The sequence below is a fragment of the Helicobacter sp. genome (genome assembly GCF_014799995.1).
Lineage (GTDB): Bacteria > Campylobacterota > Campylobacteria > Campylobacterales > Helicobacteraceae > Helicobacter_D.
This window is the reverse complement of sequence record NZ_JAAVGY010000062.1, coordinates 1-57671: the sequence shown is the minus strand read 5'-3', so window position 1 is coordinate 57671 and position 57671 is coordinate 1. Positions and strand designations below refer to the sequence as shown.

59 protein-coding genes and 1 pseudogene (1 of these 60 running past the window's edge) are annotated in these 57671 nt (G+C 38.8%); 22 read left to right on the top strand and 38 right to left on the bottom strand.

Features of this window, described 5'->3' with window-relative positions:
- The 11 genes in view from folK to HDT10_RS09845 are tightly spaced (at most 19 nt apart) and all read left to right on the top strand, a layout consistent with a single transcriptional unit that may run on beyond the window.
- Nucleotides 1-419, top strand: partial view of a 2-amino-4-hydroxy-6-hydroxymethyldihydropteridine diphosphokinase gene (gene folK / locus HDT10_RS09895; RefSeq protein WP_290882959.1) — the 3' portion only. The gene continues 247 nt to the left of window position 1, outside the view; only the last 419 of its 666 coding nucleotides appear in the window; the start codon falls outside the window, past its left edge; it ends in the stop codon at nt 417-419.
- Nucleotides 416-1855 carry a flagellar biosynthesis protein FlhF gene (flhF, locus tag HDT10_RS09890; protein WP_290882956.1) on the top strand — a complete coding sequence of 480 codons (1440 nt, stop codon included), beginning with the start codon at nt 416-418 and terminating at the stop codon, nt 1853-1855. The genes folK and flhF overlap by 4 nt, the downstream gene beginning before the upstream one ends.
- Nucleotide 1856: 1 nt before the next feature.
- Nucleotides 1857-2714 carry a P-loop NTPase gene (locus HDT10_RS09885; RefSeq protein WP_290882954.1) on the top strand — a complete coding sequence of 286 codons (858 nt, stop codon included), beginning with the start codon at nt 1857-1859 and terminating at the stop codon, nt 2712-2714.
- 18 nt (nt 2715-2732) lie between these two features.
- Nucleotides 2733-3128 carry a hypothetical protein gene (locus HDT10_RS09880; RefSeq protein ID WP_290882951.1) on the top strand — a complete coding sequence of 132 codons (396 nt, stop codon included), beginning with the start codon at nt 2733-2735 and terminating at the stop codon, nt 3126-3128.
- Nucleotides 3112-3816 (top strand): RNA polymerase sigma factor FliA, encoded by a 705-nt coding sequence (locus HDT10_RS09875; protein WP_290882949.1) that lies wholly within the window; start codon nt 3112-3114, stop codon nt 3814-3816. Before HDT10_RS09880 ends, HDT10_RS09875 begins: the two co-directional genes overlap by 17 nt.
- Complete coding sequence (fliM, locus tag HDT10_RS09870; RefSeq protein WP_290882946.1) at nt 3809-4870, top strand: flagellar motor switch protein FliM; 1062 nt, start codon at nt 3809-3811, stop codon at nt 4868-4870. The genes HDT10_RS09875 and fliM overlap by 8 nt, the downstream gene beginning before the upstream one ends.
- A gap of 8 nt (nt 4871-4878) precedes the next feature.
- Nucleotides 4879-5724 carry a flagellar motor switch protein FliY gene (fliY, locus tag HDT10_RS09865; RefSeq protein ID WP_290882944.1) on the top strand — a complete coding sequence of 282 codons (846 nt, stop codon included), beginning with the start codon at nt 4879-4881 and terminating at the stop codon, nt 5722-5724.
- A 19-nt stretch (nt 5725-5743) separates the two neighbouring features.
- Complete coding sequence (hemW, locus tag HDT10_RS09860; protein ID WP_290882943.1) at nt 5744-6862, top strand: radical SAM family heme chaperone HemW; 1119 nt, start codon at nt 5744-5746, stop codon at nt 6860-6862.
- Between the two features lie 12 nt (nt 6863-6874).
- Complete coding sequence (gene ruvX / locus HDT10_RS09855) at nt 6875-7336, top strand: Holliday junction resolvase RuvX (RefSeq protein WP_290882940.1); 462 nt, start codon at nt 6875-6877, stop codon at nt 7334-7336.
- Nucleotides 7337-7352: 16 nt separating this feature from the next.
- On the top strand, nt 7353-7655 hold the full coding sequence (locus tag HDT10_RS09850) for a hypothetical protein (RefSeq protein WP_290882938.1): 303 nt from the start codon (nt 7353-7355) through the stop codon (nt 7653-7655).
- Nucleotides 7588-8409, top strand: a complete 822-nt coding sequence (locus tag HDT10_RS09845; protein WP_290882935.1) for a hypothetical protein — start codon at nt 7588-7590, stop codon at nt 8407-8409. Before HDT10_RS09850 ends, HDT10_RS09845 begins: the two co-directional genes overlap by 68 nt.
- 97 nt (nt 8410-8506) lie before the next feature.
- Here HDT10_RS09845 and HDT10_RS09840 read toward each other — a convergent pair whose 3' ends face one another.
- Both HDT10_RS09840 and HDT10_RS09835 read right to left on the bottom strand, forming a co-directional pair.
- On the bottom strand, nt 8507-9901 hold the full coding sequence (locus HDT10_RS09840; RefSeq protein WP_290882933.1) for a chemotaxis protein CheX: 1395 nt from the start codon (nt 9899-9901) through the stop codon (nt 8507-8509).
- Between the two features lie 19 nt (nt 9902-9920).
- Complete coding sequence (locus HDT10_RS09835) at nt 9921-10814, bottom strand: OmpA family protein (protein ID WP_290882930.1); 894 nt, start codon at nt 10812-10814, stop codon at nt 9921-9923.
- A gap of 127 nt (nt 10815-10941) precedes the next feature.
- Between HDT10_RS09835 and HDT10_RS09830 the strand changes: the two genes are divergently transcribed.
- From HDT10_RS09830 to HDT10_RS09820, 3 genes are read left to right on the top strand one after another with little or no spacing between them, the layout of a single operon-like run.
- A complete protein-coding gene (locus tag HDT10_RS09830) occupies nt 10942-11694 on the top strand; it encodes an NAD+ synthase (RefSeq protein WP_290882928.1) in 753 nt (250 codons plus the stop codon).
- Nucleotides 11695-11703: 9 nt separating this feature from the next.
- Nucleotides 11704-12834, top strand: coding sequence for an aminotransferase class I/II-fold pyridoxal phosphate-dependent enzyme (locus HDT10_RS09825; protein WP_290882927.1), 1131 nt, complete (start codon nt 11704-11706; stop codon nt 12832-12834).
- Nucleotides 12834-13742, top strand: a complete 909-nt coding sequence (locus tag HDT10_RS09820; RefSeq protein WP_290882924.1) for a tetraacyldisaccharide 4'-kinase — start codon at nt 12834-12836, stop codon at nt 13740-13742. The genes HDT10_RS09825 and HDT10_RS09820 overlap by 1 nt, the downstream gene beginning before the upstream one ends.
- A gap of 10 nt (nt 13743-13752) precedes the next feature.
- Here the strand turns inward: HDT10_RS09820 and HDT10_RS09815 are convergent, their stop codons facing one another.
- The 19 genes and pseudogenes from HDT10_RS09815 to HDT10_RS09725 form a co-directional block, all read right to left on the bottom strand.
- Entirely contained in the window at nt 13753-14982 is a 1230-nt protein-coding gene (locus HDT10_RS09815; RefSeq protein ID WP_290882921.1) for a multidrug effflux MFS transporter, read from the bottom strand.
- Nucleotides 14983-15077: 95 nt separating this feature from the next.
- A complete protein-coding gene (gene fliR, locus HDT10_RS09810) occupies nt 15078-15860 on the bottom strand; it encodes a flagellar biosynthetic protein FliR (RefSeq protein ID WP_290883080.1) in 783 nt (260 codons plus the stop codon).
- The gene (locus HDT10_RS09805; RefSeq protein ID WP_290882918.1) at nt 15861-17171 is read right to left on the bottom strand and encodes an MFS transporter; all 1311 of its coding nucleotides are present in this window, start codon (nt 17169-17171) and stop codon (nt 15861-15863) included.
- A gap of 14 nt (nt 17172-17185) precedes the next feature.
- Nucleotides 17186-17830 (bottom strand): ABC transporter ATP-binding protein, encoded by a 645-nt coding sequence (locus tag HDT10_RS09800; protein WP_290882917.1) that lies wholly within the window; start codon nt 17828-17830, stop codon nt 17186-17188.
- Between the two features lie 15 nt (nt 17831-17845).
- Nucleotides 17846-18913: a translation elongation factor Ts gene (gene tsf / locus HDT10_RS09795; RefSeq protein WP_290882915.1), complete on the bottom strand. Its 1068-nt coding sequence runs from the start codon at nt 18911-18913 to the stop codon at nt 17846-17848.
- Between the two features lie 9 nt (nt 18914-18922).
- Nucleotides 18923-19714 (bottom strand): 30S ribosomal protein S2, encoded by a 792-nt coding sequence (gene rpsB / locus HDT10_RS09790; protein ID WP_290882912.1) that lies wholly within the window; start codon nt 19712-19714, stop codon nt 18923-18925.
- A 513-nt stretch (nt 19715-20227) separates the two neighbouring features.
- The gene (gene ribD / locus HDT10_RS09785; protein ID WP_290882910.1) at nt 20228-21289 is read right to left on the bottom strand and encodes a bifunctional diaminohydroxyphosphoribosylaminopyrimidine deaminase/5-amino-6-(5-phosphoribosylamino)uracil reductase RibD; all 1062 of its coding nucleotides are present in this window, start codon (nt 21287-21289) and stop codon (nt 20228-20230) included.
- 3 nt (nt 21290-21292) lie between these two features.
- Nucleotides 21293-21739: a ribosome maturation factor RimP gene (rimP, locus tag HDT10_RS09780; protein WP_290882908.1), complete on the bottom strand. Its 447-nt coding sequence runs from the start codon at nt 21737-21739 to the stop codon at nt 21293-21295.
- Nucleotides 21736-22107: a 30S ribosome-binding factor RbfA gene (rbfA, locus tag HDT10_RS09775; protein ID WP_290882907.1), complete on the bottom strand. Its 372-nt coding sequence runs from the start codon at nt 22105-22107 to the stop codon at nt 21736-21738. The genes rimP and rbfA overlap by 4 nt, the downstream gene beginning before the upstream one ends.
- A complete protein-coding gene (gene infB, locus HDT10_RS09770; RefSeq protein ID WP_290882904.1) occupies nt 22107-24875 on the bottom strand; it encodes a translation initiation factor IF-2 in 2769 nt (922 codons plus the stop codon). The genes rbfA and infB overlap by 1 nt, the downstream gene beginning before the upstream one ends.
- Complete coding sequence (locus HDT10_RS09765; protein WP_290883078.1) at nt 24868-25095, bottom strand: DUF448 domain-containing protein; 228 nt, start codon at nt 25093-25095, stop codon at nt 24868-24870. Before HDT10_RS09765 ends, infB begins: the two co-directional genes overlap by 8 nt.
- Before the next feature lie 37 nt (nt 25096-25132).
- Nucleotides 25133-26032, bottom strand: a complete 900-nt coding sequence (gene thrB, locus HDT10_RS09760) for a homoserine kinase (protein ID WP_290882902.1) — start codon at nt 26030-26032, stop codon at nt 25133-25135.
- A gap of 9 nt (nt 26033-26041) precedes the next feature.
- Complete coding sequence (locus tag HDT10_RS09755) at nt 26042-26602, bottom strand: hypothetical protein (protein ID WP_290882899.1); 561 nt, start codon at nt 26600-26602, stop codon at nt 26042-26044.
- The gene (locus tag HDT10_RS09750; RefSeq protein ID WP_290882897.1) at nt 26592-27140 is read right to left on the bottom strand and encodes a hypothetical protein; all 549 of its coding nucleotides are present in this window, start codon (nt 27138-27140) and stop codon (nt 26592-26594) included. The genes HDT10_RS09755 and HDT10_RS09750 overlap by 11 nt, the downstream gene beginning before the upstream one ends.
- 3 nt (nt 27141-27143) lie before the next feature.
- On the bottom strand, nt 27144-28001 hold the full coding sequence (gene mqnP, locus HDT10_RS09745) for a menaquinone biosynthesis prenyltransferase MqnP (protein ID WP_290882894.1): 858 nt from the start codon (nt 27999-28001) through the stop codon (nt 27144-27146).
- 3 nt (nt 28002-28004) lie between these two features.
- Nucleotides 28005-28547, bottom strand: coding sequence for a DUF502 domain-containing protein (locus HDT10_RS09740; RefSeq protein WP_290882891.1), 543 nt, complete (start codon nt 28545-28547; stop codon nt 28005-28007).
- 39 nt (nt 28548-28586) lie between these two features.
- Nucleotides 28587-29870: a ComEC/Rec2 family competence protein gene (locus HDT10_RS09735; protein ID WP_290882889.1), complete on the bottom strand. Its 1284-nt coding sequence runs from the start codon at nt 29868-29870 to the stop codon at nt 28587-28589.
- A gap of 137 nt (nt 29871-30007) precedes the next feature.
- Entirely contained in the window at nt 30008-30829 is an 822-nt protein-coding gene (locus HDT10_RS09730; protein WP_290882886.1) for a universal stress protein, read from the bottom strand.
- A gap of 173 nt (nt 30830-31002) precedes the next feature.
- Nucleotides 31003-31859: pseudogene (locus HDT10_RS09725) on the bottom strand (hypothetical protein).
- A gap of 141 nt (nt 31860-32000) precedes the next feature.
- Between HDT10_RS09725 and HDT10_RS09720 the strand changes: the two are divergent.
- The 3 genes from HDT10_RS09720 to msrA all read left to right on the top strand — a co-directional run bounded on the left by HDT10_RS09720 (nt 32001) and on the right by msrA (nt 34341).
- On the top strand, nt 32001-33041 hold the full coding sequence (locus HDT10_RS09720) for a Cj0814 family flagellar-dependent secreted protein (protein ID WP_290882883.1): 1041 nt from the start codon (nt 32001-32003) through the stop codon (nt 33039-33041).
- Between the two features lie 163 nt (nt 33042-33204).
- Nucleotides 33205-33804 carry a cysteine peptidase family C39 domain-containing protein gene (locus HDT10_RS09715; protein ID WP_290882881.1) on the top strand — a complete coding sequence of 200 codons (600 nt, stop codon included), beginning with the start codon at nt 33205-33207 and terminating at the stop codon, nt 33802-33804.
- Between the two features lie 42 nt (nt 33805-33846).
- Complete coding sequence (msrA, locus tag HDT10_RS09710) at nt 33847-34341, top strand: peptide-methionine (S)-S-oxide reductase MsrA (RefSeq protein WP_290882879.1); 495 nt, start codon at nt 33847-33849, stop codon at nt 34339-34341.
- Nucleotides 34342-34440: 99 nt separating this feature from the next.
- Here msrA and HDT10_RS09705 read toward each other — a convergent pair whose 3' ends face one another.
- From HDT10_RS09705 to HDT10_RS09680, 6 genes are all read right to left on the bottom strand, one after another.
- Nucleotides 34441-34689, bottom strand: a complete 249-nt coding sequence (locus HDT10_RS09705) for a hypothetical protein (RefSeq protein ID WP_290882877.1) — start codon at nt 34687-34689, stop codon at nt 34441-34443.
- Complete coding sequence (locus HDT10_RS09700) at nt 34686-35018, bottom strand: hypothetical protein (RefSeq protein WP_290882874.1); 333 nt, start codon at nt 35016-35018, stop codon at nt 34686-34688. Before HDT10_RS09700 ends, HDT10_RS09705 begins: the two co-directional genes overlap by 4 nt.
- A gap of 88 nt (nt 35019-35106) precedes the next feature.
- On the bottom strand, nt 35107-36108 hold the full coding sequence (gene lpxD / locus HDT10_RS09695; RefSeq protein ID WP_290882872.1) for a UDP-3-O-(3-hydroxymyristoyl)glucosamine N-acyltransferase: 1002 nt from the start codon (nt 36106-36108) through the stop codon (nt 35107-35109).
- Nucleotides 36109-36116: 8 nt separating this feature from the next.
- Nucleotides 36117-36590 carry an acetolactate synthase small subunit gene (gene ilvN, locus HDT10_RS09690; protein WP_290882870.1) on the bottom strand — a complete coding sequence of 158 codons (474 nt, stop codon included), beginning with the start codon at nt 36588-36590 and terminating at the stop codon, nt 36117-36119.
- A 3-nt stretch (nt 36591-36593) separates the two neighbouring features.
- Nucleotides 36594-38285 (bottom strand): acetolactate synthase large subunit, encoded by a 1692-nt coding sequence (locus HDT10_RS09685; protein ID WP_290882867.1) that lies wholly within the window; start codon nt 38283-38285, stop codon nt 36594-36596.
- A 130-nt stretch (nt 38286-38415) separates the two neighbouring features.
- Nucleotides 38416-39243: a prephenate dehydrogenase gene (locus HDT10_RS09680; RefSeq protein ID WP_290882865.1), complete on the bottom strand. Its 828-nt coding sequence runs from the start codon at nt 39241-39243 to the stop codon at nt 38416-38418.
- A 124-nt stretch (nt 39244-39367) separates the two neighbouring features.
- Here HDT10_RS09680 and bamA point away from each other — a divergent pair, with 124 nt between their 5' ends.
- Genes bamA through recG form a run of 4 tightly spaced genes read left to right on the top strand, consistent with a single transcriptional unit; the run spans nt 39368 to nt 45874 of the window.
- On the top strand, nt 39368-41623 hold the full coding sequence (gene bamA / locus HDT10_RS09675) for an outer membrane protein assembly factor BamA (protein WP_290882864.1): 2256 nt from the start codon (nt 39368-39370) through the stop codon (nt 41621-41623).
- A gap of 41 nt (nt 41624-41664) precedes the next feature.
- Nucleotides 41665-42768: a dehypoxanthine futalosine cyclase gene (locus HDT10_RS09670; protein ID WP_290883075.1), complete on the top strand. Its 1104-nt coding sequence runs from the start codon at nt 41665-41667 to the stop codon at nt 42766-42768.
- Nucleotides 42769-42823: 55 nt separating this feature from the next.
- The gene (locus HDT10_RS09665) at nt 42824-44068 is read left to right on the top strand and encodes a pitrilysin family protein (RefSeq protein WP_290882861.1); all 1245 of its coding nucleotides are present in this window, start codon (nt 42824-42826) and stop codon (nt 44066-44068) included.
- A gap of 12 nt (nt 44069-44080) precedes the next feature.
- On the top strand, nt 44081-45874 hold the full coding sequence (gene recG, locus HDT10_RS09660; RefSeq protein ID WP_290882858.1) for an ATP-dependent DNA helicase RecG: 1794 nt from the start codon (nt 44081-44083) through the stop codon (nt 45872-45874).
- 305 nt (nt 45875-46179) lie between these two features.
- On the opposite strand, the gene HDT10_RS09655 is transcribed toward recG, so the two are convergent.
- The 5 genes from HDT10_RS09655 to HDT10_RS09635 are packed head-to-tail and all read right to left on the bottom strand — an operon-like array spanning nt 46180 to nt 50803.
- The gene (locus tag HDT10_RS09655) at nt 46180-46566 is read right to left on the bottom strand and encodes a hypothetical protein (protein WP_290882856.1); all 387 of its coding nucleotides are present in this window, start codon (nt 46564-46566) and stop codon (nt 46180-46182) included.
- A gap of 21 nt (nt 46567-46587) precedes the next feature.
- Nucleotides 46588-47682 (bottom strand): hypothetical protein, encoded by a 1095-nt coding sequence (locus HDT10_RS09650; RefSeq protein ID WP_290882854.1) that lies wholly within the window; start codon nt 47680-47682, stop codon nt 46588-46590.
- Nucleotides 47683-47693: 11 nt separating this feature from the next.
- Nucleotides 47694-49649 (bottom strand): methionine--tRNA ligase, encoded by a 1956-nt coding sequence (gene metG / locus HDT10_RS09645; RefSeq protein ID WP_290882851.1) that lies wholly within the window; start codon nt 49647-49649, stop codon nt 47694-47696.
- Nucleotides 49627-49929 carry a hypothetical protein gene (locus tag HDT10_RS09640; protein WP_290883086.1) on the bottom strand — a complete coding sequence of 101 codons (303 nt, stop codon included), beginning with the start codon at nt 49927-49929 and terminating at the stop codon, nt 49627-49629. The genes metG and HDT10_RS09640 overlap by 23 nt, the downstream gene beginning before the upstream one ends.
- Nucleotides 49916-50803 (bottom strand): class 1 fructose-bisphosphatase, encoded by an 888-nt coding sequence (locus HDT10_RS09635; RefSeq protein WP_290882848.1) that lies wholly within the window; start codon nt 50801-50803, stop codon nt 49916-49918. The genes HDT10_RS09640 and HDT10_RS09635 overlap by 14 nt, the downstream gene beginning before the upstream one ends.
- A 139-nt stretch (nt 50804-50942) precedes the next feature.
- Here HDT10_RS09635 and rpe point away from each other — a divergent pair, with 139 nt between their 5' ends.
- Entirely contained in the window at nt 50943-51578 is a 636-nt protein-coding gene (gene rpe, locus HDT10_RS09630) for a ribulose-phosphate 3-epimerase (RefSeq protein WP_290882845.1), read from the top strand.
- A gap of 222 nt (nt 51579-51800) precedes the next feature.
- On the opposite strand, the gene HDT10_RS09625 is transcribed toward rpe, so the two are convergent.
- From HDT10_RS09625 to HDT10_RS09600, 6 genes are all read right to left on the bottom strand, one after another.
- Nucleotides 51801-52496, bottom strand: coding sequence for an ABC transporter ATP-binding protein (locus tag HDT10_RS09625; protein WP_290882844.1), 696 nt, complete (start codon nt 52494-52496; stop codon nt 51801-51803).
- A complete protein-coding gene (locus HDT10_RS09620; protein ID WP_290882841.1) occupies nt 52483-53256 on the bottom strand; it encodes an ABC transporter ATP-binding protein in 774 nt (257 codons plus the stop codon). The genes HDT10_RS09625 and HDT10_RS09620 overlap by 14 nt, the downstream gene beginning before the upstream one ends.
- On the bottom strand, nt 53256-54440 hold the full coding sequence (locus tag HDT10_RS09615) for a branched-chain amino acid ABC transporter permease (protein ID WP_290882840.1): 1185 nt from the start codon (nt 54438-54440) through the stop codon (nt 53256-53258). The genes HDT10_RS09620 and HDT10_RS09615 overlap by 1 nt, the downstream gene beginning before the upstream one ends.
- Before the next feature lie 9 nt (nt 54441-54449).
- Complete coding sequence (locus tag HDT10_RS09610) at nt 54450-55349, bottom strand: branched-chain amino acid ABC transporter permease (protein ID WP_290882837.1); 900 nt, start codon at nt 55347-55349, stop codon at nt 54450-54452.
- 40 nt (nt 55350-55389) lie between these two features.
- Nucleotides 55390-56505 carry an ABC transporter substrate-binding protein gene (locus HDT10_RS09605; RefSeq protein WP_290882836.1) on the bottom strand — a complete coding sequence of 372 codons (1116 nt, stop codon included), beginning with the start codon at nt 56503-56505 and terminating at the stop codon, nt 55390-55392.
- A gap of 226 nt (nt 56506-56731) precedes the next feature.
- A complete protein-coding gene (locus HDT10_RS09600; RefSeq protein WP_290882834.1) occupies nt 56732-57274 on the bottom strand; it encodes a YceI family protein in 543 nt (180 codons plus the stop codon).
- Nucleotides 57275-57671: the final 397 nt, after the last annotated feature.

Genomic DNA, 57671 nt, shown 5'->3' with positions numbered 1-57671 from the left:
AAGCCTATCACAAACTTAAGCATTATACGATTCTAGGCATTGGGGCAAATTGTGGCGAATGTTTGGTAACATTTTGGAAGCTTTTTAAAAGGTTAAAAAATAAAAATGCTATAATTGCTATTTCATCTATTTTGAAAAATCCAGCTTTTGGCTTTAGGGCACAAGCGGATTTTTACAATGCGATTGTATGGATTAAAACCAAGCTTGGTTATGTGGAGTTTTGGAGTTTCTGTGCGTATTTGGAACGCGTTTTTGGGAGGCAGCGCAAACGTCCTTTCAAAAACGCTCCGCGCACTTTGGATATTGATATTATCGGGTTTAAAAACCAATGCTTACGTCTCAAGCACTTACAGATTCCACACATTGCTTGGTCTTTACGCGCAAGCGTTAGGATTCCATTATTGGAGAGGAGAGTATGAAACTATTTACTTACACGGGAGAAAGTTCAACCCTAGCATTAGCACAAGCCAAGCAAGAGCTTGGCGATGAATTTTCAATCATCTCGCAAAAAAAGCTAAGTGATGGGAGTTATGAAATCTCTGTCGCCATTAGCGAGGAGGATTTAAAAGATGCCCAAGCCAAAGCCGAGCAAGAAAAACAAAAAAACGATGCGCTTGCCACAAAAAGCAATAACATTGCTGACCGCTTGGAACGCATTGCACAAAAAGAATTAGAAAAAAAACGTATGGCGCAAAACTTGCAAAATACGCTTCCTGATGATGTTTCTTTGCAATTATCTGATGCAGTACGCCAAATCTCACAACTTGCAGGCGTTGCGACTAAAATCCCTCCCAAATCTCCCTATCCAACGCCACTGATTCCAAAGGAATTCGACTCTAACCAAAATCCAAACAAAGAAGAGGAAAAACCAAAAAAACCGCCAAAGGATAAAGAATCTCAAGCTGAAGCTAAAAAGAAAGAATCTCCCGCTTCAGAAAGCAACGATTTGCGCCTGATTCGCAGTGAGATTGACAGACTAAACGACAAGCTCAAACTTATTCAAAATATGTTTTGGGAAGAGCGCGGACCAAAACGTGATGGATTGATTATCCCGCACGAATTTGCAGAAATTTACAGAATCACCAAAGCAAGCGGAATGTCCAAAGAGCATTTAGAAAAAATTATGCAATTAACCCTAGAATTAATGCCAATTAAAATGCGCGAAAATTCTGTGCTTATCAAACGATACTTTAGGGAAGTTTTGCGCAAAATGGTTTATGCAAGAGCAGAAAATCTAAGCAGTAATGCTAAAAACATTATGATGCTCGTTGGACCAACAGGCGTGGGCAAAACAACGACACTAGCCAAACTTGCTGCGCGTTATTCAAGGCTTCTGAATAAAAATTACAAAGTAGGAATCATCACCTTAGACACTTATAGAATCGGCGCGGTAGATCAATTAATGTTTTATGCCAAGAAAATGAAACTAAGCATTGATACAGTGGTAGATACGGAAGAATTTGTCAATGCCTTGGATTCTTTAAAATATTGCGATTATATCCTTATTGACACGGTGGGCAGCTCACAACACGATAGAGCCAAACTAGAATCCCTCAAAAGCTTCGTCAATGCAGACCCAAATAGCAAAATTGATGTCAGCTTGGTAATGAGTGCAACCACCAAATACGAAGACTTAAAAGATATTTATCATACTTTCTCTACATTAGGAATTGATACTTTGCTTTTTACTAAACTAGACGAAACCCACAGCTATGGGAATATTTTTTCTTTGATTTATGATACCAAAAAGCCCGTGAGCTACTTTTCTGTGGGGCAAGAAGTGCCTAATGACTTGAATGTCGCAACAAGTGATTTTCTGATTGATTGCTTGCTTGATGGACTCATTAAGGGCTAAAATGAAAAATCAAGCAGCAAATTTAGAATTGCTTCTCAATGCGCCTAAAACCTCTAACACAAAATTCATTACAATTACAAGTGGAAAAGGCGGCGTGGGCAAATCTACCTTTAGTGCGAATCTCGCTTATAAACTCTGGCAATTAGGCTTCAAAGTCGGAATCTTTGATGCCGACATTGGGCTTGCGAATTTGGATATTATGTTTGGCGTGCGTTGTGAAAAGAATCTCTTGCACGTCTTAAAAAACCAAGCCAAGCTTAAAGACATTATCGTGCCCATAGAGAGAAATTTATACCTCATACCCGGAGATTCTGGCACGGATATTTTCAGATACAAAAGCGAATTTATGTTTGAAACCTTGATAGAGGATTCTGCATTTTTGGACAATTTAGATTTCGTCATCATTGATACAGGTGCGGGCATTGGCGAATACACGCAGACTTTTTTAAAAAATAGTGATGAAGTCATTGTGATTACGATTCCAGACCCTGCCGCCATTACAGATGCTTATGCGACAATCAAGCTTGCGGCAAGCTTCAAAGAACGCACCTTTATGCTCATTAATATGACCAAAAACCACGCAGAAGCGCAGATGATTTTTCAAAAAGTGCAAAAAATCGCACAGGCAAACATCAACAATATCCGACTTGAATTAATCGGGGAGCTAACCAAAACAACCCTCATTAATCATTATAGCAAGAATCGCGGAATCTTTGTGAAAGAAGAGCCCAACTCTACCTCTTCTTTGGAAATTGAAGAGATTGCACGCACACTAGCCAAAAAAATGGAACGAAATGTGCTAGTGCAAGAAGATAAAAGATTTGGTAGATTCTTAAAAAAGATTTTAGGTCATTTTTAGGAAATATAAGGAAACAAAATGTCTTTAAAAATGGATAATTTTCTAAGTTTTGCGATTGTAAATGGATTTTTTATCGGACTCTTATTATCCTTTTTGAAATTTGATGAACCCGAAATGATTGTAGCAGGGACACTCATCTCCACGGTTGGATTCTATCTGATTACTTTGGTGAGTGTTTCATTGTTTGTGCGATTCTTAAGTAATCAAGAGCACACAATTAAAAGACCTGCTTATAATGATTTGCTAGAGGAATACATTGAGGAGTTTGATAAGCGCGAGAAAATCACGAATAAAATTCGTGGATTCTTACGCACAATGGAAAAAACAATGCGCGAAGATGAGGAGGAGGAAGCACGCGTAAGCAAAACTAAAAAACAAGAGGTAGAGAAAAATAATTATGCTGACGACTTCTAATGGCTACCAAACCGCACTAAAACAATCGCAAGATTCTCTTGCGCTTGATTATCTTCCAGCACTTAAAGCAATGGCATTTCGCCTCAAAGAACGTTTGCCTGCTAGTGTGGATTTTTCTGATTTGGTATCTATTGGCACAGAAGAGCTTATCAAAATCGCACGCAGATATGATAGCACGATTAGTGATTCGTTTTGGGGTTATGCAAAACCTCGTGTGCAAGGAGCAATGCTAGATTATTTACGAAGCCTAGATAATATTTCGCGCCAAACGCGCACTCTAATCAAGCGCATTGATAAAGCCATTGCGGCTTATTATAACGAACATCAAGAAGAGCCAGACAATGCTTATCTAAGCGAATTGTTAGGTGAGGAAGAAGAGAAAATCAAAGAAGCAAGAATCGCAAGCGAAATCTATGGCGTAATGCCTTTAGAAGACCAATTAGGCACAGAGAGTGAAACGACATTAGAGCATATAGAAAAGGAAGAGTTGGTTGAAATCATAGAACAGATTTTAGAGCAAGCAACACAAAACGAACAGCTTGTGATTCAACTTTATTATTTTGAGGAATTGAGCTTTAAAGAAATTAGCGAGGTAATGGAGATTACAGAATCAAGGGTTTCCCAACTGCATAAAGCCGTGATTCGTAAAATCCGACAATACCTCGGGGAAAGGGGATTAAATGGCTGATATATTAAGTCAAGAAGAAATTGATGCGTTGTTAGAAGTTGTAGATGATGATAGTAGTGCAGAGCCCGAAATCGCGGAAAAGCCCTCTGTCGTCCATCAGCACCAAATTACACTTTATGACTTCAAGCGTCCAAACCGCGTTAGTAAAGAGCAATTACGTGCATTTCGTGGAATCCACGACAAAATGGCGCGGGCTTTATCCTCTCAAATCTCGGCGATTATGCGTTCTATTGTAGAGATTCAACTCCATAGTGTAGACCAAATGACTTATGGGGAATTTTTGATGAGTTTGCCAAGCCCTACAAGCTTCAATGTTTTCTCTATGAAGCCACTTGATGGTACGGGGGTTTTAGAAATCAACCCAAGCATTGCATTCCCAATGATTGACAGGCTGCTTGGAGGCAAAGGAGACCCTTACGAATCCACGCGTGAATTTAGCGATATTGAGCTTAATTTGCTAGACACAATCTTGCGTCAAATGATGCAGAATCTCAAAGACGCTTGGGCACCTGTTACAGAAATTTTTCCCACAGTAGATGTCAAGGAATCTAGCCCCAATGTCGTGCAAATCGTTGCACAAAATGAAATCGTTATTATGGTGGTAATGGAAATCATCATTGGGCATAGTAGTGGAATGATGAACCTTTGCTATCCGGTTATTTCGCTAGAATCCGTGCTCTCACGTTTGGCTAGTCGGGATATTATGTTGAGTGAAACAAGCTCCAAAAAATCACGTAACAAAGAATTGCAAGCTCTTTTGGGTGGGGCAAAAGTCAATGTCGCAGCAATGCTTGGGGAGACTAAACTCAATATACACGAGATATTAGATTTAGAAATCGGGGACATTGTGCGGCTTGACCGCCCAGCAGATGACACCGTCATCATCAATGTAGATGGACGTGAGAAATTCCTTGCGGGCATTGGTTTGCACCGCTACCGCAAGACGATTGAAGTCAAAGAGATGATAAAAACAGAAAAAGACCAAGTCAAAGAAATCATTGAAATGCTTGAAGCGCAACGCAAGTCCAGAGCAAACGAAATTGAAGAAGACTAGGAGGGAATATGCTAAAGGATTTTTTAAAACTCATTATCCAAGAAACAACCGCGACCATTGAAGGTTTGCTTGGGAGTGCGCCAGAAGTGAGCCACATTGAAGCACAAGATGGCAAAAGCGATTCTATCAAACCTCCTATGGCAAAAATTGATATTAAGACAGAAGATGGCGCAACCCTTGCCCTTTTTATCTCTCCTAAAGTCGCAACTGCTCTTGCGGATATGATGTTAGGAGGAGAAGGAGAGAGCAGAGATTCTATGGAAGCGGACGATTTGGACGCTACAAAAGAAATTGCTTCTAATATTTTTGGGGCTATCTCTACTTCGCTTGGAGGACAAAAGGAATTACCCAAACTTAGCTTTACCCTTGAAAATATCAACTTCTTAGCCGATGGAGATTTGGGGCTTTCGCAATTTAGCGGATTCTATACTTTTGCGTTTCATATTGGCTCAATCCAAGATTCCCTATACTTTGCCTTTTCTAGCGCATTTGAAAATCATTTCAATCCAAGCACACAAGAAGCTGCTCCAAGTGTAGAATCCGCAGGGGGAAATAGTGAGGCACAAGCCAAAGTAGATTTGAGTAACTCTGAAATGAAAAATATGGCGATGCTTTTAGATGTGCGCTTACAAGTAAAGGTGCGAATCGGACAGAAAAAAATGCTCCTTAAAGATGTGATTGCAATGGATATTGGAAGCGTTGTAGAGCTCAACCAACTCGCAAATGACCCCTTAGAAGTGCTTGTAGATGACAAAGTCATCGCCAAAGGCGAAGTTGTCATTGTAGATGGAAACTTCGGTATCCAAATCACTGAAATTGCGCCGAAAAAAGATAGAATAGAGCAGTTGTTGTAATGCGAGTTTAGATTAAATTGTGGAATCGCAAAGCAAACCTCTGGAAATCTCTCTTTATCTGCATATTCCTTTTTGCAATAGCAAATGCGGATATTGTGCCTTTAACTCTCAAACCGACAAAAATCATCTCAAAACGTCCTATATGGAAGCTTTAGCCAAATATGTTTCCTATAAACTCAAAAATCTTGTAGATAAATATAAATGTCTTGAAATCACCTCTGTCTATATTGGCGGCGGAACTCCGAATCTCATAGATTTTAGCGCATACGCACTGGTGTTTGCGGAATTTTCCTCTTTCTTGCAACCACAAGCGGAAATCAGCATTGAAGCCAATCCCAATTCGTTAAGCCTAGAATGGCTCAATACCCTTAAAAGCTTGGGCGTGAATCGTTTAAGCTTGGGCGTGCAAAGCTTTGATGACACTAAGCTTGCCTTTTTGGAACGCGACCATAAAAAAGATTCCGTCTATCGTGCGGTAGAAATGGCATTCCGAGTCGGACTAGAGAATCTCAATATAGATTTCATCTATGGCACGCCTTTATGCAGTGCAAACCTCTTAGAGAGCGAATTAAAGCTTGCTTGCGCTTTGCCTCTTAGTCATATTTCGGCTTATCATTTAAGCCTAGATGAGGGAAGCCGATTCTATCAGAAACAGCAAAAGAAATTTGGAAATTCCCTTATCAAAGATTCTGACAAAGAATTTGAGGGATTTTTGAGCATTGGGCATTTTGTCAGCTCCTATTTGCAAGAGGCGGGATTTGCGCAATACGAAGTCAGCAATTACACAAAACACAAGCCCTCATTACACAATCTTGGATATTGGAGTGGCAAGGGTTATTTGGGCATTGGGGCGGGGGCAGTTGGCACTCTTGCGGGAGTGCGCACAACAATGCCAAAAAGCATTGAAAAATTCTTGCTAGGCTTTAGCGAGGAGGAGGAAATCTTGAGCCCACAAGACCAGCTTTTAGAGCATTTGTTTCTAGGATTCCGCTCCTGTGTGGGTGTAGCAATAGAAAGAATCCCTAACGCACAAAATCTAGCGATTCTATTAGAAGCAGGAAAAGTAAGGAAATGCGATAAGAGGGTTTATGCGCAGGATTATTTTTTGGGCGATGCAATTGCCCTCTTTGTCGGCTAATCAAGGAAAAATATGGAAAACTCCACACAACGTATCATACTCGCACTAGATATAGGGCTAAAGCGAATCGGAGTCGCAAAAGCAATCCAAAACATCGCTCTACCCCTCCCGCCAATTTTACGCAAAAATCGCAATCAAGCTGCCAAAGAAGTGAGCCAACTTCTCTTAGAATCCAAAGCTAACCTGCTCATTGTTGGAATCCCTATGAATCTCAAATCCGATTCCCTAGAGGATTCTAATCCTATCTTGGAAATGCAACGGAGGATTCGGCATTTTGTCAGCCTACTTGCGATTCCACCTCATCTTGAAGTCATTTTCTTTGATGAAAGCTTTAGCTCCCTTGAGGCACTACAAAAGCTAGAGGATAAGAAATCTCGCAAAAAGGCAAACAGCAGAGATGGGAGTTTAGACTCTCTCGCAGCCCTCGTGATTTTAGAAAGATATTTGGAAAATTCAGGTAATATTCCACGATAAAATCTTAAAGGAAAAAATGATGATAAAAAGCAATGAAAACGCAATACAAGAATATCGCCAAAAACAAATCCACTCACTTTTGCAAGAAATAGAGCAATTTGGAGATTTTAAGAGTCAATTTAAAAACCTCAAAGCTTTTAGGGAGGCTTTGCGCCCTTTTTATCGTTGGAGATTTTTAGATAAATTTGTCAGCCATAAGGTTACAAAAATCCAATCCCAAGATAAACTAGACCACCATATCGCGGCTTACTTTGCTCCTTTTACCTTTAAGCGAAAAAGTTGGGGGGGGGGCGAAAAGCCCTGTAAATCATATTGTTGAACTAAGCCAAGCCCTCAAAAGATTCCAAACACGTTTGATTTATGTCTCTCTCCCTCTCAAACTTAGCGTTTATCCCGAATTAGTTGCTCAAGATTCCACTTTCCTAAAAGGTGCTTCCACCCTGCCACAATTTAGACAAATGACTTTGGAACTCCTAAAAAATGATGTGGAAGTCGTGGATATTTTTCCTGTTTTTATGCGACATAAAAAGGATTCCGCAACGCATTTATTTGCTAAAGGACACTATATTTCCTCTGAAGGTGCAAGATTAACCGCACAAACCCTTGCAGAATATCTCCAAGCTACCACAGAATTTAGCCCAGACAATGCGCATTTTAAGGCTTTAGGAACTACCATTTATAAGAATGAAAAAATCTATATCCCTAGCCAACAGGATTCTCCTTTCTGTATCTTTGGGAATTGTAATCTGCAAGCATTTCACAGCAAAGGGGCTGGAATCGCTTCCAATCTAGCATTTTTCTTAGATAAAGAAGTGGATTATCTTGGGAGAAAATTAATCTTTTTTGCAAAAGAGTTTAAAAATGAAACCTTTGATGAGCGAACTTTCAAAGAATGTTGCAAAAGAGACATTGCAATTTGCATTAGTTTCCTTAGCGGGAGTTTCGTGCGTACCTCTGTTTTCTCAATGACTAAAAAACAAGCATTATTAAAGTTTTTACGAGGTAAACCCTTAGTAAATAGGAGTTGGAGCACTCTTGATTTAGAATCCATCTGCTATAATAAAAAACCTTAAAATTTATAAATACAAATAGCGAGATTTTTCACCATTGCAAGAGTAATTTATGACAATCCATAATACATTAAGGATTTGCTTAATTTTGTAAGATTGGCTAATGTGCCAAGAATAAAATCAGAGACTTATTATTGAGAAGTAGGTTAATTTGCACACCTTGCTTGCCTGTAAGCACCCGATAGATTTCGTCTTCGTTTTTAAAGGCTTTCGGTAACGAAATCCCGATAGAAACGCTATTTTCCGCGAGCACAGCTTTAGAGCGACCCGCGATAATGTTAGTAAATTCCGAAATCACGTCTAGCAACTCTTCATCACTTTGGGATTCTTCCCCCAAAAGCATCATAGAAGCCTCTTTTACAAGTGTTTTAGTAAATAAAAGTGCCACGATTCCATTAACATCTCCCTCAAAGGTAATCGTTGCCCCCATAATATCCGCTTCATTGCTTTTATTATATTTGGTTACCTTATAATCCGTGCGTTTCGCCTCTCCTCCCGTCAAAGAAGAAAGAGTTTCAATTGCAGCATTAACAAACACAGGTAATTGTGCAACCAAATGTTTGGTTAATCCTTTGCTTTTTTGCTGTGAGGCTTGATGCGCTTTAGCAAGCTCTTTGATTTTTGGGTCATTTCTACACTTCTCTATATTATCAAAAAACAAAATATTGCTACGCGCACAAAGTTCTTGTTTGCTATGGTCTAAAGGGGTTTTGAGCCCACAAATCGCGATACAAGCCCCAAACTTCGTATTATTAAGAGCTAAAGACATAATAAAATCAAGCACTGCAAGATTAAAGTCTTTTGTATCGCTTGCATCAAAAATAAAAACTTTGTAACCCTCTCTTAAACGCGAATTATGTGCTTGAATATTGAAAAAAAGCGAAATATTTTTATCTACTTTTTTATAAAGTGTATAAATGACGATTCCGCTATTAATTGTAACGGGAATGAAGTTATTGGTTACATCAAAATATATATCATAAAGATAAATTGCCTTGTCAAGATATTGGCGACGTTTATCCATAAACTCTTCACCACTATTGACACATATTACTTCATATCCTTTTGCGGTTAATTCTTGGGAAATGAGTGTTTGCATCATTCCATCACTATCGTGATAAATAATGCTTTGATGCAATGGAGGGGTTTTAAGCCCGAGCAAAAGACTTGCCATATATTCTGTGCGAAAGAGCGGCAAGCTTTTGTTAGGAAAGAGGGATTTTAATTTGGGAAATTGGCTATCATTATAACCGACAAAGGCTACGGCAATGCTTACTTTATTTTGCATTGCAAGCAGAGCCTTTGCGATAAGAATCGCAGCCCCCTCATCAAATCGCGCAATGTGCTCAAATGAAAAATAAACTGCTTTCAATGCAAGCGAACGAATTGTCGCGCTATTAGAAACGAGCACACCGCAGATTTCTTTGGCTTCTTTCATTTCCAAACATACATTTGGCGCGTAAATAGCTACATCTTGTTTGATGACTGGTCTCAATTCCTCAAACCTCTAAAATTTATTTAGTATAAACTTCTGCCTCAACTCTTCGGTTTTTCTGTCTGCCTTCTTTTGTCGCATTATCCGCAATTGGTCTTGTTTCACCATAACCTTTTGCTTCTAATCTTTCCGCAGAGATTCCTTCTTCTATAATTTTATTTTTAACTGCTGTTGCACGACGTTCAGACAATTGTTGATTGTAGGCTGGATTTCCTGTGGAATCTGTATGCCCATTGATGATTGCTGTTTGGTTTGGATTTTGTTTCATATACTCTGCAAAATCTACAATTTCTGCATTGTATTCTGGTGCAACATTTGAAGAATCAAATGGGAACTGCACAGAGAAAGTATGGATATGAGACAATGCTGGAGCTGGTGTAGGTTCTGGAGCTTCTGCTTGTGCATAAGTTCCAAACGGAATGCTAAAGCCAACCATTGCAATCACATCACTGCGTCCATCAAAGCTAGCCAAATGACGAACTTCAGTTTTTAAGTGAAGATACTCTGCAATCTCGTGGCGCAATCCTATACCATATTGCACAAAGAAATCACTATCCATATTTTGGAAATTACGAGTCAAGTCCTCATAACCAACACCCCCTAAAATATAAGGAGAGGTTTTTTCCCATACTTCAAATTCTTTGACAAGATTCACATAGTAACGATTAATATCCGTAGATTGTCTTGGTTGGCTACCTTTTGCACTATCTGCACGTTCGTAACCAATTTCTGTAAGCACGGTTGGTGCGACACGACTCGCAAATTTCAAACCATAGCTTAACTCCGCAGTATTTTTATAGCGATCATTTTTAATATGAAAAGTGCCCCCCACTTGCGGAGTAATTTCAAATAAATTATTCGCCGCAAAAAGTGAGCCACTTAATACCAATGAAAGCGCAAGAACTTTTTTCATGTTTTCTCCTTAAGCAATATAAAGTTTATATTATATCTAAAAATTTGGCTATAATATAAATTTTATTGAAATTTTGTATTTAATTTTTAATTTCAATGTAAAATTTATCCATATAAAGGCAATTAAAATGAGAGATTTTGAAATCATTAAACAAAATCTTGTCCAATTTATTGCAACCAAAGTGCAGGCAAGGGGTTTCCAATCTGTCGTATTTGGGCTTAGTGGCGGTATTGATTCTGCAGTCGTTGCACGCCTTTGTCAGCTTGCTTTCCCCCAAAGCCACCAAGCACTTTTAATGCCCTCCAAACAATCTTCTAAAGCAAGTTTAGATGACGCATTAGAATTGTGTCAGCAATTTGGAATCTTTTATCAAATTCTCCGCCTAAATCAGCCCCAAAGTGCATTGGAAGAGACTTTACAAGGCTTGGATTCTGCACGCATAGGAAATCTTTGTGCAAGATTGCGAATGATTTGTTTATATGATTATGCCTTTGCACACCGCGCCCTAGTTGTTGGCACAAGCAATAAAAGCGAGCTTTTGCTCGGTTATGGAACAATCTTTGGTGATTTAGCTTGCGCCATTAACCCCATTGGCAACCTTTACAAGACAGAAATTTACACACTAGCACATCTCCTAGAGATTCCAAAAAATATCATAGAAAAAGCACCAAGCGCAGATTTATATGAGGGGCAAAGCGATGAAAAAGAGCTAGGATTCTCTTATGCAATCTTGGATAGAATTATGTTACTATTAGAAAAAGGCGCAGACGAAAGCGAGATTCTAAAGCAAAATTTACCTAAAGCGGCATTGGAATTAGTCCAAGAGAGAATCGCACGCTTTGACTTCAAACGTAAAATGCCAGAAATTGCGCAAATTTAAAGGAAACCTATGCGAAACATTCCCTACTTTATCCCCGATATTACCGAAGCAGAAAGAGATGCGATTCTTAGTGTATTAGAAAATCCAAGTCATAATATCGTATTAGAACTTGAAGAAGAATTTAAAAAATACATTGGCATCAAACACGCAATTTCGGCAGTTAGCGGGACAGCCGCTTTTCATTTATGCCTTTTTGCTATGGACTTGAAGCGCGGAGATAAGATTCTATGCCCTGTGAATTGCCACCCAATGTTTCCAGAAATGATTCGGCATTTTGACGCCGAACCCATCTTTGTAGATATTGAAGAAGATACCTTTTTGATTTCATTACAAAAATGCAAAGAAACCCTAGAAAGAATCGGCAGCAAGAAACTGCGTGCAATTATTATTAGTCATATTGCAGGGCAAAACTGCGATATAGAGCCTTTTTACCATTTAGCCGAAGAGCATAATATCAAAATCATTGAAGATGCCACGATGGCATTAGGATTAACACACAATGGTTTGAAAATCGGCTCTCATCGTAGCTTTGCAAGCATTTTTAGTATCGTGTTAGATTCCTCAAATCCTGTTGCACAAGCAGGAATGCTCACAACACAAGACGATGAGCTTGCTTCACAAGCAATGCTGCTCCGCTATCACGGAATCGTAAGCGAACGCATAACAAGCACGCGCCCGCAATATCTCTATGATGTCGTAGGAATTGGCAATAAATACAATATCAGCCTCCTTGATACCGCACTTTGTCTAAGCCAACTCAAACGCATTGATTACATCATCAAAAAGCGTCAAGAGATTGCTAAGCACTATATTCAAACCCTGCAAGACGCTCCCCACCTCTTTATGCCAAGCGTCAAGCGCGAACACATTTTTTTTCACTTTATTATTAAAGTAGATAAGAATCGCGACCATTTCGCGCGTGAATTAAAAGATTGTGGCATAGAAACTGCGCTTCACTTCGTGCCATTGCATTTGCTAAGCTATTATAAAAACAAATATAAATATAAGATTAGCGATTTCCCAATCTCACTTAAAAACTACCAGCAGATTCTAAGTTTGCCTATTTATAGTGCAATGCAAAAAGACGACATAGACTATGTTTGCAAACAAGTTTTGCGCCTTGCAAGCGAGCGCGTCTAATGCGTAAGATTGAACGATATTTCTTTGCCCCTAGCACATTACAAAAACTTCTTGCCTTTTGCCTTTTGCCTTTTAGCTTGATTTATTGCCTCATCGCAACCCTCAAGCGAAAATTCGCGCCTTTTTATGATTTTGGGATTCCCATTATCAGTGTGGGGAATCTTGTTTTAGGCGGGAGTGGCAAGTCTCCCTTTATCCTAGAAATTGCCAAAGACTATCAAGACTCTTGCGTGATTTTGCGCGGATTTGGGAGAAAAAGCAAAGGGTTAAAAATCGTCAGCATTCAAGGAAACCTCCAAACCGATGTGCAAACCGCTGGCGATGAAGCCATAATGCTAGCAAAAACCCTAAAAACCTCTAGCGTCATTGTCAGCGAAAATCGTAAAAATGCTATTTTAAAAGCCAAAGAACTAGGGGCTAAAGTCATCTTTTTAGACGATGGATTCCGCTTCAATTTCAAGAAACTAAATATCTTACTCAAACCAAAGCTTGAACCCTACTTTGACTTTTGTATCCCTAGTGGCGCATATCGCGAGCATAAAAGTGCTTACAAAGTCGCGGATATTTTGGCTCAAGAGGGCATAGACTATGCGCGCGAAGTGCAATTACTCTATCCTACGGAGAGAATGCTGCTTCTTACCGCTATTGCGAATCCCTCGCGCTTGGATAAATATCTGCCAAATGTCGTGGGCAAGATTCTTTTAAAAGATCATTCTTTTTTTGACAAAACAAAAATATTAGAACAATATGCACAATTCAATGCCACTTCTCTTTTAGTTACACCAAAAGACGCAACAAAACTTGAGGAATTTGGCTTGCCACTCTCTATTTTGCATTTGGAAATCAAGATTAATCCTGCAATCAAACAAGCAATTCAAGATTATATTGCCAAAGAATCGCAAAACTAAACTACCGAAATTACATAAATTTCAAAAACTTGCGTTTATAATTTCTCACTTCTCTTGCATTGAGTGAGAAATAGATTCCACACGCCAAAAGCAAGCAACACGCGATGACTAAGGCTAAGGGAAAAGGAGTATTTGCCCCCACTGCACCTACGATAAAGGAAATCGCACCAGCAAAGGCAAATTGTGCTGTGCCTAAAATCGCCGAAGCACTCCCGGAGATTTGTTTAAACCGCGCCATCGCAAGTGTGGTAGTATTAGGCACGATAAAGCCATTCATTCCAAGCATTAAAAACAAAAGAATCTCAAAAGGCAAAAATCCCAAGTCCAACCACCCCACGACAATCAACACCAATGCGATTCCAAACATCACAACAAACGCATAGGGCAACACCGCATAGGGTGAATATTTGCGCACGATTCTTGCATTAATGTTTGCAAAAATCATAAAACTAATGGCATTCACACCAAACAAGATTCCATAAGCCTTTTCACTCAAGCCAAAATATTCACGAAAAATAAACGATGAGCCTGTAATATAAGCAAAAATTGTCGCCATAACAAAGCTTGCAGACAAAACATAAATGCGGAATCTCCTATCTTTCAAGATACATTTGTAGTTAGATAAAATATTCTTTAAATCCAACTTCTCCCCTCTGCTTGGGTTTTTTTCTTGGATTCCAAACACAATCAGCACAAAAAGTAGAATCCCAAGCGCAAAGAGTGTGGCAAAAATGCTTTTCCACGAGAAATAATCCAACAAAAAACTTCCAAACACGGGAGCAAGCATCGGTGCTAGGCTAGAGACAACCATCATCAAAGCAAACGCACTTGCGGCTTCTTTGAGTTCAAAATTATCATTAATGATTGCGCGCGCAATCACGACACCAGCGCAGCCCCCGAGTGCCTGCAAAAAACGAAAAGTAATGAAGCTATCCACAGAATCAAAGCTAATGCACGCAAGGCTTGCGACAATAAAAAGTGTGATTCCAACATAAAGAGGCTTTTTTCTGCCATAAATATCACTCAAAGGTCCATAGAGTAACTGCCCAAGCGCGAAAGCGACAAAAAAGACAGCAAGAGAGAGTTGCACATAAAAGGGTGTGGTAGCAAAAGTCGCCTGCACCTCCCCAAGTGCAGGCAAATACATATCTGTCGTTAAGGGTGCTAAACTTGACATAAAAGCCAAAATAAAAATGAGTTTAGCCTTTGCAAAGCCTTGATAAGAAGAAACTTGTCGCATAAAAAATCCCGAGTAATTTTAAAAATGATTATAGGGCTTAAAAAATTAAAATTTATTAAAACACTTATTAACTTTTGCTACTTTAGAAAGTTGTGCTAGAAACTTGTTTGAAACAGAATCGTGAGCGCATCAAAGGCACTCAAAAATTCTCGTTTGAAATGCAGTATAATCGCAGGAACAATCACGACTAGCACCGCAAACGCGACTGCAATCTTCACAGGAAAACCAATCGCTAGCAAGTTAAATTGTGGGTGCGCTTTCATAATCATACCAAAGATAATATCCGATAAGAGAATCAGAGCAATGATAGGAAAAGACATTGTAAGCCCGATGACAAAAAGATTCGCAAAGGATTTGACAATGTATTCAATATAGTTTGGAGCAAACATAAAGCCGCCTAATGGAATCTCTTGAATGCTCTCTGCTACAAAATAAAAAAAGAGGTGATGATAATCAAGCCCTAAAGCAATCAACAGGGCAAGGAGTGTCAGTAATTGCCCAACGATTGGCTTTTGTGCTCCTGTGATTGGGTCATAGGCATTCGCAATGGTTAATCCCATTGCAAAAGACATTAATTCTCCTCCAAACGAAACCATACCCAATACGATTTGAAGTGCCACAGAAGCAAGGAATCCAAGCATAACTTCAGAAAGTCCTGCGACAATAAAGCGCAAAATTGTCCAATTCGCCGGAGGTACAACATCTAAAAGAGGAATAAATACAATCGTGAGCCAAAAAATCAATGCGCCTTTAATGGAATTATTAATCATTTGGTTTTCAAAAAAAGGAAAAAAGGCGATAATCCCGGCAAATCGCAGTAGCAAGAGTAGAAAGTTTGCGACATTACCCTCTGTCAAATAAGCTAGGAGTTCCATTATTTACCTTTTGCGTCCATTGCGTGTATTGTGCCATTTTGTCCATTTAAAAATGTTTAAGGGGTTGAGATAAGATTGCATAATGCTTCTTTGTAGATAAATAAAAATAACAACAAAACAAGCAAGGGCTGCTGCGCCAATCAGATTTAATATGACCCAGCCTTCGGAAGAATGTAACACAAAACCCACAGACATAGAAGCAATAAAATTACAGAGGTAGGTTAAGAATGAATTTAACCCTTGTGCCTTAAGTTTGTAGGCAGATGTTGGCATGGCATTGAGTAAAAATGTTCCACCATTAAATACAAAAGCCCAGCCAATTCCTAGAAACAAAAGCGCAAAGAAAAAAGAATAGAATCCAACTCCTGTGATAGCAATAACAATACTAAGAATATAGGCAAGGATTCCATAGAAAATGATACATTGTGGTGTGCTTTTGTTGAGCCAAAATCCTAAAAAAATAGATGGTAAATACATTGCAATAAAATGCCATTGAAGCACTGTTTGATTTTCATTTAAATCAAAATGTGTATGGTGCATGGCAAGTGGTGCAGCGTTCATCAAAAGTGTCATGAAGCTAAAGCCAAAGGCACAAGCTAGAGTGCCCAGCACAAAGCTTTTATCCTTTAAAAGAATCCATAATATGTTTTGGGTATCTTTTTTTGTTTCTCGTTTTGTTGTTTGTATTGAAGCAAGTTCAAGAAAAATGGAACTAATAAGGGCACAAAAACAGAGTAGAAATGCAAAGAAAAATGAGCCAAAAAATGCAACATCAAAAGGTGGCGTTATAAAGAAATTTGCTCCAAAACTTGCCAGAAATGGACCCAAGATTGCACCTAAAATTCCACCACCAACAACTAACGCCGTTGCTTTATTTTTGGCATGAATATCATTAATACGAGAATCCAAAAAAGCTTCCGAAGCAGCGAAGCGGTAATACTGATTGAAAGCACTAAAGCCACCGAGTAAGAGCGTTGCTATGCAAAAAAGCCAAAAAGAATGTAAGATAATGGCTATCATTGCAAGAATTGAGGCAAACATTCCTAAGGTAGAAGCAAATATGAATGCTTTTTTTCTACCCCATTTTGCCATAAAAATTGAGGCATTATATATCATCAAAAATGCTCCCAACACTGTTGCAGAAACAGGCAGGGTTACAAGGTTTTGGGATAAGGCTTGCGATGAGGCAATGAGGTTTTGTGCACAAAGTGGTGTAGCAAGCGTCAATAACGAAACAAGAGAGCCACTTAAGCCTTGTCCAAGCATAAGCAAAAGGATATTGCGGTATATCGTGCTCGTTTTAAGCTGTTCCAATGCACTATCTCAAGTTATCTTAAAGGTATTAGTTGTGTTTTCTCCAAGCGATAAGCGTGCAGAGCCTTATGAGCTAAAATAGGGTCGTGCGTAACAAAAACAAGAGAAGATTGCGTAAATTTCACATAATCAAACAAAAGTTCCATTACATTAAAAGCAGTTTCTCTGTCCAAATTTCCTGTGGGTTCGTCTGCAAAAATAATTTTGGGCTTTTTAGTTAGAATCCTAGCAATGGAGAGACGTTGCTGCTGCCCGCCGCTTAAAGAGCCGATATTTAAAGGCAAAACCTCCAAGATTCCAAACAAACTCAAGAGTTCCTCGTCAATCTTTTGACCGCTCAACAAGGAGGCAACCTCTAAATTTTCTTCTGCATTAAACCCTAAAAATAAATAATGAGACTGAAAGATGATTCCGATTTCATCACGTCTTAAAGCAAGCAATTCGTCTTGTGGGAGCTGATAAATATCTTTGTCTAAAAGTTTCACTCTGCCACTTTGTGGTTTTAGAAAACTAGATAAGATATGCAAAAGCGTGCTTTTACCGCTTCCACTAACTCCCATAATAGAAAGTGTCTCGCCCGCATTGAGGCTAAAAGTTACATTTTCTAAAATAGGAGAATCATAGCCAAAAGAAAGATTTTCAGCTACCAAAGAAGCCAAGTAAAGCCCCTAAAATTAGCCTAATTGCGCCGCTACTTCATCAGCAAAGCTAGCGACTTGTTTTGTGATTCCCTCTCCAAGCTCAAAACGCACATAATCCACTACTTCAATGCTATCGTCAAGCTCTTTGGATTTATCTGCTAAGATTTGTGCAATCGTTTTTTTGTCGTCCATTACAAAAAATTGTCCAAGCAATGTCAATCTTTGGTCTAAAATTGTAGAATCCGCCTTGAAACGTTCTAATTGTCCCGGCAGAATCTTATCCCAAATTTGTTCTGGCTTGCCTTGTGCCTTTAATTCTGCTTTTAGCTTCTCCTCTTGTTGTTTCAAGATTTCATCGGTAAGTTCTAATTGGCTAATGTATTGCGGAATCTTATGCAAAGGCTTCCCAAGTCGTTTTAACTCTTCATTTTCCTTTTCAAGTTCGGCAATAATGGCTGTTTTTTCGCTTTTGATGAAGTCCAAATCAAAGGAATGGTAGCTAATCACTTGTGGCTTCATTGCCGCAGCGTGCATACATAAATTTTTGGTAAAATCCGCTAACTTGCTTGCATTGGATTCCTTTTGGCATTTCAATGCGATAATCACGCCTACGCGCCCATTAGAATGCACATAGGCATTCACGATTCCGCTTCCTTTGGCTTCAACCTTTGCGATTCTTCTGACGACAATGTTTTCACCAATTTTTGCAATTTGAGATTTAAGGTATTCCTCAAATTTCACGCCTTCAAAATCCAAAGTATTCAATTCTTCTACACTTGAAACATTAGAATCTTGCACCATTGCGATAGTTTTCGCACTTAATTCTTTAAAACCATCATTTTTGGCTACGAAGTCTGTTTCGGAGTTGATTTCTGCCATACTTACCTTTTTGAAGTCATTGGAAACTTTTATCGCAATGCTTCCTTCTGCCGCAACCCTATCGGCTTTTTTAGCAGCCTTGCTCAATCCTTTTTCTCTTAAGTATTCTACGGCTTTTTCTAAATCACCACCCACTTCTACCAAAGCCTTTTTGCAATCCATCATTCCTGCATCTGTCATATCGCGGAGTTGTTTTACAAGTTGCGCACTAATTTCTGCCATTATCTCTCCTTACTCTACACTTTTTGCGAAATCTTCTTCGCTCATAATTTCTTCCATCACTTCTTGTTTTTCCTCTTCACTCGCAGGAGTAGGCTCTACTTGTTGTGTTGGTGCTTCACCGCCTGCAATGGCGCGTCCCTCTGTAATTGCTTCCGCCATTTCCTTGCAAAATAGCTGAATAGAACGAATCGCATCGTCATTGCCCGGAATCGGATAATCCACCATATCTGGGTCGCAGTTTGTATCTAATGGTGCAACCACAGGGATTCCAAGTCTTCTTGCTTCTGCTACGGCGATTTTTTCTTTTGCCGCGTCAATGACAAAAATCATATCTGGAGCTTTTTTAAGATGACGCACGCCACCTAAATAACGCGTTAATTTCTCTTTTTTGCGTTGAATCATCAATTTTTCTTTTTTGGTTAGCAAGTCAATTTGCCCGCTAGATTCCATTTCTTCAATGATTTCAAGTTTGCGGATAGACTTTTTAATCGTTGCGAAGTTTGTCAGCATTCCGCCCAACCAACGATAATTTACATAAGGAGCATTAATGCTTTCTGCGTATTGTTTGAGAGTTTCGCTTGCTTGTTTTTTCGTGCCAACAAACATTATTACCTTGCCCTCTGCTGCTGCATCACGCACGATATTATAAGTATAACGAAAATAACGCAAAGTCTTTTGTAAATCAATAATATGTATATTTTTGCGCACGCCAAAAATATACTTTTTCATTTTTGGATTCCAACGTCTTGTTTGGTGTCCAAAATGCACCCCACATTCTAAAAGGTCTTTCATTGTTACCATAGTGTTCTCCTATTTGTTGTTTTGGTTTTCCCTCCACGCTCCTTAACGCAAATTGCGCAACCTAACTAGGATTAGCGTGTGCGAGTTTTGATAAAATCAAAAGGCAGATATAATACTGAAAAATTATTTAAATTTAGCTAAATAAAAGCTCTTAAATGGGATTCTAAAAAGTGGAATCCTGATGTTTTTGTATTTATTACGAGGCTTGGTTATCTGTTTGTGATTCTGCCTCTAGTGCTTGCGGGCATTTTGCAAAACTTGCATAGTAATCTTTCTAATGCGTTATTGCGAGAAAATCTTTAGATTGTCGTGGCAATCTATAATATTAAGCTTTAGTCAATTTAAGCAATGGAATCGCAAAGCAATTGGTGAAATTTTGATTATGGAATTGCTTCGTTGCGCTTTGTGCGTCTCGCGATGACGCGTGTCGCAAATATCGCGTATTCCCGCAATAGCAAGGGTTATCGCGATTCTTTACGAAATTTCGTAAAGATTCTATACAAGAAGATTTGGTTATTTTGGCAACAGCCAAAGGAATGAATCGTCTCCTATTTGCATACTATGGACGAGGTGAAATGATTGGTTTAAGCGCATTGTGAGGGTGGAATCTGCATAGAAACTTGGGTTAAGAATCACAAGAAGCATATCAATGTGGGGTTGCAATGTTTCAAAAAGCCTTGCTCCTCCTTCGCACAGAATGAAGCCGCTTGTGCCTTGCAATGCAGAATCTAGTGAGTGGATTATCCTTACCTCTCTATTTGGCACATTCATAAGTGGCGCATCGGTAGAGAAGTTTCTCTCTCGTGTGAGAATCAATACATTGGGTGCGCGTTTGGATTCTAAAGTCGCGAACCTAGAATCAAGCGTTGGTGTATCCTCTCTTATCGTTTTGCCAGAAACGAGCAAAAAGTCTGCTTTGGCGCGATAGTTGTGCATTTGTGCTTGTGCTGCTTTGGAGCTTATTTGCCCGCCATTGATACTGCCATCTAGCCTGCAAGCATATTTATAAAGCAAGAATCGCCCCTTTGTCTGTAAGGATTCAAAAGGTGCCAAGAGGGCATTGGCGCGTTGATGAATGGAATGCAGACTCTCTGTTTCCCAAGCTTTGGTGATAGAGATTCCGCATTGTTCTAGCTCTTCTGCACCACCTTGAGCATTTGGATTTATGTCTTTTGAGGCAATCACAATGCGCTTGGGTTTAAGGAATTTTAGAAGCTCCGCACACGAGGGAGTTTTACCATTTTTTGCGCTGCTACAAGGCTCTAAGGAGACATAGAGGGTAGAATCACAAAAGAGACTCTTTGCGGAATTTAATAGATAGTTATGAATTTGTGCAGAATCACTTAAAGATAAGATTGCATTATCACCGCTTAAGGCAGCATAGGCTTTTTGGAATGCAAGCACCTCCGCGTGTGGCTTGCCACATTCTTGGTGGGATTCTATGCTAAGGATTGCACCATATTGGTCTAGCACGAGCGCGCCAACAGCGGGATTGGGCAAGGAGATAAGTTGGTTTTGCCACGCACTTTGCAGGCAAAGGTTTAAATAAAATTCATCTGCGTTTGTGTGGTGCAATTTCTACCATTCAAAATAAGTTTGTGCTTTTTTAATAGAATCTATTGGAATGCTTTGGTGATTCTCCAAAATAAGAGCGTTTTCATTCACCTGCAAGAGTTTGCCCTTGAACTCTTTTTTGTCTATTGTTCGCACTTTTACAAGCTCGCCTATGGCACTTTGATAGTGCATTTGCGTCTTGAGTGTGCGCTCAATGCCCGGCGAGCTGACTTCTAGGAAATACTTTTTAGAATCAGGCATTTCAACATCTAATAAGGGTGAGAGGGCGAGGCTGACTTCTTGGCAATCCTCAAGGGTAATCTTGTGGGTTTCTTGTGGGTTTGGTTTGGTAATGCAAACGCGTAGGATTTGGTTTTCGTTTTCTTTAAGCGCAATAATGTCATAAAGTGCGAAGCCCAAACTTTCTATTAACTGCTGAATCTGACTTTCTAGGGCAGGTGAGAGCGTCATAAATGCTCCTTTTGTTTGCTTTCGCGCTCTTTTTGGATTGTTTGGAAGATTGCATCTAAACGATTTTCTTGCTCTAATGTCATATCAAAGCTGAATTTGAAGTTTGGACAACGAAACCAGCCCGTTTCTTCTAGGCAATATTCCTTGATGATTCCGTGTGCCTTTTTGAGTTGCGTAAGAATTTCTCTTTTTTCTTGCTCGTTTGCAAAAGGGGCATTTAAAAAGACTTCAGCGGAATATTTGCCACGTGAGCATTTCACATCTACAATATTCAGAGAATTTAAACGCGTATCCTTGAGATTTGCCAATGCACTAGGCAGAATCTCTTTTAGTAAAGATTGTGTGCGGGCAAGCTTAATGTCTTGCATTAAAACGTCCTTTGTTTTTCCACTTCTTTATAAGTCTCAAAGACATCGCCGATTTGAATGTCGTTATAATCCTCTAACATAATGCCGCATTCAAAGCCTTTTGCCACTTCGCGCGCGTCATCTTTGAAACGTTTTAAGGAAGCAATATTGCCATTATGGATTACGACGCCATTGCGGATAAGGCGCACCTTGATTCCTCTTTGAATGACGCCATCGGTTACGAAGCAACCCGCAATCGTTCCGACTTTGGCGATATTAAATGTCTCACGCACTTCGGCTTGTCCTGTATTCTCTTCTTCTAACACAGGAGAGAGCAGACCACCAAGCAAGGCTTTAATGTCATCAAGAAGTGCATAGATGATAGAATAAGTTTTGATTTGCACTCCTAATTCTTTTGCTTTGTTTTTGACACTTCCTGTCGGGCGCACATTGAATCCTAAAATCACACAATTCGCACTTGCACCCGCAAGGGCTAAATCACTCTCTGTGATGCCACCCACTCCTTTGTGGATAATATTGACTTTGACTTCCTCATTTTGGAGTTTTTCTAGGCTTCCACGAATTGCTTCTAAGCTTCCTTGCGCGTCTGCTTTGATAATCACGGGCAGGCTTTTGAGTTGCCCTTGTGCCACCATAGAGCTAAGCTCATCAAAGGATACTTTTGTAGAGTGAGAAAGCTCTTTTTGTCGCAAGTGTGCTGCGCGTTTTTGCGCATAATCTCTCGCAATATTGTCGTTTTCTACTGCGAGTAAAACAGAGCCAGCAGGTGGCACTTCGTTTAGCCCCGTAATCACTCCTACGCCTGATGGAGAAATTTTTGTGATAGATTTGCCCATATCATCACTAATTGCACGCACGCGTCCAAACGCAGTGTCGGCAATGATACTATCCCCTATGCGCAAAGTTCCGTTTTGGACGATGAGAGTTGCAACAGGTCCTTTGCCTTTTTCAAGACTACTTTCAATCACGATAGCGCGTGCAGATTTGTTTGGATTGGCTTTGAGTTCTAAAATCTCCGCTTGCAATAGAATCGTTTCTAGTAAGTCGTTAATTCCCTCGCCCGTCTTAGCTGAAATAGGAACAAATTCATATTCTCCGCCCCATTCTAATGGAGTGAAGCCAAGTTCCGCAGCTTCTGCTTTAAGTTTATCGGGGTTTGCTTCGGGTTTGTCAATTTTATTTACCGCAATGATAATAGGTGCATTGGCAGCTTTAGCGTGGTTGAGAGCCTCAATCGTTTGAGGCTTGACGCCATCATCTGCGGCGATGACGATAATTGCAATGTCAGTTACTTGTGCTCCTCTTGCACGCATTTCGCTAAATGCTTCGTGTCCGGGAGTGTCAATAAAGGTAATTTGTTTGTCGTTTTTGTGAATCGTGTAAGCACCGATATGTTGCGTGATTCCGCCTGCTTCTCCGTGCGCTATTTTGGTATTTCTAATATAATCTAGCAAGGAAGTTTTCCCGTGGTCTACGTGCCCCATAATTGTAACGACAGGCGCACGCGTTATCAAGTCTTTTTCGTTTTCATCACTTGCGTCTAAATGGGTGTAATCTAACTCTTCGGCATTGCTGATAATCTCAATTTGGATTCCAAATTCCTCCGCTAGAATCTCAATCGCGTCTTTTTCTAAAAAATCGTTTTTGGTTACCATCATACCAAGACTAAAGAGCACCTTAATCACTTCTCCGGTGTTTCTCCCGACTTTTTCAGCAAATTCATAAGCGCGGATTTCTTCAGGGATTTTTACTATGCCGCTGATGACTTCCTGCACTTTTTGCACCTTAGGGGTTTTTTTGCGACTAAATCTACGCGTGCTACCTTGTTCCATAAAGGGATTATGTCGTTGGATTTTAATACGTTCTGTGGTAGCTTTGCGCTCATTGTCTTCTTCTTCCATATTGCGCTCATCTTGCACACTCAAATCAAACAAGATAATATCTTCTTCCTCATCATCGTGAGAGCTATAAAACTCTCTATTATCCAACAAATCTATTTTCTGCTGCCCTAGATTCTTGCTTGTATGAATGCTGGGTTTTTCTTTTTTCTTTTTTTTGTCTTTATTGCGCACTTGGTGTTCTTCTAGGTTGCCTAATAAATCTTGCAAAGTGCGTGGAGATTCTTTGTGTATCTCTTGTTTGGGTGCTTCTTCATAACTTTCGCGCACATCACGTTTCTTGACGATTCTTAAGCCGGTGCGCTTGATTGCCGGATTTTCTTTGGGGGCTTGGGTTTGCAGTCTGCTTTTGTCTGCGTCAGACTCTAGCTTTTTGGATTTCGTTTCGGTTTCTGCTGGGGCTTCTTGAAAGGTATCACTTGCGCGGAGAGGTGTTTCTAAAAAATCTTGAAATTCTTGAATGACTTTTTGCACATCTTCTTGGATTGCTTGGTCTGATTCTAGGCTTGTTTTAGCGGAATCTTTTTTGGTTTTTGTTGTTTTGGATTCTTTTTGTGTTTTGGGGGTCTTGCTCGCGGTTTTGGTGGTAGCTTTTGTTTTCTCTTGGGCTTTTTTTTGTGTTTTGTCTTTGGTTTCTTCGGCTGCCTTTTTGGTTTTTGTTTTTTTGCTTTCTTTGGAATCTTTTGTTTTGGATTCCGCAACGGGACTGACTCCATAGAGGATATAGTTATACAATATTTCCGCTTGCTCTGTGGTAACACTACTGGAAGCAGTTTTGGATTCAAAACCTAGTTCTTGGGCTTTTTGTAGCACTTCTTTGCTGGTTTTACCTAGCTCTTTAGCAATCTCACTAATACGGATTTTATCCATATAGAAAAATCTCCTTTAATGCAAATTTAATGGTTTCTTTGTGTTTTTTATCTAATTTACAAATTTTTGCGATGCAATCGCTAGTTTTGGGCGTTTCTTTGCAATGAGGACAAAGATAAAAACTTCTACCTTTGCCTTGAAAGCGTATTAATACAGAGTCTTTGTATTGCAAGCGGATTAATTGTGCTTGTGGAAAGCGTCCTCTACATACGACACACATTCTAATTGGATTAGACATAGACTTTAATTATAACAAGCTAAAACTTAAATTCATCATCAAAAACAACGCCAAGATTGTCAAAATTTAGCGTTAGAACTTTAAGTTTTGAGAATTTTTTGCTTAAGATTTCATACAATCTCGCACTATCTTCTTTATAACAGAGGTTAAAAAAGGTTGAACCGCTCCCCGAGAGTGTGCTCATCAGCGCACCAGAAGAGAGGGCGCATTTTTGCACCTCAAAGAGCAATGGAATCTGTTTCATACGATAATATTGGTGGAATCTATCCATACTTGCTTCACGCAATAGCTCAAAACTTTGCGTGATAAAGGCACTTGCAAGAACGCTTGAGTGGGAGAGATTAAAGACAGCGTCTTTTTGGTTGTATTTTTTGGGCAAAGTTTGGCGCGACAAATGGGTTGAAATAGATTGATTGGGAATAACGACAACCGCTTGGATAGAATCGGGTAAGGAAGCGCGGATAAAGCGCACTTCTTGATTTTGTTGCGTAAGCATACACACATTAAATCCTCCCATACAAGCAGGCGTAATATTATCTGGGTGGGATTCATAATTGAGGGCTAGATTTAAAATCTTTTGTTTATCTAGCGGAACATTTGCCACCTTAAAAGCCGCGCTAATTGCCCCGATAATCACCGCCGAACTACTCCCTAAACCGCGTGAAATTGGAATAGAATTATCAAAGGTAAATTTGAAATGCAAGGTTTTGCCTGTTAGCTTTTTAAGCTGCTCGTTAAAGATTCTGACAAACACATTATCCACGCGTAGTTTGGGATTCTTTGCGCCCTCTCCGTGAATCTGAATAGAAGTGAATTTGGAGGGCTTTAGGCTGAAGCGATTATAAAGCCCCAAAGCAAGCCCCAAACTATCAAAGCCCGGTCCCAAGTTCGCACTTGTTGCAGGCACGCGAAACTCCATTGTATTCCTTTATTTTAGATTTGCGAATTTAAGCGTAAATTCTACTTCACCCTTGCCAATGCGCAATTCTTTGGCAATGGAATCTATGCTCCAACCATCTTTAAACATTGAAATAATGCGTCCCTCATCAATATTTGTAGGATTGCTTGGAGTATAAACAAACTCTTTTAATCTTTCTTCTAAGCGAAAAATCTTGTTTTCTAATTCTTCTGTATTGTCTAGGTTATTTTTGCATTCATTCCATTGTGTTTTGAGGGATTCCATTTCTACTTTAATGGGCATAATTTGTGTGTGGAGATTAGAATCTAGGAGATTTTTCATTTCTAAGCGTGTGTCTTGATAAATTTGTGCTTTAATGCTGGTTTTGAAGTGTTCTAGCTCACTTCCTTGTTCTTTGATTCTTTTTTGCAAGCGATAGACTTCTTTGTTGAGTTCTTCAATGGATTTTTCATAGCGACGTGCGCGTTTGGCGTTTTCTCCCTCTTTGAGATATAAATATATAATCAGTAAAACAAAGACTACGGCAATCCCGATTCCGCCCCAAAGTAGTAGATTTGCATCATTTATCATCACTTGCCTTTTTGTTGAGTTTAAGTGAGCGAATTAACGCACGTTCTTTTCCTGCGACATAGCCGTCCCATTCTATTTCGTCTCTTGCGTGGATTTGTTCAATCCAAGCAAGCTCTGAATGATAGACAAAATAAACAGGCACAATACGAGTAGGGAAAGTTGGAAGCTCTATTCTACCATAATAAAGCGTATTTTCTAAAAGGTTTGTATCTAAAAGAGCGAAGCAGCCGTGTCCAATCGTATCAATCAAGCCTTGATTTCCTAGCGGCACATAGGCTTTCGTGTTGCCCTCTATGCGAGATTCTAATGATTCTATCTTGCGGTAGATTTCTACCAAAAGCTCCAGAATCACTGCATTTTCACCCTCTAAATTTCCCCTTTTGGCGCGCATTAGGCGCAACCATTCGCCAATAGGGTCTTCATCGCTTTGTGTAAGCTTATTAAACTCTAGCGCGTAGGATTCTGCATTGGTATGCGCTTTGTCAAATTCAATCTTTAAGGCAGTATGGATTAGGCGACTTTTGGCAAAATTTTCCACGACTTATCCTAAAATCAAATCTAAGATGCAAAACCCCAACAATGCGATTCCAAGATAGGCATTAATCGTAAAAAACGCACGCGGAATGTTTTGGAAGTTTTTAGAGACTAGATATTGTTCAAAAAATAGGGCAATAACTGCAATCCCAAGCCCAACCCACATCCAAAAGTTGCGATGAGATTCTATGATGAATAATCCCCAAAAGACAAGCGTCATCAGGTGAAAAAGTCTTGAAAACCATAGTGTTTTCGTAATGCCAAAGACGCTAGGAATGGAGTATAATCCCTCCTTTTTATCGTGTTCAATGTCTTGTAGGGCGTAGAGTAAATCAAATCCCGCAACCCAAAACAGCACTCCCGCACATAAATAAATGCTCCATAGTGGAATCTCTCCGCTTGTGGCAGCGACACCCGCAATGGGAGCTAGCCCCAAAGAGAGCCCAAGAACTAAGTGTGCTAGACTTGAAAAACGTTTGATGAGTGAATAGCTTGCAAGGATAATGAGAATAGGGACAGAGAGATAGAAGCATAAATCATTGATACAGTAACCCATAAGGACGAAGATGATTGCATTAACGCAGATAAAAATAAGCATTGTATGGGGGGAGATTCTGCCATCTACGCTTGGGCGATTCTTGGTGCGTGGGTTGGTGCGGTCAAATTTGCGGTCTGCATAGCGGTTAAATGCCATTGCAAAATTACGCGCACTAATCGTTGCAATCACGCCAAAAATAAATAATTTCCAACCAAACCAACCATTTGCCGCTACAAGCATAGCGATGAAAATAAAGGGCATAGAAAACACGCTATGCTGAAACATTACAAGTTCGCTTAAGTCTTTTAGTTTTTGTTGGATTTGCATTGTTTATTTTACGCCTAGAGAAATGATTTTTTTGAATCCATCACTGACAGATAAATCCGAAAGCCTGACTTGACTTTTTGGAAGCTTTAGTAGAAAACCTGAAGTAGGATTGGGAGTCGTTGGCACGAAGACATAAAACTTTTCTCCCTCCTCTTTAGTAATAAAGCCTATAAGCTCCATATTGCCGACATCAATGTAGGCAACCCCCAAATAACCTTCTTCATTTTTGCCCAAAAAGATGTTTAAAACTTCCTTGATTCCAGAATAAACGCTTTTGACAAAAGGAATCTTTGCGATAATGATTTCGGTGATTTTAATCCCTAAAACTTCTTTGTTTTTTTCTATTAAAACTCCAATGTAATAGAGTAGAGCGAGGCTTGAAGCAAAGATTAAAAGGGTAACAAAAAGATTGGCGTTTGTGATTCCAAAAATAAAATAAAAGATTTTAGCACAAAATTCATAGACAAAAGAGAAAATCCAAAAGAGCAATAAAAAGGGTAGAATCGCAAGCAAACCTTTGCTGACTTTGGAGATGATTTGATTCACGCATTAACCTTAAAATTTAAATAATCTTTGCATTTTAGCTTAAAATCCATAAAAATACAAATAGATTCCATAGCCATAATACGCCAAATTAAGAATCAAAAGAGCGAGAAAGGCACGGAGATAAAAAACTCCTAAAAGCGTCAATAGATTGCACAATGCAAATGTTATGAGGTCGGGTTGTAAGATAATAGTGTACGTTTTGAAATTTACCCACGCAAGCAAAAGGGAATCCAGAATCCCACCCATACCAAACAAATGGAGCAGTAATTCTAAGGGATAGTAAAGGATAAAAAGCGGTGTAATGAGGAGTGAGAAAAGAGATAGGGGGGAGAAATAAGGGAAAAAATAATACACCACAATCCCCATTAAGAAAAAAGTTGAAGCGTTTAAGAGCGCGCCATAAAGGAATCTGCCAATCAAGTTTTTAGGAATTTTAAAGTATTTGAAAAACAAAAAGATATATAAAACCCCCAAGCTAGAGAAATAAAACCCCACAGAAAAAATCAGTTGCGGGAAAAATGCAAGCAAGGAGAGAACACACCACGCAAAAGATTCTAAACGCAACACATCTAATCCGCGCCATAATAGAAAAAATGTTACACAACTCATTGTCAGAGCACGCAAATATGAGGGAGATTGTGTGAGTAAAAAATAATATGCAATTAGCCCTAAAAGCACTAAGAATCCCATATCAAAAAAGGCATTGCGATAAGGAAAGAATCTCCGATGAAAGGGTTTATAAAGGAATCCCAAAAGGAGAAATCCCACAGCACTTAAAATGCCCGTGTGGAATCCAGAAATAGCGAATATATGCGAGATTCCATAGCTTTGAGCCAAAGTGCGCCAAGCCTGTGGCAAGCTATCTGATAGAAAAAGTGCCAAGTAATACTCGCCCATTAGTTGCGTGTCATGCTGATTTAGAATCGCCTCTCTCAAGGGTGTTTTGAAGTCTTGATTGGGGAGCAAAACGAGATTGAAACTCGGGGCATAGAATCTGTGTAGAAATTCCCCAAAAGAAACTTTATCTAGCATAATGCGCAAGGAAAGGAAGCGGTATTTTAAGTCTTGCAAATCTTCGCGTGAAGTGGTATAAAAAACACCAAAATCACTTTTTAGCTTCAATACAAAATAAGTTTTATCGTCTTTGCTTTTTAAATATTGCAAGAGGACTTGTGCGGTGATTTGGGGATTTTGTTGAGATTTTAGGGTATGGAATTGATAGAATTTAAAACCAAGCGTGCAACCCAAAACCAGACATAAAAAGAGAGTAAAAATTAGACGCTCTTTTAAATTGAAAAACAAAGGTGGTGAAAGGTTTTGCATTGATACGCCCTTGCAGGTGGAATCCATAATCCCCTTTGCGATTCTATATTATAATTCCACTACAAGCTAAACGCACTCTAAGCACGCAAGAGGTTTAGGGAATTTGGCTATCTCCTTTGCATTTTGCTAAGAGGTAGTTAGAATTTCCAAATTAGCACATCTACGTGGGCGTTTTGCAATACATCTAGTGCAAAAAAGCTAACTTTTCCATTTGTTGGCAGTGCGATGAGTGAAACATTTTTGGATTCTGCTACACTTAAAAGGCGCGTATAGGAAAGAATACCGCTATCTAGCACCATTTCGTTTTTGCCTGTGAAATGACTTAAAAATTCTTTGGAATATTCCCTTGCTTTTTCTTCTGCGCTTTTGTTAAATTTAGAAATCTGGTCATCGTCTGCGCCATAACGTCCTAAACGCAATTCAAATGGGCGAGAAATCATATGATAGAAGACCAAATTAGCTTCTGGGAAGATTTTTCTTGCAGTTTTGGCAACTTTTAAGGAATCATCAGAAAAGTCTGTGGGTGAAAAAATATTCACATAGTCTGGAAGTGCCTCATTTTTGACTACAAGGACAGGAAGTTTGGAATTTCGGATAATTTTTTTGGTTACTGAACCAAGTAAAACTTCTGTTAAATATTGAGTTTCACCTGTCGCACCAACGAACAACAAACGACATTCGCGACTTTTGGCGTGTTTGTTGATTTCTTTATGGATTGTGCCGACATAGCAAAATTGCGAGATTTCTACTTCAGGAGTTGGGAAATTATCCGCAATAAATTTCGCAAGTGCTTCTTTGCCTACCTTTTTGTCTTTTTTGGGGTCGTGGAAAATGGAATACTCTACGACATGCACGACATCAAGCGTAAATTTTTGTTTTTTGGCTAAAAACATTGCTTTAGTAAGCGCAGTCAAACTGCTTTGTGAAAAGTCTGTTGCGACAACGATTCTATTTTTCATAAGATGAGCCTTTGTTTGTGTTTAGATATTCTTAATATTATACTGCAAATAGATTTAAAATGATAATTTTTATATGTTTATTAAGATAAATTGACGTGCAAATGTGTAGAATCCACATTCTCACTTAAGGGTTTTTTTGGGGGGGATTCTTATTGCAAATACATTTGCTTAGCTTAAAACTTTTTCCACAAACTCACACCAAAGATTGCATCAGGGGCGGCAGAACTTCCGCCGAAGCTTGCACTCACAGAAACAGCGGTGTCCGAATTGACGCTATAAGTTGAGCCAACGCTTAGGGTAGGGATAGAGCGGAGTTCGGAATTTTGGTATCCATTAATCTTTTGTTCGGTTTGGAATCTCTGCTCTGCTCCCAAGTCTAAAGTAATCTTGGGGCTTAAAATAATAGACAAATCCCCGCCCACATAAAAGCTGTTTCCATATTCTACCCTTGCGAACTCAAACTTCCTCTTTGCGTTATAGCCAAATCCTCCATAGATTCCATAAACCACAGGGTCACTGTATCCTCTCAAAGTCGCTTGCAAATTTTGGGATTTGAGATAAAAATTTTTATCCTCTCTAATAAATGCTTCTCGTTGGATAATTGAGGTTTGAAAGGTGATTTGTGGCACAAAATCCGCAATGCTATCCGCGGTATAAATAAATCCCAATCACAAAGAATTGAAGATTGTTTTATCGGTATGCGAATAATCACCTGTGAAAAAGTTTGTAAATTCTTGTCTCGCATAGCTTCCATTGCCCGCAACAAGCAAGTCAAATTTCGGGTGTAAGGTATAGATAAAGGTTTGGTTTAACTTAGTTGCTTCGTATCATTTCAAACCGTTGGGTCTCCTGTAATGCTTAGATTGGGATACAAGGAATAAGAGTTCGCATTCCCAGAGCTTAGAAGAGAAACATTAGTGATACTTCTAAGTCCAATTTTCTTTATTAAGAGACTATCAATATTTAATTCATCTGAAGCCAAAAGCGGCAAAGCACAAGCCAAAATCCCTAACAATATTTTCTTAAACATTGCAATCTTCCAAATCTAAAATATTCTATAATTGTAACAAGGCAGCAATTTTTATTCCAATTTTATAGGAAATCCTTGACGCAAATCTTTACTTTTCGTTAGAACGGACGATACTATCATAAATGACATTAGGAGGTTAAAATGATAAATTCTATCAACTCAAGTTATAATAACCCTCTAATCAATTTAAAGAATAGCGTGCGCATAAAGCAAGAAAATCATCATTCCTCTAATCAAAACTTAAATACTGATTTGGTTTCTAGCAAGGATTTGTTTAAAATCTCCACCAATCAGGTTTTAGGCTATGCGGTGGATAAAGATGGATATTTCACAGAGGAATTTAATAAAGCAGCTGGAATCCCAAGTGATTATAAAATCCATTCAAGCACAATGGAGAGTTTGGTAAATACAATGACAGATAAGACAAAAAACCCTATGAGAATTTATAGGAATCTTGATATAGCAAAAACAGTTGGGAATGCTTATAAGATTCTCTTGCAAGTTGTAGGTGAAAATGTGCTAAATTCCAAAGATAGCTTTAGTGCTGAAGAGATTGCCAAATTTCCGCAGGGATATAAGTTTGATACGCAAACTATGCAAGTAAGCGAAGTTTATAGCAATATTGTAGATTTTACCAACCATTCTATGTATTGGAGTACTCCAATAGGCGGACGACCTGATAGAATGAATATTAGTAGCCTATTTTATAATAGCTCACCTACAAATCCCACCACAGATGTTTTTAATAATGCAAATGGTGGTGCGACAAGCAATGTGCATTTCGATATGACAAGGGACAAATACACAAATCCCGATGGCTCTATCACAAAGGGTGGATTGCTAATTGGCGTTATCAATGCAAATCTCCATACAAGAGAGGGTGAGGCAACTGCAAATGGTAAATCCCAAGGGTATGATAAGTCAATGTCTTATATAGAAATTATCAATTATGATGCTTCAAAAGACCAAACAAGCACTAAAGGAGAATTTTATGTTACAGGACCGCGACCTCTTAAAATTAAAAGAAGCGAAGAAAGTCTTAGAGCAGATAAAGAATGGGAAGAGTATGTAAAAAACTATAAAGACCCTTTACAAATGTTTTTTGAAGAATTGCAAGAGCAACAAAAGCTAAGCCTTGAGGAATTAGAAAGAAAGCGCAAAATATCAAAAATTTTGATATGAATGCCTAAAGACTTACAATGATAATCAATTAAGGATTCTATAAAATAAGATTTTGGTGAATCTTTAGGTGAAGAGCAAAGCGAATTTAGGAAAACTAGATATAGAGATTTGATTTAATTGTAAGCTTTCACAATTCAAAATTATAGGAGTTTGGTGCAAAAATATGCAAGAAAATTTCAGCAGGATTTGCTTTATCTTTTGTCTATTATTAAATGTGGCGCAAGCTGAATTTATCGCTAAATCTTACCAAGAGATTAAAAATCAAAGGGTGGTAAGGCAAACTTATGGGGAATCCTGTGGTGCGGCAGGATTGGCTACGCTTTTGAATCTACTTGAGGATAAAAACTTCAACGAGTTAGAAATGATAAAACTAATGAGCGAAAGCAAGATGAATACCGATAGGGTAAGCTTTGCAGATTTGGGTGAAGCAGTGCAAAAGTTGGGGTTTAGCAGCAATGCCTATCTTATCCAAAGAGAGCTTTTGGATAAATTTCTCCATATTCCAATATTGGTAAAAATTGAAAATGACCCAAGATACCCGCATTTTGTGGTAATTATTAACTACAATGGCAATTATTTACAAGTGTTTGACCCAAGTTTCGGGGAGTATATTAGCTCTAAAAGGCAGTTTTTTAGTATCTGGGATAGAGATAAGAAAGGTGGGTATGCTCTGGTTGTCGCGCCTCAAAAGAAATTAAATCCATTGGATTTAAAATTGCCCAATGCCTTGAATCTAAATTTTTCTCCTTTTAGTCTATATTAATTTTTATTAAGTCAATATTACAAATTTCATTAGGGAGTTTCAATGTGGCGGACGATTTATTTGGCGGGCGGTTGTTTTTGGGGCGTGCAAGCTTATTTTGATAAACTTTGCGGCGTGATAGAATCTCAAGTGGGTTATGCAAATTCTAAGAGAGAATCTCCAAGCTATGAAGAAGTTTGTAGTGGCGCAACCTGTGCAGTAGAGACATTAGAACTCGTGTTTGAAGAGGCGGTATTAAGCCTTAATGAAATACTTGCGCGATTTTTTAGCATTATTGACCCTTTTGCCTTAAATTATCAAGGCAACGATGTTGGCACACAATACCGAAGCGGCATTTATGCTAAAGATTCTAAGACGCTAGAAACAATCCAAAAATTTGTAGAATCTTATCAGCAAGAAATGCCTGACAAAATTGTTACAGAAATTGGAATCTTAAAAAACTTCTATCCCGCAGAATCTTATCATCAAAAATATCTTGCCAAGAATCCACAAGGCTATTGTCATATTGACTTAAATGCAGCCTTGCGTCCTCTATGAGTGGAATCTCTTGTGCTTCTATAAGAGAATAACTCTTGTTTAGCAGCCCTTTAATAGAATAGAGTTAAGTTTCTAGTGGTTTCAATTATAGAATCTAAGCTATTTGCAGACTTTTTTAAGTGCTTGACGAAGTTCTTTGACTTGACTTCTAGGAACAACAATTTCCCATTTATTTGGCATAGAATCTTGTGTATCCTCACTTTCTAATTCCACTGCAATAGAGACTGCTTGATATTTTTTATCTTTTTTATTGGGAATATCAAACAATGAAACGATGATACTCCCATTCTTTACTAGCTCCCCGCGCAATGGAATCGTGTAAGATACCTTTTTGATTTTTTGTTTCATTGTGCTTGTTTTTTGGTAGTTTTTGTTTCTTTTGTTGCAGTTTTGCTATTTTTTGCCTTTTTGGCTTTTTTAACCTCTTTGTCTTTGCTCTTTGCCTTGCTTTTTTCTTTTTTGCGAGTTTTTTTCGCTTCTTTTAGAGCTTGGCGCACTTCTTTGATTTGGCTTAAAGGAATATGTACTTTCCAGCTTTCTTTTTCATTTAATGTTACGCAAATACTCACAACGGGTTTGCTTCCTTCGCCATACGGCTCTTCAATCACTGCGAAATTTAATGTTCCGCCTTTGCTTTCTTTTAAGGGAATTGTCTTATAGACTGCTGTTTCTTTCATAAATTGACCTCCATCAAATAATTTTTGCAATAAACATTATATAATCATTAATTTAAAGTATTATTAAATATTCTGCCCCCCCCCCCCCCTATTTTTTCAGCATTCGTTTCAGTAGAGCTTGAAGTTTTAACCAATCTTGAATCGGTAGGAGCGGGTGTCCTGAAAATTTCCCAAATGCCGGTAAGCTCTTACTGATTGCGCCTCGTGCGCCTACTTGCGTAAAATCGCCGATATGCAAATGCCCCGCACTGCCACTTTGTCCCCCCAATACGACATTGCGTCCTGTTGTGGTAGAGCCAGAAATTCCAGCTTGTGAAACGATGATAGAATATTCACCTATGTTACAATTATGCCCAATTTGCACCAAATTATCTATTTTTGTTCCTTGTTTGATTCTTGTTTGTCCAAAAACCGCTCTATCAATTGTCGTATTTGCACCGATTTCTACATCATTTTCAAGCACGGCTTTGCCATTGTGGTAGATTTTGATATGCTTTCCGTCTTTGGTATGTGCATAGCCGAATCCATCACTTCCAATGACGCTATTTGCGTGGATTCTGACATTGTTGCCAATTTCGCAGTCATTATAAATACACACACCAGGAAATAAAACGCAATTTGAGCCGATTTTGACATTCTCTCCAATCGTTACTCCAGACATTATAATGCAGTTTTCGCCAATCTCACTACCATTGCCAATTGCTGCATTGGGGGAAATCTTTGCGGATTCTTTGATTTTGGGCGGTTCTTGGGAGCTAAAAAGTGGTTTGGCGAAGTATTCTGTGAGATATGCCATTGCAAGATAGGGATTCTCGCAAAGGATAGCAAATGCAGAATGTGGAATCGTGTGCAAATGGGCTTTGCGCACCAAAATTGCTTTGGCTAAACTTTGCGAAACTTGCTCAAAGTATTGTTCTTTTTCCAAAAATGATAAAGAATCTTTCGTGGCTTCTTGAGGGGATTCCAAATCGCAAATCCCAATGGAATCTGAAATGTCAGAAATCTCTGCCCATTCCTTGCCATTATACTGCAAAACACATTCTAGTATGTCGTTTTTTCTTAGGATTGCAACAATGTCTTTAAGTTTCATATTTTGCCTTAGTTGCTAGTCTCAATCGCTAGGATTCCGCTTCGTGTAATGTCTTTTGGTTTATGAATCTTGAGTGCATTTAAGAGCGTATTAATGCGTGCGTGTGTATCGCACGCAACAAAAATAGCACATTTGTCATTAACCTCTAAAATCCGCCCATTAAAAGCATTAAAAATCGTATGAATCTCGCTTAGATTGCTTTCTAATCCGAACTTTACCAACAGAGATTCTTGCTCAATCATTTGTTCATTCTCTAGCACTTTAAGCACAGGAATTAACTTGTGCAGTTGTTTAATGATTTGCTCTAGCACTTTATTATCACCTTTTGTGGCAATCGTAATGCGTGAGAGATTGGAATCCAAAATCGGTGCAACCGTTAGGGATTCTATATTGTATCCTCTGCCTGAAAACAATCCACTAATGCGGGACAAAACACCGTGTTCGTTCAAAACGGTAACGGCAATCGTGCGTCTAATTTCCATTGCTTACTCCTTATAATCCAACATCATATTAGATAATGCGTCCCCTGTGGGCACCATAGGTAAGACATTTTCCATACGGTCAATCCGCACATCTAAAAGCGCGGGCTTTTGAGACTTTATTGCCGCATTCAAGGCATTTATAAATTCCTCTTTTGTTTGGCAAACATAGCCCACTCCCCCGAACGATTCTACCAATTTTACAAAATCGGGTTGTTGTTTTAAATCGGTTTCTGAATAATGCTTGTCATAAAAAAATGTTTGCCATTGGCGCACCATACCCAAATAATTGTTATTTAGCACAATATTAATTACAGGGATTCCATACACGGCACAAGTCATTAGCTCTTGGATATTCATCAAAATAGAACCATCGCCACTAATATTAATGGAGACTTTTTGAGGAAATGCGCATTTGACACCCATTGCCGCAGGTAAGCCAAACCCCATTGTGCCAAGCCCTCCGCTGCTAATGAATTGGCGTGGGAAGCTAAAGGGATAAAATTGTGCCGTCCACATTTGGTGTTGTCCTACATCAGTGCTTATGAACGCCTCTTCGCCTAAAATATCTCCAATTTTTTCAATAACCCATTGCGGCTTAAGAGGGGAAGTGGAATCCTCGTAGCTTAAAGGGTGTAATTTGTTATATTGTGCTAAACGTTCGCGCCAAGCTAGGATATTTTGCGGTGTGTAGCTTTCGCGCAAGAGAGGTAAGAGATCCTCTAAAACACTGCTAATATCGCCCACAATAGGGAAGTTGGCTTCTACGATTTTGCTAATGCTGCTCGGGTCAATATCTATATGAATAATTTGTGCATATTTCCCAAATTCGCTTAACTTGCACGTTACCCTATCGTCAAAACGTGCTCCAAGAGCGATGATAAGGTCAGCTTCACTCATCGCCATATTGGCAACATAGCTTCCGTGCATTCCAACCATACCTAAGAAATCTGGATTCTTTGTATCAAGGATTCCAAAAGCCATAAAGGTATTTACCGCAGGAATATGCGTAATCTCACAGAGTTCCCGAATCCATCGGGTAGATTCTGAAGCAATGCAACCTCCACCCAAGTATAAGAGGGGCTTTTGGGCTTCCATAATGGCTTGGGCTACCTTTTTGATTTGGCGCGGATTGCCCTTATAGGTTGGTTTATAAGTGGGCAATTTAATCTCTTTTGGGTAATCAAATGTGCCAAGTGTCGCGGTAATGTCTTTTGGAATATCAATATGCACAGGACCGGGACGCCCGCTACGCGCAATATAAAATACTTCTTTTAGAATGCGGGGCAACTCTTCAATCGTTTTAACTAGGTAATTGTGCTTCGTGCAAGGACGCGAAATCCCAACCGCATCAATTTCTTGAAACGCATCTGTGCCGATGAGGCTTGTGGGGACTTGCGCACTAATAATGACTAAGGGAATAGAATCTGCATAGGCAGTTGCGATGCTTGTTACTGTGTTTGTGAATCCCGGACCGCTCGTTACAATAGCAACGCCCACTTCTCCACTTGCTCTTGCATAGCCATCGGCTGCATGCACGGCAGCTTGTTCGTGTCGTGCGAGAATGTGTTTAAAAAACTTTTGTTTGTAAATTTCATCATAAATGTTTAAGGCTGCTCCGCCCGGGTAGCCAAAGACGATTTTTACACCCTCATTTTTAAGAGCGTGAATCACCATTTCTGAACCATTTAATTGCATAAAAACTCCTAATTTTATCTGTTTGATTATTTCAAAAGGCTTTAGAAATGCTTTATTCTATTTCAAAAAGGCTTTAGAAATGCTTTGATAAAGCCGAATCGTGTTGCTTAGAGTAAATTTGATTTAGGCTTTAAAAAATTTCATATAATGAGTTTGCTTTCGCCATCCATTGTTCAAGTTCGTCCCATTTTTTATCTTGAATGAGCGTTTGCGCATAATGGATTTCTTTTTGGAAAAAATCAAAAGACTTTAAAATCTCTTCGCGATTTTGTTTGGAAATATCACTCCACATTCTAGGCGAGCTTTTCGCAATCCGAACCATATCTTTGAATCCTCCACCTGCAAGAGCTAAAATATCATTTGGGTTTTGTTGTGAAAGCACGGTGTTTGCTAGTGCATAGCTGATAATGTGGGGCAAATGGCTAATGAAAGCGGCGTGATTGTCGTGAGATTTGGAATCCATTTTGATAATATTCATTTTCAAGGCAACAAAGATTTCCTTAGCCATTGCAACTTGTAATTCCCCGCTTTGCTCTAAGTCGGTTAAAACTAAAATATGGTGTGGTAAGAGATCTTTAAAAGCCGCTTTGGGTCCGAAATTCTCTGTCCCACTCATTGGGTGGGCGCAGACGAAGTTTTTGCGAATCTCTGGTGGAATACTCGTAGAAATCAAATGCTTCGTGCTTCCTAAATCAATAATCGTGCAATGGGGTGCAACGCCAATTAGGTTAGGCAAGATTTGTAAAATCGCTTCGACAGGTGTCGCAAGAAAAATAACATCACAGAGTTTAATTTCTTCTAGCTCTGCACTTTCATCTATGAGCCCTAAAGAGAGTGCTTGTTGGAGGTGCAAAGGATTGTTATCCAATCCAACGATTCTTTTAAACATTCCGGTTTCTTTTAATGCCAATCCCAATGAGCCACCGATTAATCCGATTCCAATAATACCTACTTGCATAAAGTTGTCCATTTCAAAATTTTGCAAAATTATATATTTTTTTAGCTTTAGTTGCGTTATTTAATCTACTAAAAGGTATAATCGCAAAATTTATAAAATTATTTCCTTAAGAGGTTTTTAAAGAATGCGTTTTTTTTCTAAAACTTTTTTATTTTTTGCAACTTTATTGTCCCCAATTTATGTCTTTGCAGAGGCAAAATTACCAATTATCAAAGAAGTGCGCTATGTTGGACTAAATTACATTTCTCCTCTGATTGCTAATGAGATTGCCCAAATTCATCTTAATGCACCCTTAGATATTAATCAAATAGATGCTTCTATCCATAGTTTCTATGCGCAAGGTTATTTCAAGGATATTTGGGTAACAGAAGAAGAGGGAATTTTAACCTATCATTTCGTAGAAAAACCCGTGATTGCGAGTTTGATTATTAGTGGTTATGGTGCAGGAAAAGAGCAAGAGGTGATTGATAAGGAAATTGGACTTAAAAAGGGTGATGTTTATGATGAGCCTAAAATTGCTAATGTGCGCAAAAAAATCATTGATTTGCTAGAAACGCAAGGGTATTATGATACGATTGTTGAAGCAAAAACAGAAGAGATTTCTCCTAACGCCTTGAAAGTTACACTAGAAATCAATAAAGGAAAAGAAATCATTATTCAAAAAGCCAATTATTATGGTAGAGAGAATCTAAAAGTCTCACGCATTGAAGCGGCTACCGCCAATAAAGAAAGAGAATTTCTTGGTTGGATGTGGGGATTCAATAATGGAAAGCTACGTGTCAATGAGATTGAGACAGATAGCCATAGGATTCGTGATTTGTATATGCAAAAAGGCTATTTAGATGCCGAGGTTAGCATACCTTTTTTGAAGACAGATTTTACAACTTATGAGGCAGAGCTTAATTTTTATATTGACGAAGGGGAGCTATATAAAGTTTCCGAAATAGAAATTGTATTAGAAGAAGATGTGATTGAGATAAAAAAGTTATATGATGTCATTAAAGCCAAAAAGGGCAAAAAGTTTAACATTGATATTATGCGCAAAGATGCAGAAGCGATTCGCTATGCAATAGGGGATTTGGGTTATGCTTTCACAAGGGTAACGCCAGATTTAGATAAAGACAAAGAAAATGGCGAAGTAAGAATCGTGTATTATGTGCAACCCGGCAAAAAGGTAACCATTAACGATGTGTTAATTTCGGGAAACAATAGGACGCTTGATCGCGTCATTCGTCGCAATGTTTTATTGTCTCCAGGTGATGAATATGAGATGAGTAAGATCACTCTTTCTAAAAATGCTATTATGCGCACAGGTGGCTTTGATAGCGTGGAGATTGAAGAAGAACGTATAGATGAAGAACGTGTGAATTTGCTTGTAAATGTCAAAGAGGGTAAAACAGGAGAATTTACTTTCGGTATTGGATATGGAAGCTACGATGGATTGATGGGGAGTGTGTCTGTCAAAGACCGAAATATTTTTGGTACAGGTTTGACAGCAGGTGTTTATTTGGATAAAAGTGAAGTTTCAAATTCTTATCGTGTGAATCTTTATAATCCCGCAGTATTAGATAGTGATTATTCACTTGCAACAGATATTTATCAAATAGAATACGATGATTATGATTATACTGAAATGATGACAGGTTTTAATATAGTCGGGGGACGCAGGATTTGGAATCAGTTGGATTTAACTTTGGGTTACACTTACCAAGAAACTAAACTTTCTAACTTTGATAATGCCTATTTTCGCGATCTTTACACTAGATATTATAGAGGGGATAGATATGCGAAATCTTCTGTGATTCCGGGGCTTAGCTATGATAGCACAGATGCTTATTTTTTCCCCAAGAGTGGAATTAAATTGACAGGTAGTACTGAATTTGCCGGAATCGGAGGCGATGCGGAGTTTATTAAGTATTATGGGACATTTAATTTTTATCAATCCATTGAGGATTGGACGGATTTGGATTTGATTTTTAGATACCGCGCGCGGGCAGGATATGCACAAGATGAAGGATTTTTACCAATCAATGAAAAATTCTATTTGGGTGGTGTCAATAGTGTGCGAGGATTCCAAAACCGTTCCATTACTCCACGCGATCGTGATGGCTTGAGAATCGGTGGAAAACAAATGTTTTATAATACAGCAGAAATGAGTTATGGCATGTTTGAAACCGTGCAGATGCGTTTTCTTGTATTTTATGATTTTGGAATGATTGGACAAAATAATATTAATGATATTAGACGTAGTTCTGTGGGCGTGGGTATTGAGTGGATTTCTCCTCTTGGTGCAATCAACTTCTTATTCCCTCGCGCATTAGATGATAAACCCGGCGATGATACTTCCTCGTTTGAATTTACAATGGGGCAGAGATTTTAATGAATCCTATGAAATCACTTAATCATCATGACAAAAAAGAAATGCAGGCGGTTTTTGCGAAAAACGCACAAGAAGCCAATACATTAGTGAAAGTGAGATTGCCTCGTGTCAGTAGAGAGGAAATTTTGGATTTAATGCAAAATGCTTCGCTCAAAGAGCTAGGGGAACGCGCTTTAGGAATCAAAAAGCAATTGCATTCGGATAATCTTACAACTTTTGTCGTGGATAGAAATATTAATTATACAAATATTTGTTGGGTGGATTGTAAGTTTTGCGCCTTTAAAAGGCGCATTAACGAAAGTGAAACCTATATTTTGAGCTTTGAAGAAATTGATAGAAAAATTGATGAATTGTTAGAAATCGGTGGCACACAGATTCTTTTTCAAGGGGGGGTGCATCCAAGTTTAAAGATTGAATGGTATGAGGACTTGGTGAAGCATATTGCACAGAAATATCCGCAGATTACTTTGCACGGATTCTCTGCTATTGAGATTGATTACATTTCTAAAATTTCTAAAATTTCTATTCGTGAGGTGTTAGAACGTTTGCAAAAATGTGGTCTAGCGTCTATTCCTGGCGCAGGGGCAGAGATTCTAAGTGATAAAGTGCGTGATATTATTGCACCTAAAAAATTGGATAGTAGCCAATGGATAGAAGTGCATAAAGAGGCGCATAAATTAGGGATAAAAAGCACAGCTACGATGATGTTTGGAAGCGTAGAAAGCAATGAAGATATTGTAGAACATTGGGAGAGAATCCGAGATTTGCAGGATTTAACCAATGGCTTTAGGGCGTTTATTTTGTGGAGTTTTCAACCTGCTTTTACTCCATTGCAAAAAGAATTTCCCAATCTGCACAAAGCCTCATCAAATCGCTATCTAAGACTTCTTGCGTGTAGTAGGATTTTTTTGGATAATTTTCAAAATATTCAAAGCAGTTGGGTTACACAAGGCTCGCATATTGGGCAGCTCGCGCTACTCTTTGGAGCAAATGACTTAGGAAGCACAATGATGGAAGAAAATGTAGTCGCAGCAGCAGGGGCTAGTAATTCTATGAATCAAGCCGAGATGATTTCGTTGATTCGTGATATTGGAGAAATTCCAGCCAAACGCGACACAGCATATAATATTTTAGAGCAGTTTTAAAGTGAAAAAGTTTTTCGTAATCTTTTTTGGCTTTTGGCTTTTGAAAGGAAGTTTGATGGCAATTGAGATAAAAAATTTGCATATAAATGGCGTAGAAATTCCTGTAATTTATGAGCGAAGCACGCAGTTACCTTTGTTTTATATTCAGCTCATTTTTAAAGGGGCAGGGGGAGTAAGTAACGGCAAAAGTCTAGGCTTATCCGATATTACGAGCTCTTTACTGAATGAGGGAACGAAGGAATTGGGCGTTACGAGATTTTCTAAAAAACTAGAGGAAAAAGCTCTTGCATTAAATGTAGGGAGTGGATTAGAGACTTTAAGCTTCACATTAAGCGGAATGAGTGCAATGCAAAAGGACGGAATCTCTCTTTTAAAAGAATTACTCCATAGTCCAAATTTCACACAAAAAGCATTGGAAAAAGTCAAAGAAAGCTCATTAGTGGCGATTTTAGAGAGAGAAAACGATTATGATTATCAGGCAAGTCGCGTCTTGAAATCCATACTTTTTAAAGGGAGTGCGTTAGAGTTTCCTCTAAGTGGCACGCGGGATTCTATTGCCAAAATTACCCTAAAAGAAATAGAGAAATTCTACCAGCAACATATTAATTTAAGCTCTTTGATTCTTATTGTGGGCGGAGATATGGAATTTGCGAATGTTGCAAAGGAATTAGAAAGTGCGTTAAAGCAATTACCTCAAGGGAAGCCTACCACATTAACACCCATTGTTGCGCACGATTCTATGCAAACAAAACGCTTATTAAAGGAGACGCAGCAAGCTTATATTTATTTTGGTGCTCCGCTTGAAGTCGCAAATTTGGAGAAAGAATCCGCATTGCTTAAAGTAGCGTCTTTTGTGCTTGGTGGAAGTGGGTTTGGTAGTCGTATGCTAGAGGAAGTGCGCGTCAAACGCGGGCTTGCGTATTCTGCTGTAATGCGATTGAATGCGACACGTACGCAAGCTTGGGCGCAAGGGTATCTACAAACAAGCTTGAAAAACGAGCAAGAAGCGCAAAAGATTGTGCAAGAAGTGGTAGATGAATTTGTCAAAAATGGAATCACAGAGAAAGAGCTACAAGAAGCTAAACATTATTTATTGGGCAGTGAGCCTTTGCGCAATGAAACACTCTCGCAGAGACTAGGTGCGGCTTTCCATAATTATTATAATGGTTTGCCATTGGATTTTAACAAAAAAGTCCTAGAAGAGATTTCAAAACTCACTTTAAAAGAAGTCAATCATTACATTAAGACGCACAAAGAGATTCAAAAGCTTAGTTTTGCTATTGTGAGTGCAGAAGATTAACTAGAGTTAAGATTGATTTCAGATAAGCTTGGAAAAACACCCTTTGAAGCTATTTTGCACCATTTGCCAAAAGGCTATACAAATACTTTTTTAAGCCAATTTTTGGAGTTGAATCAAAATGTAGTTTTGGAAGTAGAGGTGCGAGATTATAAGAATCTCAAGACAACAGCACGCGCTTTGTGCTTTGTTCCAAAGTTCCATTGTGAAATTGAAATGTTAATCTTTCACGCCAAACCTTACCATAAGAGCATTTTTAAAATAGATTCTGAACTCATTGTTGGCGGAAAGCTCCAAAAAAATGCGGCGGGATTCTATACTTTGCTACAACCTAAAGTGCTAAAAAATACAGATGGGATTGTGCTAAACTTTGGCTTTAAAGGCGTAAAAGAAAAGAGTTTAAGGGAATTTGCCGCAGAGATTACTTTGGAATCTTTGCAAGAATTTTACTCCCAAGTGCCCTTGTGGATTTTGGAATCTCTCGTGGAAATTTATCATCCAAATGAAAAATTTGTGCAAGATTTCACTAGAAATCACGGATTCTTTGGCAAAAGTTTAGAGGCGATTAAATTTGTTGAAATTTATGAATATATGCGTATTTTGCGGTCAAAGAAACTGCATTTTCCTAGTCTTGCTTCCTTGAATGGAGAAATAGAATCTTGGATACAAACCTTGCCTTTTAAGCTTACAAAAGGACAAAGCAATGCAATCCGTGAGATTCAAGAATCACTAAAAAGCAATCAATCGGCAAGAAGAGTGATTGTCGGTGATGTGGGTTGTGGGAAAACCCTTGTGATTCTGGCAAGTGTAATGATTGCTTATCCTCATCGTAGCGTACTGATGGCTCCTACTTCTATTTTGGCAAAGCAGCTTTTCAATGAAGCGAAGAATCTTTTACCCAAATCCTTAAAAGTCGCACTTCTGACGCAAAATGATAGAAGCGGGGATTTGGCACAAAGTGATTTTGTCATTGGCACGCACGCATTGCTTTATCAAGATTTGAGTCATTGCGCACTTGTGATGATAGATGAGCAGCATCGCTTTGGTACAGCACAGAGAAATGCCTTAGAGAAAATGTTTGCTTGCGATTCTAGGCGTGCGCATATTTTGCAATTTTCTGCAACGCCGATTCCACGCACGCAAGCAATGATAGAATCTAATTTTTTAGATTTTAGTTTCATTAGAGATTTACCTTTTAAAAAAGACATTACAACTAAGGTTATCTATAAAAACGATTTTAAAAACTTATTAGAGCACATCAAAGCAGAAATTCAACAAAAGCATCAAATTATCATTGTGTATCCCTTAGTAGAGGAGAGTGAAAACTCTAATTATACCGCATTAAAAGAGGGTGAGGAGTTTTGGAGAAAGAATTTTGAGAATGTATATAGCACACACGGCAAGGATAAGAATAAAGAGCAGGTTTTGGAGGAATTTCGGGAATGTGGCAATATTTTGCTTGCAACTACGGTAATTGAAGTGGGAATCTCCTTGCCAAATTTGAGCACGATTGTCATCGTGGGCGCGGAACGATTAGGGCTAGCGACTTTACATCAATTGCGTGGGAGAGTGAGCCGCAATGGCTTGAGGGGCTATTGCTTTTTATTTACAAAACAAAAGGAAACCGAGAGATTAAGGAGATTTTGCCAAACCCAAAATGGATTTGAAATCGCACAAATGGATTTGGAATATCGCAATAGCGGAGATTTATTAAGCGGAGAAGTGCAAAGCGGTAGGCAATTTCATTGGGTGAATTTAGGAAGTGATGAGCGTATTATCAAAGAAGCAAAAAACGCATTGGATTCGTAAATTTTGGTATGATTAGCAAAAATTTGGAATTTTACACGCGAGACTTTTACCAATCTTGTGATTATTGTCAAGACTATTCCAAGCCCACTGAATCTATCCCCTCTGCAGCCCAAACAAGAGGAGTGCTGACGATTGGATAAACAAGAAACCCTTGTCAAGCCAAGAACACTTTTATTTAAGATTGAACAAGCACGAAAATAGCTAAAGATTCTGAAATGGAATCGCCAAAAGGAAAAGTGGAATCCCTTTATTTTAAGTATAGAGGGTTAATTTGCCTGCAATTTAATTTAAGCAAGGGAGCGAAATTAGAATTTGATGAATCTAAAGGAATCTTGCGCATTTTGACAATTTGTGTCCATTTTGCAAACTTTGATTCCTCTTTCATTGAAAACACGCGCAGTATTTGGACAGGCTTTTTTGACAAGCACGACCGCACAATCGCTAATAATCTCTCCTAGTATATTATGCTCTTCCCTATGTACGATTTGTTCTTCTTCGCTCATTTCACTATCTTTGTGGGAGCAGCCCTCACTTGCTTCTAAGTTGCCGCGTGGATTCTTGCGCAATTCTACCAAATCAATTTTCTTAAACATTCCTGCTCCCTTTTGCTCAAATACCGCAAAAAAGGGTGTATGTCCTGTATTGCCAAAGATTCTTAAACTCTCATCATAAACAGGTACAGCAATTTTCATTTCATTCCTTTATTTTTGTTTTTACGATTCTATGTCGTCTAAATGAGCATATTCAAACAAGTTTTGCTCTTGTGCATTATTGACGAATTTTTCTTCAAATCGTTCTGTCTCCACGCCAAAGATTAATGCAAAATTGTATTTCTCGTGGATTAATTGTTCAAACAATTCTTGATGATTTTCAAAGCAACGTACTTCTGCATAAGGCATATAAATCTCTTGATAAATCTGTGGAACAAAAAGTATTAAACGAGCCCACTTTGCATACATTGTAAAATATGCTAAATATTGTTCATAAAGCTTAATGTCCATACAGGCAAGTAAAACTTTATTTGTAGCTCCGGGTTTGGAGATGAATCCGCGTTCGTCTAAATACAAGGGTCTAAAGCTAGAGATTCTCTCTAAATGCTCCATTTGCACGCCCAAAGAGTATTCCTCACAGAATCTTACCACTCGCGCAAGAGGCTGAATAAATAGCTTGGGTAGTGGAATCTCATAGTCAAAAGTATTATAAAATATCTTAATGCCAAAAAGCGAATAGGAATTAACCGCAAAAGGCAAAACTTCGCCCTCAATTTTTTCTTGAGGTAAAAGCTTGATTTCTTGTTGATTTTTGGGCAAAGGATTGAGATTGATTTGTGCATTGCAATACAAAATATAAGCGACATCGGTTGTCAGAATATAATGCACGAGCTTTGTCAGTGAGCCACAATAACAACCTAGATTTTTTTTGGGAATAATGATTTGTGAAGCAATTTGATATTCATCAGAGCTTAACAAGAATAGAATTTTGTTTCCAATAATGAGATAATGACGCGCGATGCGCACGAGAGATTGCTCCAAATCCTCTACACTAATCCAAGCAACTTCTGGGTCGCTCATCGCAATATTGCCACTAAAGAGAATCCCAAATGCGCCTTTTTGCACGGCTTCTTCAATCTCTTGTTGGATTTCTTTGGAGGATTTTTTGGAGTGTGCTACAAACAAGTCTCCTTGTCTCACATCACTCACTTCATCACAAATTGAATTAAAAAAAGAAATACTCGGTTGATTTAATAAAGTCCCAAATGCAATTTCTACTATCTCATTGACACTGATTTGTATTTCTTTTCTCCTCATTATTTTTCTCCTTAGCTGATTAGACTCCCATTCTCTTTAGGATTTTGTGGAGCAATAAGCGTCAAGCCTTTTGTGTCTTTTGCTGCTAGAATCATTCCCTCGCTTAACTCGCCCATTAGTTTGGCAGGTTTTAGGTTTGCAAGCACGCAGACTTGTTTGCCTATCAGGCTTTGCGGCGTATAGTAGGATTTGATTCCTGCAAGAATTTGACGCGCTCTTGCCTCCCCTAAATCTACTTGTAGTTTCAAGAGCTTTTCACTTTTTGGCAAGACTTCCGCACTAATGATTGTTCCTATTTTAATTTCAATTTTTGAGAAGTCCTCTTTGTGGATTGGATTGGCAATCTCCAAAGGAGAGTTTGCAGGAGAATCTTGTGAGGATTTTGGCTTATCCTCTAGTAATGCAGATTCTATCTTTGGAAACAGCACACCAATCGGTTTGAGTTGCATTTCGCCCAAAAGCTCATTATGGATAATGAAATGTTGATAGTTTTGAGAATCGGCTTTGAGCCCAAAGACATCAAGGATAGATTCTGCACTCTTTGGCATACAAGGAGAAAGGCAAATCGCGCCTTTTATCAAGAGATTGGCGATAAAAACAAGCAGTTCCGCAACCTCTTCATTTCTGCCTTCTTTGATGAGTTTCCAAGGCTCTTTTTTAGCGATGATTCCATTCCCTAAACTAAAGAGCGTCCAAAGTTCCTCTAAATAGTGATTGGTTTGCACAGTATTCATATCATTTTCTAAATGATTTAAGGTATGATTGATTTGGGAGAGTTCTGAATGATAATGCTCCGCAAGTTTTGCTAAATCCATTTTTAAATGATTATCAAAATATTTTGCACTCATACCCAACAAGCGATTAAGCAGGTTGCCCAAATCGTTGCCCAAATCGGCATTAATCCGCTCAATAAGGGATTTTTGTGAGAAATCTCCATCTTGTCCAAAAGACATTTCGCGCAAGACAAAATATCGGAAGCAATCCAACCCATAAGCTTCTACCACTTCTTTTGGATTGACGACATTTCCGACACTTTTGCTCATTTTTTCTCCGTCTTTTGTCCACCAGCCGTGTGCCGCGATATGGTGGGGCAAGGGCAAATCTAAGCTCATTAAAAACGCGGGCCAATAGATTGCGTGGAATCGCAAAATATCTTTTCCCACGATATGATAGTCTGCTGCCCAAAAATCCATTTTGTTTTCTAAATCATTGCAGAATCCGAGCGCACTTAGATAGTTTATCAGAGCGTCTAGCCATACATACATTACATGTTTTGCATTTTTTGGGTCTTTGTCAATGAGGGTTTGAGGGAGTTTAATGCCCCAATCAAAAGTGGTGCGCGTGATAGACAAATCCTCCAAGCCGGCTTTGACGAAATTTATCACTTCGTTGCGGCGAAATTTTGGCAAGATAAAATCGGGATTCTCTTCATAGAATTGTAAGAGTTTCTTTTCATAAGCACTAAGCCTAAAGAAATAACTTTCTTCTTGCAATAGACTTGTTTCTTTACCACAATCTGGACAATATTTTTCATTGACTAATTGGAATTTGGTAAAAAAGGTTTCGCAAGAAATGCAATAATGCCCCTCATAATTGCCTTTATAAATATCGCCTTTTTCAAACATTTTGAGAAAAGCCGCTTGAGCAGTTTTGATATGATAATCCTCTGTCGTGCGGATAAAATGGTCATAGCTGATTCCAAATTCGTCCCAAAGATTTTTGAATCTCTGTGCAATCTCATCTACATATTCTTGAGGGCTTCTACCTCTTTTTTGTGCGGATTGTTCAATCTTTTGTCCGTGTTCGTCTGTGCCTGTTAGGCAATAGACTTCTTTACCTTGTAGTCTCGCAAAACGCGCAAGTGTATCTACAATAATAGTTGTATAAGCGTGTCCGATATGGGGAATATCATTGACATAGTAAATCGGAGATGTAATATAAAATTTAGAATTCAAAACTGCCTCCATTTCCTTTGTTCATACTCAAATAAACTGCCGCTACATACGCATTGCGCACACCACATTCTAGTAGTTCTGCACAGTTTATGCAGCTTGAGAATCCTTTATTATTTTGACATAATTGCAACTCGTTTTGTTTTTGCGTCAAGTTTTCTTGCGTCTTTTGCTCAAACGCATCTTTTTGGGTGCAATCTGCTATGTTTTTGCAAAAAATACAACTTGCTGTATTATGCTTACTTTGGCAGTCTTTTATTTCTTTTAATGCGGATTCTATTTCATTTGCTGACAAATTCTATTTCCTCCAAACTACCAAAGAAGCAAGGTGTCGTGTCGTGTAAATGCTTAGGTGTTAAGGTTAAAAGTCGTTGCGATTCTCTTGTGTGTGATTTTTCATTCACGCATACTGCACCACCGCCCGCTCTTTCAAAAATAAAGGCAAAAGGGAAAACCTCAAAGAGCATTCTAAGTTTGCCTTGTGGCGCATCACTCGTGCTAGGATAAGAAAAAATCCCACCACCTTTGACTAAAATATGGTGCAAATCTGGCACCATTCCCCCACTATATCGCAAACGATAGCCTGTATTAAAGAGGGATTCTATCTTTGCCTTGTGTGAGGAGCTCCAATTTTTTTGCGTGCCACCTGTCGCGTTTAATTTGCCTTTATGAGCAAGCTTGAAGCATTTTTGTAAAGTAAATTCCTCGCCATTATACACAAAATAATCCACCCCCTCTTTGAGGATAGAGGCAAATCCGATTCCTATCACCATACCATAGATGATATACGCGCTTGCGACGAGATTCTGTGGCAAAAATTCTCCACGATAGATTCCAAAGATACTTCCTACGCTAAGGTTTGCACCCATAAGAGAAGAGCCATCTAAAGGGTCATACGCAATACTATAAATGCCCTTGTCGTGCAGCTTGATTGCGTTTTCTTGCTCCTCGCTGCAAATTTGTTTTACGATTTCTAAATCTTTAAAGGCAACTTGCAAAATTTCATCTGCCTTGACATCGGCTTCTAATTGCGTGTCTCCTGTGGCATTGGTATTTTGTGTATATTCCCCTAAACTTTGTTTCAATACTTCATAAATAGGCAAACTCGCGCGTTGAATCCGTGCCAAGATTAACTCTAAATCACGCGTTAAATCTGCGTTTGCAATCATTTGTTTATTCCTTTTAAGTAGAGCCAATAACAAAAATTTGCTTATTATAGCCTAATTTTATGATATTAGTAGTGATTTTTGGGCAATATTTATAGTTTTTTGCTACAATTTTGGCTTATTTTGTTTGTAAGGAGATTTAATGCTTGTTGCGCCAAGTATTCTTTCTGCGGATTTTGGGAAGTTAGAATCAGAAATCAAGGCGATTTGTGAGGCGGGTTGTGATTTCGTGCATATTGATGTGATGGACGGACACTTTGTGCCCAATCTCACGCTTGGTCCAGTAGTGGTGCAATCTGTCGCAAAGGTCGCAAGTAAGCCGTTAGATATTCATCTAATGGTGCAGAATAATAGCTTTTTTGTGGAACTTTTCGCACCTTTTAAGCCGGAATTTATTTCTTTTCATATTGAGGAAGAAAAACACGCGAATCGTTTAGCGCAAAAAATTCGTGAATATGGGATTAAACCCGCAATCGTGTTGAATCCTCACACGCATTTAGATTCCATAGAGTATTTATTGGAATTTGTGGATATGGTTTTATTGATGAGTGTTAATCCCGGCTTTGGCGGACAGAAATTTATCCCCAATGTGCTAAAAAAGATTCAAGACTTAAAGGATAAAATAGAATTGCATAATCCAAATTGTTTGATTGAAGTAGATGGAGGCGTGTGCGATTCCAATATAGAATCCCTTAAAAATGCTGGGGCTGACATTGTTGTAGCGGGGAGCTATGTTTTTAGTGGAAATTATAAGGAACGCATAGAAAGTTTGCGCTAGGGCAAGATTTCATTGCATTGTTATGGTTTCTCAATTAGCGTCATTGGGGCGCACGTAAGTCGCAACGAAGCAATCTATTACCTTGCGCAAATGAGATTCTACAATAAAATTTTAAAGGCGTTTTTTGGAATCTAAAATGTCTTTGGATAAACAAAATATAGAATGCCACAAAAATTTGCAAACTTTCCTGCAATAACGCAGTGAAAAGTTTATTTTGTGATTCTATCCGCCTAAATACCGCTTCTTGATTTCTTTGTCCTCTAAGAGATTCTTAGCCAAATCCTCCATTACGATTCTGCCATTTTCTAGCACATACGCACGATTAGCGACTTTGAGGGCTGCAAAGGCATTTTGTTCTACAAGCAGAATCGTAATGCCATTTTCGCGTAGGCTCAAAATAATCTCAAAAAGTTCTCCTACGACTTTGGGTGCAAGCCCTAGACTCGGTTCATCTAGCATAAGTAATTTAGGCTCACTCATTAAGGCTCTTGCAATGGCGAGCATTTGTTGTTCCCCGCCGCTCATTGTCCCTGCCATTTGCTTTTGACGCTCTTTTAGGCGTGGGAAAAGCCGATACATTTTTTCACGCATAACTTCAAAGTTCTCATCATTGTGATATGCGCCCATTCGCAAATTTTCATCTACACTAAGATTAGTAAAAACGCGCCGTCCCTCTGGCACAAGTGCGATTCCGCGTCGGATAATCTTGTGTGTTGGAATCTTAGAAATATTTGCGCCAAAGAATCGAACTTTGCCTTTTGTTTTGACGCTATGCACGATTCCATTAAGGGTGGAAGTTTTGCCCGCACCATTGCTTCCAATCAAAGTGATAATCTCGTGTTCCTCAATATGGAAGTTGATTCCTCTTAAGCCCGCAATCAAGCCATAATTGACTTGTAGATTCTCAATTTGTAGCATAGAAATCTCCCAAGTATGCGGCAATCACTTCTGGATTATTGATTGCTTCGTGCGGCGTGCCGCTAAAGAGCTTTTTGCCATAGTCTAGCACCAAAACCTGTTCGCAAAGCTGATTGACGAAAGGCATATCGTGTTCAATGAGTAGAATGCTCAAATCAAAGTCTTTTTGCATTTTTAAAATCAATTCGCAGAGCTCTTGTGTTTCTTTAGGATTCATTCCTGCGGCGGGCTCATCTAGCAATAAAAGCTTCGGATTCGTTGCTAGAGCCCTTGCGATTTCTACTTTACGGCTGTTGCCATAGCTTAATGCACTTGCATTGACATTCCATTGGTTGCCTAATCCAATATAATCCAAAATCCATCGCGCTCTCTCTTTGATACGTTTTTCTTCTTTGAAATATCTTCCTACGCGAAAAGCGGCTTCAAAAAAGCTATATTTTGCGTCATTGTGCAAGCCGATAAGCACATTATCTAGGACATTCATAGAAGTAAAAAGACGAATATTCTGAAAAGTGCGTGCGATTCCTAATCTAACAATCGTGTTGGGCTTATATTTGGAGATATTTTTACCCAAGAAATGCACTTTTCCGCTACCTGGTTTATAGTTAGCAGTGATGATATTAAACATCGTGGTTTTGCCCGCACCATTAGGACCAATCAACCCAAAGATTTGCTTTTCTTGCACGTTGAAGCTTACATTATCAATCGCCTTTAATCCACCAAAGGCAATACTGACATTTTCTAATTCTAAAATTGCCATTATTGCGCCTTTTTAAAGAAGTGTAAATTTTTAGGATTCAAATCCCAAATTTCGCGTTTGCCCATAATGCCTTCTCTGGCAAAAAGCATAATCACAAGTAGAATCAGTGAGAAAAACACCATTCTAAGTCCGGGGTATGAGCCAAAATCAGTTCCAAAAAAGACTAGAGGCTGGTCTAAGAATCTAAGCCATTCTCCTCCGCCGATGACTAGAATCGCACCCAAAATCGCACCACTTGTACTACCTAAGCCTCCAAGAACAATGATGATTAAGAGCTGGAAAGTGAGTTCAAAGCCAAAGATTTTAGGGTCAATTGTAGTGAGCCAAACCGCCATAAGTCCGCCCCCAACGCCCTCTAAAAATGCGCTTGTGGAGAAAGCAAAAGTTTTGATTTTGAAAGTATTAACTCCCATTGCGATTGCCGCATCTTCATCGTCTCGCACAGCTTTCATCGCGCGTCCATATTTGGAATATACGATTTGCAGAATCAAAATTACCGAAGCAGTAGCAAAAATCCCACTCCAAAAAAAGACCGTGATATTTGCTCCATTGCTAAATGCGTGCGTGTAGAGAAAGCCAAAAAACTCTTTGAGAGGAGAATCACTCTGACTAAGGCTTAAGAGCATATTTTCTATTTGCTTGACGATAGAATCGTGGTTGTTTGGAATCTCATTTAAGCCAATCGCTCCATTTGTCCATTCTGGATTATTAATAGCTAGGATTTTGATAATGAAGCCAAAGCCAAGTGTTACGATTGCGAGATAATCCCCACGCACACGAAACACAGGGAAAGAAAGCAGAATCGCAATGATAGCCGCTACGATTCCACTGCAAAACAAAGCGGGTAACAATTCACTAGACATACCTAAAACAAAGGGGTGCGGGTCTGCGAGCTGGAACATTCCCCATTTCAAATCAGAATCTAGCAACATTAATGCGGTGATATATGCGCCAATTGCGACAAACCCGTTAGGCTCTAAAGAGAGTTGCCCCGTAACGCCATTGATGAGGTTGTAGCTGACAGCTAGAATGACAAAAATGAGAATATTATTAAAGATTCTTAAGGCATAATCCCCTAGCAAACTTTGTGAGACAAAAAGGACGCAAATTGCAATCAAATAGAGGCTAAAATGGAATCCCAAAGTCGCTGTGGTGGGGTGATTTACATAAAAATTTTTAAACATTTGCACAACCTAAAAACGACTTTTTTCTAGACGCCAATCGCCCATAATGCCAACGGGACGAAATAACAAGACGAGAATCAGAAACAAAAACGCAAAGGCGTCTTTGTAGCCTCCAAGCTCCGGAAAGGCTGCAACTGCCATTACTTCTGTAAAGCCTAAGATAAAGCCTCCAAGCACTGCTCCGCCAACACTTCCGATTCCGCCTAATACCGCAGCGGCAAAGGCTTTTAACCCGATAAGCACGCCCATTAATGGGTCAATCGTAGGATAGGAGATTGCATAAAAAATCCCTCCAATTCCTGCAAGTGTGCTACCAATGGCGAAAACAAGTGCGATAATGTGATTGACATTGATTCCCATTAAACGCACGGTATTAATATCAAATGCACTCGCACGAATTGCCATTCCTTGCTTAGTGTAGTAAAGAAATCGTAAAAGTACCCCTAAAAGCAAGAGAGTAACGAGCGGAATTATTAGTGTAATCATCGTAAGGCTGACACCGAAAATCTCTAAAGATTGTGAGAAAAACTTCGGAGCATTGAAAAATCTAGGCGTAGAACCAAAGAGAACATTGAAAAGATTTTCCAAAAAGAAACTTACACCGATTGCTGTAATGAGCATAGAGATTCTAGGGGCATTTCGTAAAGGCGTATAGGCAATTTTATCAATCGTTACTCCCAAGATTCCACATAGAGCAATTGCAAGAATTGCTGAAGCATAGAAAGGCAAATCAAAAGAGCCAATCGCAAAAAAGACCAAAAATGCGCCCACCATCATAATGTCTGCGTGGGCAAAGTTAATCAGGCGCAAACAGCCATAAACCATTGTGTAACCAATGGCGATGAGAGCATACATACTGCCTAAACTCAAGCCATTGATACACTGCTGCAAAAAAGTCAAAAAATCCAAGCGTTAAACCTTAAAATCCATAAAGTTTGTGAATATTGAATTAGGGTTCAATGGTGGTTTTATAAACCAAATTACCACCTTGCACTTGATTAATAACTGCACTGCGGATAGATTCTCCATTTTGCAAAGAGAATTTGCCACTAATGCCCTCATAATCTTTAGCATTGCGGATTTTGTCATTAATGCACACACGGTCTTCTGCGCCACACTCTTCAATCGCAGCCACAGCAAGTCCATACGCGTCCGCTAGCATAACGCTAAAAGAGCTGATAGGTTCTTTGTAGGTTTTTTCATAGGCTTTGATAAATTTCTCACCCTTAGGTGTTTGCTTGGAATTTATAGAATAATAATCTGTTACCATATAGCCTTCACCCGCTTCTTTTGCGACATCAAAGAAGATTTTATTAGAAACTAAACCATCTCCCCCAATTGTTGGAACATTAAGCCCTAGTTGTTGTGCTTGCACTGCGATGAGTGCGCCCTCGTTATAATAAATTGGCAAATACAAGACATCGGGATTCTTGGCTTTGATGCTTGAAATTTGTGCTTTGAAATCTTTAGTTCCCGCTTGGGCATTGGCTTCAATGATGATTTCTCCTCCTAATGCTTTGAATTGGTTTCTAAATGCACGTGTTAGCCCGATAGAATAATCACTGCTGTTATCAAATAGAATCGCCGCTTTTTTTGCTCCTAAATCTTTAAAGGCTAAATTTGCTGCAATCAATCCTTGAAAGCTATCCGCAAAAGAGACACGAGAAACGAAGTTTTTGCCTTTTGTTACGCGGTCGTTTGTCGCCACAGGGGCGATGAGTGGAACTTTGTTGTCGTCCGCAATTTTTGTCATTGCAAGCGCATTAGTAGAAATCATTGGACCAATGACAACGCTAACTTTATCGCTTGAAACCAGTCTTTGCATTGCGTTAGCGGATTCTATTTTGTCGCTTTTATTGTCAATGAAGACAATCTTAATATCATCACCATTTTTCGTTTTGCTTTGTGCTTTGTAAGCCAAATCAATCCCACGTTTTCCAAGCTCTCCAAACCCTCCTACTGCGCCACTTACAGGCAGAACTACACCGATTTTTACTTCTCCAGAGCAAAGATGGCTAGCAAAAATTCCACATGCTAAAGAGATAGCTAAAAAATGTTTTTTCATTGAAAAATCCTTAATATTCAAAGATGAAAGCAATATTACAATATTTTTTTTAAGAATACATTAAATTGTTTGTGGAGGGGTTGCGATTCTTGCAGAATCACACAAGGATAGCTTGATTTTTAAGGACGAAAGAACGAAGCAATCTATCTCTACTAAGTAGATTCATAAAACTTTATCAATTCTTGCCAATGACACTTTAAGGTGAGTGTCATTGCAAAGAATTAGGTTATTGTGCGTTTGCTTGGAGTTTCAATGAGATTTTTACTTCATCGCCCACAGCATTATCTTGGAATATATTGCTCCAAGAAACATCAAAATCACTTCTTAGAATCTTAGTTGTTGCGTCAATATCAAGTTGTTTGCCATTGTGTTGGATAATTGCGTCAAGCACAATGGGCTTAGTTGTAGAACGAATCGTTAAATCGCCATAGATTTTACCTGCTTCAAATTTTGTCATTTTAAAAGTCATTTTGGGATATGTTTTAGCATCAAACATATCCGGGGCTTGCAAATGTGCGTCTCTTTTAGCATTTGCAGTATCTACCGAAGTAATATCTATTTCGCCCTCTAGCACTTTGAGTGAGTTGGAGGCATTATCATAATCAATAGTTGCATTGAATCGGTTGAATTTGCCATCTACTTGTGTGAGTTTCAAGTGAGACACTGAAAAATCCACTTTGGACTTTGCAGGATTAAGCGTATAAGGCACTGCAAGTGCGGGGAAGCTAAGGGCTGCTACGAAACTAGAGATTAAGAGAAACTTTTTCATTGAAAATCCTTTAAAATTAAAATTTAAACTTTGAAATTATATAACAATAAAAAACAACCAATGGTAAATCATTAATTAAAAATTATTGAAAAGAGATTGATGATCGCAAAAGAAAAGTAGAAATCACAGGTTAAACTCATCTTGGACCAAGCCAAGAGCTTGGCTCAAGCTTAGACTAATAAGCCTTGACAGCGATGATACAAAGTAGTATAATCGCAACCAAGATGAATTTTAGAGGCTTCATCTTAGCTCCTTTTGGGGCATAGATTTTGCCACAGGGGTAACGACCTGTGGCAATTACCCTGCATTATTATACTTTAAAATCCCAAAAATAACTTTTAATCTCCTCTTTTTAAGCCCATAAAGTAGGCTTTTTCATTATTTTTTATCCTAAAGA

Excerpts from the sequence above, each read along its gene's own strand:
- flhF (WP_290882956.1), top strand. The coding sequence starts at position 416 with ATGAAACTATTTACTTACACGGGAGAAAGTTCAACCCTAGCATTAGCA.
- HDT10_RS09885 (WP_290882954.1), top strand. The coding sequence starts at position 1,857 with ATGAAAAATCAAGCAGCAAATTTAGAATTGCTTCTCAATGCGCCTAAA.
- HDT10_RS09880 (WP_290882951.1), top strand. The coding sequence starts at position 2,733 with ATGTCTTTAAAAATGGATAATTTTCTAAGTTTTGCGATTGTAAATGGA.
- HDT10_RS09875 (WP_290882949.1), top strand. The coding sequence starts at position 3,112 with ATGCTGACGACTTCTAATGGCTACCAAACCGCACTAAAACAATCGCAA.
- fliM (WP_290882946.1), top strand. The coding sequence starts at position 3,809 with ATGGCTGATATATTAAGTCAAGAAGAAATTGATGCGTTGTTAGAAGTT.
- fliY (WP_290882944.1), top strand. The coding sequence starts at position 4,879 with ATGCTAAAGGATTTTTTAAAACTCATTATCCAAGAAACAACCGCGACC.
- ruvX (WP_290882940.1), top strand. The coding sequence starts at position 6,875 with ATGGAAAACTCCACACAACGTATCATACTCGCACTAGATATAGGGCTA.
- HDT10_RS09850 (WP_290882938.1), top strand. The coding sequence starts at position 7,353 with ATGATGATAAAAAGCAATGAAAACGCAATACAAGAATATCGCCAAAAA.
- HDT10_RS09835 (WP_290882930.1), bottom strand. The coding sequence starts at position 10,814 with ATGAAAAAAGTTCTTGCGCTTTCATTGGTATTAAGTGGCTCACTTTTT.
- HDT10_RS09830 (WP_290882928.1), top strand. The coding sequence starts at position 10,942 with ATGAGAGATTTTGAAATCATTAAACAAAATCTTGTCCAATTTATTGCA.
- HDT10_RS09825 (WP_290882927.1), top strand. The coding sequence starts at position 11,704 with ATGCGAAACATTCCCTACTTTATCCCCGATATTACCGAAGCAGAAAGA.
- HDT10_RS09820 (WP_290882924.1), top strand. The coding sequence starts at position 12,834 with ATGCGTAAGATTGAACGATATTTCTTTGCCCCTAGCACATTACAAAAA.
- HDT10_RS09815 (WP_290882921.1), bottom strand. The coding sequence starts at position 14,982 with ATGCGACAAGTTTCTTCTTATCAAGGCTTTGCAAAGGCTAAACTCATT.
- tsf (WP_290882915.1), bottom strand. The coding sequence starts at position 18,913 with ATGGCAGAAATTAGTGCGCAACTTGTAAAACAACTCCGCGATATGACA.
- rpsB (WP_290882912.1), bottom strand. The coding sequence starts at position 19,714 with ATGGTAACAATGAAAGACCTTTTAGAATGTGGGGTGCATTTTGGACAC.
- rimP (WP_290882908.1), bottom strand. The coding sequence starts at position 21,739 with ATGACGCTCTCACCTGCCCTAGAAAGTCAGATTCAGCAGTTAATAGAA.
- rbfA (WP_290882907.1), bottom strand. The coding sequence starts at position 22,107 with ATGCAAGACATTAAGCTTGCCCGCACACAATCTTTACTAAAAGAGATT.
- infB (WP_290882904.1), bottom strand. The coding sequence starts at position 24,875 with ATGGATAAAATCCGTATTAGTGAGATTGCTAAAGAGCTAGGTAAAACC.
- HDT10_RS09765 (WP_290883078.1), bottom strand. The coding sequence starts at position 25,095 with ATGTGTGTCGTATGTAGAGGACGCTTTCCACAAGCACAATTAATCCGC.
- thrB (WP_290882902.1), bottom strand. The coding sequence starts at position 26,032 with ATGGAGTTTCGCGTGCCTGCAACAAGTGCGAACTTGGGACCGGGCTTT.
- HDT10_RS09755 (WP_290882899.1), bottom strand. The coding sequence starts at position 26,602 with ATGATAAATGATGCAAATCTACTACTTTGGGGCGGAATCGGGATTGCC.
- mqnP (WP_290882894.1), bottom strand. The coding sequence starts at position 28,001 with ATGCAAATCCAACAAAAACTAAAAGACTTAAGCGAACTTGTAATGTTT.
- HDT10_RS09735 (WP_290882889.1), bottom strand. The coding sequence starts at position 29,870 with ATGCAAAACCTTTCACCACCTTTGTTTTTCAATTTAAAAGAGCGTCTA.
- HDT10_RS09730 (WP_290882886.1), bottom strand. The coding sequence starts at position 30,829 with ATGAAAAATAGAATCGTTGTCGCAACAGACTTTTCACAAAGCAGTTTG.
- HDT10_RS09720 (WP_290882883.1), top strand. The coding sequence starts at position 32,001 with ATGATAAATTCTATCAACTCAAGTTATAATAACCCTCTAATCAATTTA.
- HDT10_RS09715 (WP_290882881.1), top strand. The coding sequence starts at position 33,205 with ATGCAAGAAAATTTCAGCAGGATTTGCTTTATCTTTTGTCTATTATTA.
- msrA (WP_290882879.1), top strand. The coding sequence starts at position 33,847 with ATGTGGCGGACGATTTATTTGGCGGGCGGTTGTTTTTGGGGCGTGCAA.
- HDT10_RS09705 (WP_290882877.1), bottom strand. The coding sequence starts at position 34,689 with ATGAAACAAAAAATCAAAAAGGTATCTTACACGATTCCATTGCGCGGG.
- HDT10_RS09700 (WP_290882874.1), bottom strand. The coding sequence starts at position 35,018 with ATGAAAGAAACAGCAGTCTATAAGACAATTCCCTTAAAAGAAAGCAAA.
- lpxD (WP_290882872.1), bottom strand. The coding sequence starts at position 36,108 with ATGAAACTTAAAGACATTGTTGCAATCCTAAGAAAAAACGACATACTA.
- ilvN (WP_290882870.1), bottom strand. The coding sequence starts at position 36,590 with ATGGAAATTAGACGCACGATTGCCGTTACCGTTTTGAACGAACACGGT.
- HDT10_RS09685 (WP_290882867.1), bottom strand. The coding sequence starts at position 38,285 with ATGCAATTAAATGGTTCAGAAATGGTGATTCACGCTCTTAAAAATGAG.
- HDT10_RS09680 (WP_290882865.1), bottom strand. The coding sequence starts at position 39,243 with ATGCAAGTAGGTATTATTGGAATCGGATTAATCGGTGGCTCATTGGGA.
- bamA (WP_290882864.1), top strand. The coding sequence starts at position 39,368 with ATGCGTTTTTTTTCTAAAACTTTTTTATTTTTTGCAACTTTATTGTCC.
- HDT10_RS09670 (WP_290883075.1), top strand. The coding sequence starts at position 41,665 with ATGCAGGCGGTTTTTGCGAAAAACGCACAAGAAGCCAATACATTAGTG.
- HDT10_RS09665 (WP_290882861.1), top strand. The coding sequence starts at position 42,824 with ATGGCAATTGAGATAAAAAATTTGCATATAAATGGCGTAGAAATTCCT.
- HDT10_RS09655 (WP_290882856.1), bottom strand. The coding sequence starts at position 46,566 with ATGAAAATTGCTGTACCTGTTTATGATGAGAGTTTAAGAATCTTTGGC.
- HDT10_RS09650 (WP_290882854.1), bottom strand. The coding sequence starts at position 47,682 with ATGAGGAGAAAAGAAATACAAATCAGTGTCAATGAGATAGTAGAAATT.
- metG (WP_290882851.1), bottom strand. The coding sequence starts at position 49,649 with ATGGAGGCAGTTTTGAATTCTAAATTTTATATTACATCTCCGATTTAC.
- HDT10_RS09635 (WP_290882848.1), bottom strand. The coding sequence starts at position 50,803 with ATGATTGCAAACGCAGATTTAACGCGTGATTTAGAGTTAATCTTGGCA.
- rpe (WP_290882845.1), top strand. The coding sequence starts at position 50,943 with ATGCTTGTTGCGCCAAGTATTCTTTCTGCGGATTTTGGGAAGTTAGAA.
- HDT10_RS09625 (WP_290882844.1), bottom strand. The coding sequence starts at position 52,496 with ATGCTACAAATTGAGAATCTACAAGTCAATTATGGCTTGATTGCGGGC.
- HDT10_RS09620 (WP_290882841.1), bottom strand. The coding sequence starts at position 53,256 with ATGGCAATTTTAGAATTAGAAAATGTCAGTATTGCCTTTGGTGGATTA.
- HDT10_RS09615 (WP_290882840.1), bottom strand. The coding sequence starts at position 54,440 with ATGTTTAAAAATTTTTATGTAAATCACCCCACCACAGCGACTTTGGGA.
- HDT10_RS09605 (WP_290882836.1), bottom strand. The coding sequence starts at position 56,505 with ATGAAAAAACATTTTTTAGCTATCTCTTTAGCATGTGGAATTTTTGCT.
- HDT10_RS09600 (WP_290882834.1), bottom strand. The coding sequence starts at position 57,274 with ATGAAAAAGTTTCTCTTAATCTCTAGTTTCGTAGCAGCCCTTAGCTTC.